Annotated in this window: 50 protein-coding genes (1 of these 50 only partly in view); 15 read left to right on the top strand and 35 right to left on the bottom strand. The window is 72.0% G+C overall.

Annotated elements, in window-relative coordinates:
* Positions 1-694 precede the first annotated feature (694 nt).
* Positions 695-1,738 (top strand): tryptophan--tRNA ligase, encoded by a 1,044-nt coding sequence (trpS, locus tag ACIRF9_RS44185; protein ID WP_403834781.1) that lies wholly within the window; start codon positions 695-697, stop codon positions 1,736-1,738.
* Here trpS and ACIRF9_RS44190 read toward each other — a convergent pair.
* Positions 1,660-2,682, bottom strand: coding sequence for a GlxA family transcriptional regulator (locus ACIRF9_RS44190; RefSeq protein WP_403834784.1), 1,023 nt, complete (start codon positions 2,680-2,682; stop codon positions 1,660-1,662). The two genes, trpS and ACIRF9_RS44190, sit on opposite strands and share 79 nt — an antisense overlap.
* Before the next feature lie 75 nt (positions 2,683-2,757).
* Between ACIRF9_RS44190 and ACIRF9_RS44195 the strand changes: the two genes are divergently transcribed.
* Positions 2,758-3,345: a cysteine hydrolase family protein gene (locus ACIRF9_RS44195; RefSeq protein ID WP_403834787.1), complete on the top strand. Its 588-nt coding sequence runs from the start codon at positions 2,758-2,760 to the stop codon at positions 3,343-3,345.
* A gap of 32 nt (positions 3,346-3,377) precedes the next feature.
* Here ACIRF9_RS44195 and proC read toward each other — a convergent pair whose 3' ends face one another.
* The 3 genes from proC to ACIRF9_RS44210 all read right to left on the bottom strand — a co-directional run bounded on the left by proC (position 3,378) and on the right by ACIRF9_RS44210 (position 5,975).
* A complete protein-coding gene (proC, locus tag ACIRF9_RS44200; RefSeq protein WP_403834790.1) occupies positions 3,378-4,190 on the bottom strand; it encodes a pyrroline-5-carboxylate reductase in 813 nt (270 codons plus the stop codon).
* Positions 4,191-4,392: 202 nt separating this feature from the next.
* Positions 4,393-5,166, bottom strand: coding sequence for an ABC transporter permease (locus tag ACIRF9_RS44205; RefSeq protein ID WP_403834792.1), 774 nt, complete (start codon positions 5,164-5,166; stop codon positions 4,393-4,395).
* A complete protein-coding gene (locus tag ACIRF9_RS44210; RefSeq protein WP_403834795.1) occupies positions 5,163-5,975 on the bottom strand; it encodes an ABC transporter ATP-binding protein in 813 nt (270 codons plus the stop codon). Before ACIRF9_RS44210 ends, ACIRF9_RS44205 begins: the two co-directional genes overlap by 4 nt.
* A gap of 314 nt (positions 5,976-6,289) precedes the next feature.
* Here ACIRF9_RS44210 and ACIRF9_RS44215 point away from each other — a divergent pair, with 314 nt between their 5' ends.
* Positions 6,290-7,747 carry a SulP family inorganic anion transporter gene (locus ACIRF9_RS44215; RefSeq protein WP_403834797.1) on the top strand — a complete coding sequence of 486 codons (1,458 nt, stop codon included), beginning with the start codon at positions 6,290-6,292 and terminating at the stop codon, positions 7,745-7,747.
* A 220-nt stretch (positions 7,748-7,967) separates the two neighbouring features.
* Here ACIRF9_RS44215 and ACIRF9_RS44220 read toward each other — a convergent pair whose 3' ends face one another.
* Genes ACIRF9_RS44220 through ACIRF9_RS44235 form a run of 4 tightly spaced genes read right to left on the bottom strand, consistent with a single transcriptional unit; the run spans position 7,968 to position 10,240 of the window.
* Positions 7,968-8,756 carry a class I SAM-dependent methyltransferase gene (locus ACIRF9_RS44220; protein WP_403834800.1) on the bottom strand — a complete coding sequence of 263 codons (789 nt, stop codon included), beginning with the start codon at positions 8,754-8,756 and terminating at the stop codon, positions 7,968-7,970.
* A gap of 26 nt (positions 8,757-8,782) precedes the next feature.
* A complete protein-coding gene (locus ACIRF9_RS44225; RefSeq protein ID WP_403834803.1) occupies positions 8,783-9,271 on the bottom strand; it encodes an META domain-containing protein in 489 nt (162 codons plus the stop codon).
* Positions 9,272-9,302: 31 nt separating this feature from the next.
* On the bottom strand, positions 9,303-9,866 hold the full coding sequence (locus ACIRF9_RS44230; protein WP_403834806.1) for an EamA/RhaT family transporter: 564 nt from the start codon (positions 9,864-9,866) through the stop codon (positions 9,303-9,305).
* 53 nt (positions 9,867-9,919) lie between these two features.
* Complete coding sequence (locus tag ACIRF9_RS44235; protein ID WP_403834809.1) at positions 9,920-10,240, bottom strand: SH3 domain-containing protein; 321 nt, start codon at positions 10,238-10,240, stop codon at positions 9,920-9,922.
* A gap of 177 nt (positions 10,241-10,417) precedes the next feature.
* On the opposite strand from ACIRF9_RS44235, the gene ACIRF9_RS44240 reads away from it, so the two are divergent.
* Positions 10,418-12,571 (top strand): serine/threonine-protein kinase, encoded by a 2,154-nt coding sequence (locus tag ACIRF9_RS44240; protein WP_403834812.1) that lies wholly within the window; start codon positions 10,418-10,420, stop codon positions 12,569-12,571.
* Between the two features lie 93 nt (positions 12,572-12,664).
* Here the strand turns inward: ACIRF9_RS44240 and ilvD are convergent, their stop codons facing one another.
* The 4 genes from ilvD to ACIRF9_RS44260 all read right to left on the bottom strand — a co-directional run bounded on the left by ilvD (position 12,665) and on the right by ACIRF9_RS44260 (position 17,252).
* On the bottom strand, positions 12,665-14,518 hold the full coding sequence (gene ilvD, locus ACIRF9_RS44245; protein WP_403834815.1) for a dihydroxy-acid dehydratase: 1,854 nt from the start codon (positions 14,516-14,518) through the stop codon (positions 12,665-12,667).
* Between the two features lie 131 nt (positions 14,519-14,649).
* Positions 14,650-15,315 (bottom strand): TetR family transcriptional regulator, encoded by a 666-nt coding sequence (locus ACIRF9_RS44250; protein ID WP_403834818.1) that lies wholly within the window; start codon positions 15,313-15,315, stop codon positions 14,650-14,652.
* Positions 15,312-16,136, bottom strand: coding sequence for a sugar phosphate isomerase/epimerase family protein (locus ACIRF9_RS44255; protein WP_403834821.1), 825 nt, complete (start codon positions 16,134-16,136; stop codon positions 15,312-15,314). The genes ACIRF9_RS44250 and ACIRF9_RS44255 overlap by 4 nt, the downstream gene beginning before the upstream one ends.
* Positions 16,137-16,310: 174 nt before the next feature.
* On the bottom strand, positions 16,311-17,252 hold the full coding sequence (locus tag ACIRF9_RS44260; RefSeq protein ID WP_403834824.1) for a Ppx/GppA family phosphatase: 942 nt from the start codon (positions 17,250-17,252) through the stop codon (positions 16,311-16,313).
* 71 nt (positions 17,253-17,323) lie between these two features.
* Here ACIRF9_RS44260 and ACIRF9_RS44265 point away from each other — a divergent pair, with 71 nt between their 5' ends.
* Positions 17,324-18,172, top strand: coding sequence for a hypothetical protein (locus ACIRF9_RS44265; RefSeq protein WP_403834827.1), 849 nt, complete (start codon positions 17,324-17,326; stop codon positions 18,170-18,172).
* 41 nt (positions 18,173-18,213) lie between these two features.
* Here the strand turns inward: ACIRF9_RS44265 and ACIRF9_RS44270 are convergent, their stop codons facing one another.
* Positions 18,214-19,998: a hypothetical protein gene (locus ACIRF9_RS44270; RefSeq protein ID WP_403834830.1), complete on the bottom strand. Its 1,785-nt coding sequence runs from the start codon at positions 19,996-19,998 to the stop codon at positions 18,214-18,216.
* A 238-nt stretch (positions 19,999-20,236) separates the two neighbouring features.
* Between ACIRF9_RS44270 and radA the strand changes: the two genes are divergently transcribed.
* Entirely contained in the window at positions 20,237-21,646 is a 1,410-nt protein-coding gene (radA, locus tag ACIRF9_RS44275) for a DNA repair protein RadA (protein ID WP_403834833.1), read from the top strand.
* Between the two features lie 81 nt (positions 21,647-21,727).
* On the top strand, positions 21,728-22,852 hold the full coding sequence (disA, locus tag ACIRF9_RS44280) for a DNA integrity scanning diadenylate cyclase DisA (protein WP_399094961.1): 1,125 nt from the start codon (positions 21,728-21,730) through the stop codon (positions 22,850-22,852).
* 30 nt (positions 22,853-22,882) lie between these two features.
* Here disA and ACIRF9_RS44285 read toward each other — a convergent pair whose 3' ends face one another.
* On the bottom strand, positions 22,883-23,704 hold the full coding sequence (locus ACIRF9_RS44285) for a hypothetical protein (RefSeq protein WP_403834836.1): 822 nt from the start codon (positions 23,702-23,704) through the stop codon (positions 22,883-22,885).
* A 263-nt stretch (positions 23,705-23,967) separates the two neighbouring features.
* Between ACIRF9_RS44285 and ACIRF9_RS44290 the strand changes: the two genes are divergently transcribed.
* The 5 genes from ACIRF9_RS44290 to cseC all read left to right on the top strand — a co-directional run bounded on the left by ACIRF9_RS44290 (position 23,968) and on the right by cseC (position 28,646).
* Positions 23,968-24,891 (top strand): A/G-specific adenine glycosylase, encoded by a 924-nt coding sequence (locus tag ACIRF9_RS44290; protein ID WP_403834837.1) that lies wholly within the window; start codon positions 23,968-23,970, stop codon positions 24,889-24,891.
* A gap of 295 nt (positions 24,892-25,186) precedes the next feature.
* Positions 25,187-25,729, top strand: coding sequence for a SigE family RNA polymerase sigma factor (locus ACIRF9_RS44295; protein ID WP_403834840.1), 543 nt, complete (start codon positions 25,187-25,189; stop codon positions 25,727-25,729).
* Positions 25,714-26,397: a hypothetical protein gene (locus ACIRF9_RS44300; protein ID WP_403834842.1), complete on the top strand. Its 684-nt coding sequence runs from the start codon at positions 25,714-25,716 to the stop codon at positions 26,395-26,397. The genes ACIRF9_RS44295 and ACIRF9_RS44300 overlap by 16 nt, the downstream gene beginning before the upstream one ends.
* 195 nt (positions 26,398-26,592) lie before the next feature.
* Positions 26,593-27,291: a two-component system response regulator CseB gene (gene cseB, locus ACIRF9_RS44305; protein WP_403834844.1), complete on the top strand. Its 699-nt coding sequence runs from the start codon at positions 26,593-26,595 to the stop codon at positions 27,289-27,291.
* Between the two features lie 20 nt (positions 27,292-27,311).
* On the top strand, positions 27,312-28,646 hold the full coding sequence (cseC, locus tag ACIRF9_RS44310) for a two-component system sensor histidine kinase CseC (protein ID WP_403834847.1): 1,335 nt from the start codon (positions 27,312-27,314) through the stop codon (positions 28,644-28,646).
* Positions 28,647-28,701: 55 nt separating this feature from the next.
* Here cseC and ACIRF9_RS44315 read toward each other — a convergent pair whose 3' ends face one another.
* From ACIRF9_RS44315 to ACIRF9_RS44325, 3 genes are all read right to left on the bottom strand, one after another.
* Complete coding sequence (locus tag ACIRF9_RS44315) at positions 28,702-29,136, bottom strand: VOC family protein (RefSeq protein ID WP_403834850.1); 435 nt, start codon at positions 29,134-29,136, stop codon at positions 28,702-28,704.
* Positions 29,133-29,615, bottom strand: coding sequence for a helix-turn-helix transcriptional regulator (locus ACIRF9_RS44320; RefSeq protein ID WP_403834853.1), 483 nt, complete (start codon positions 29,613-29,615; stop codon positions 29,133-29,135). Before ACIRF9_RS44320 ends, ACIRF9_RS44315 begins: the two co-directional genes overlap by 4 nt.
* Positions 29,616-29,746: 131 nt before the next feature.
* Positions 29,747-31,330, bottom strand: coding sequence for an MDR family MFS transporter (locus tag ACIRF9_RS44325; protein ID WP_403834856.1), 1,584 nt, complete (start codon positions 31,328-31,330; stop codon positions 29,747-29,749).
* 169 nt (positions 31,331-31,499) lie between these two features.
* On the opposite strand from ACIRF9_RS44325, the gene ACIRF9_RS44330 reads away from it, so the two are divergent.
* Positions 31,500-32,087 (top strand): TetR/AcrR family transcriptional regulator, encoded by a 588-nt coding sequence (locus ACIRF9_RS44330; protein ID WP_403834858.1) that lies wholly within the window; start codon positions 31,500-31,502, stop codon positions 32,085-32,087.
* 13 nt (positions 32,088-32,100) lie between these two features.
* Here ACIRF9_RS44330 and ACIRF9_RS44335 read toward each other — a convergent pair whose 3' ends face one another.
* Positions 32,101-32,679, bottom strand: a complete 579-nt coding sequence (locus ACIRF9_RS44335; protein ID WP_403834861.1) for a M23 family metallopeptidase — start codon at positions 32,677-32,679, stop codon at positions 32,101-32,103.
* Positions 32,680-33,212: 533 nt separating this feature from the next.
* Between ACIRF9_RS44335 and ACIRF9_RS44340 the strand changes: the two genes are divergently transcribed.
* Positions 33,213-33,848 (top strand): HAD family acid phosphatase, encoded by a 636-nt coding sequence (locus ACIRF9_RS44340; protein ID WP_403834863.1) that lies wholly within the window; start codon positions 33,213-33,215, stop codon positions 33,846-33,848.
* A gap of 82 nt (positions 33,849-33,930) precedes the next feature.
* Here the strand turns inward: ACIRF9_RS44340 and ACIRF9_RS44345 are convergent, their stop codons facing one another.
* Complete coding sequence (locus ACIRF9_RS44345) at positions 33,931-36,456, bottom strand: ATP-dependent Clp protease ATP-binding subunit (RefSeq protein WP_403834866.1); 2,526 nt, start codon at positions 36,454-36,456, stop codon at positions 33,931-33,933.
* Positions 36,457-36,888: 432 nt separating this feature from the next.
* Between ACIRF9_RS44345 and ACIRF9_RS44350 the strand changes: the two genes are divergently transcribed.
* The gene (locus ACIRF9_RS44350) at positions 36,889-37,461 is read left to right on the top strand and encodes an SCO3374 family protein (protein ID WP_403834868.1); all 573 of its coding nucleotides are present in this window, start codon (positions 36,889-36,891) and stop codon (positions 37,459-37,461) included.
* On the opposite strand, the gene ACIRF9_RS44355 is transcribed toward ACIRF9_RS44350, so the two are convergent.
* From ACIRF9_RS44355 to ACIRF9_RS44430, 16 genes are all read right to left on the bottom strand, one after another.
* Positions 37,440-37,775: an Lsr2 family protein gene (locus ACIRF9_RS44355; RefSeq protein WP_403834871.1), complete on the bottom strand. Its 336-nt coding sequence runs from the start codon at positions 37,773-37,775 to the stop codon at positions 37,440-37,442. The two genes, ACIRF9_RS44350 and ACIRF9_RS44355, sit on opposite strands and share 22 nt — an antisense overlap.
* 225 nt (positions 37,776-38,000) lie before the next feature.
* The gene (locus ACIRF9_RS44360; RefSeq protein ID WP_403834874.1) at positions 38,001-38,549 is read right to left on the bottom strand and encodes an amino-acid N-acetyltransferase; all 549 of its coding nucleotides are present in this window, start codon (positions 38,547-38,549) and stop codon (positions 38,001-38,003) included.
* Between the two features lie 24 nt (positions 38,550-38,573).
* The gene (locus ACIRF9_RS44365) at positions 38,574-38,957 is read right to left on the bottom strand and encodes a BlaI/MecI/CopY family transcriptional regulator (protein ID WP_403834975.1); all 384 of its coding nucleotides are present in this window, start codon (positions 38,955-38,957) and stop codon (positions 38,574-38,576) included.
* A 180-nt stretch (positions 38,958-39,137) separates the two neighbouring features.
* Complete coding sequence (locus ACIRF9_RS44370) at positions 39,138-39,317, bottom strand: hypothetical protein (RefSeq protein WP_403834877.1); 180 nt, start codon at positions 39,315-39,317, stop codon at positions 39,138-39,140.
* Between the two features lie 82 nt (positions 39,318-39,399).
* Positions 39,400-40,107 (bottom strand): hypothetical protein, encoded by a 708-nt coding sequence (locus ACIRF9_RS44375; RefSeq protein ID WP_403834977.1) that lies wholly within the window; start codon positions 40,105-40,107, stop codon positions 39,400-39,402.
* Between the two features lie 175 nt (positions 40,108-40,282).
* On the bottom strand, positions 40,283-41,080 hold the full coding sequence (locus ACIRF9_RS44380; RefSeq protein WP_133910510.1) for a type III pantothenate kinase: 798 nt from the start codon (positions 41,078-41,080) through the stop codon (positions 40,283-40,285).
* A 16-nt stretch (positions 41,081-41,096) separates the two neighbouring features.
* Positions 41,097-42,080, bottom strand: a complete 984-nt coding sequence (gene nadC / locus ACIRF9_RS44385) for a carboxylating nicotinate-nucleotide diphosphorylase (RefSeq protein ID WP_403834881.1) — start codon at positions 42,078-42,080, stop codon at positions 41,097-41,099.
* 5 nt (positions 42,081-42,085) lie between these two features.
* The gene (locus ACIRF9_RS44390) at positions 42,086-43,798 is read right to left on the bottom strand and encodes an L-aspartate oxidase (RefSeq protein ID WP_403834884.1); all 1,713 of its coding nucleotides are present in this window, start codon (positions 43,796-43,798) and stop codon (positions 42,086-42,088) included.
* Complete coding sequence (panC, locus tag ACIRF9_RS44395) at positions 43,795-44,796, bottom strand: pantoate--beta-alanine ligase (RefSeq protein WP_403834887.1); 1,002 nt, start codon at positions 44,794-44,796, stop codon at positions 43,795-43,797. Before panC ends, ACIRF9_RS44390 begins: the two co-directional genes overlap by 4 nt.
* The gene (locus ACIRF9_RS44400; RefSeq protein WP_403834890.1) at positions 44,793-45,740 is read right to left on the bottom strand and encodes a Rossmann-like and DUF2520 domain-containing protein; all 948 of its coding nucleotides are present in this window, start codon (positions 45,738-45,740) and stop codon (positions 44,793-44,795) included. Before ACIRF9_RS44400 ends, panC begins: the two co-directional genes overlap by 4 nt.
* Before the next feature lie 112 nt (positions 45,741-45,852).
* Positions 45,853-48,240, bottom strand: coding sequence for an amino acid adenylation domain-containing protein (locus ACIRF9_RS44405; RefSeq protein ID WP_403834980.1), 2,388 nt, complete (start codon positions 48,238-48,240; stop codon positions 45,853-45,855).
* 789 nt (positions 48,241-49,029) lie between these two features.
* On the bottom strand, positions 49,030-49,854 hold the full coding sequence (locus tag ACIRF9_RS44410) for an SDR family oxidoreductase (protein WP_403834893.1): 825 nt from the start codon (positions 49,852-49,854) through the stop codon (positions 49,030-49,032).
* A gap of 26 nt (positions 49,855-49,880) precedes the next feature.
* Positions 49,881-50,597 (bottom strand): thioesterase II family protein, encoded by a 717-nt coding sequence (locus ACIRF9_RS44415; protein WP_403834895.1) that lies wholly within the window; start codon positions 50,595-50,597, stop codon positions 49,881-49,883.
* Positions 50,594-51,967 (bottom strand): cytochrome P450, encoded by a 1,374-nt coding sequence (locus ACIRF9_RS44420; RefSeq protein WP_403834898.1) that lies wholly within the window; start codon positions 51,965-51,967, stop codon positions 50,594-50,596. Before ACIRF9_RS44420 ends, ACIRF9_RS44415 begins: the two co-directional genes overlap by 4 nt.
* Before the next feature lie 641 nt (positions 51,968-52,608).
* Positions 52,609-53,913, bottom strand: coding sequence for an MFS transporter (locus ACIRF9_RS44425; RefSeq protein WP_403834901.1), 1,305 nt, complete (start codon positions 53,911-53,913; stop codon positions 52,609-52,611).
* A protein-coding gene (locus ACIRF9_RS44430) for a type I polyketide synthase (protein WP_403834904.1) crosses the window boundary here: on the bottom strand, positions 53,906-56,397 show its 3' portion. It continues 1,405 nt past the right edge of the window; only the last 2,492 of its 3,897 coding nucleotides appear in the window; its start codon lies off the right edge, out of view; its stop codon occupies positions 53,906-53,908. Before ACIRF9_RS44430 ends, ACIRF9_RS44425 begins: the two co-directional genes overlap by 8 nt.

The following is a 56,397-nucleotide window of genomic DNA, read 5'->3' on the forward strand; positions in this document are numbered from 1 at the left end:
ACGCTGTTGAGTTCTCAAGGAACGGACGCTTCCTTTGTACTCACCCGAGAGACTCTCTCAGGCTTTCCTCCGGGCGCTTCCCTTCGGTCTTGCGTCTCCGACTCTATCAGATCTTTTCTCGATCCGATTTCCTCGGTGCTTTCCAGGTTCCCGCTCTCGCGTTTCCCTTTCCGGCGATTCCGACTCTATCAGATCCTTTCGGCGTCTGATTCCCAGTCAGAGGGGGTTGTCTTCGCGGCTCTCGGGCCGTTCCGACGAGTGAGACTTTAGCGGATTCCCGGCTCCCGAAGCCAATCGGGGGCTGCGTCCTTTCGAACGCGGATTCCTCATTTCGCGAATACGCATGCCAATGACGCGACGGCAGACGGAACTACTGCTCGCCGAGAAGTTGTTGGTACTTGCGGAATGGTTGCCCGGGGACCGACCGGAGTCGGCGCTCACGTCGGACAACTCGGAGAACACTACGTATCGGGCCGGGGTGTGTCAACCCACGTCCCGTGGCGCCCCTGGAGGCGTACGCTGGGGCTCATGACTTCGCGTACGTGCACCCAACTGTGGTGGGCCGCCTGACGGCGGCCGTACTCACGTATGCGTTCAACGGCCGCCGCCTCGGCGGCCGTTCTCGTATCTCCCTCCGGAACTCCTGAGGGTCGGCCCGCCGGGACGGTGGCCTCGACCAGGAGAAGGAGTGGAGATGACGCGGGTCTTCAGCGGGATCAAGCCGACCGGGCATCTGACGTTGGGGAACTATCTGGGGGCCATGCGGCAGTGGGTCGAGGTCGACCAGCACCGCTCGGACGCGTTGTTCTGTGTCGTCGATCTGCACGCGCTGACCGTGGACCACGATCCGGCGCGGGTGCGTCGGCTGAGCCGGCAGGCGGCGACGCTGCTGCTGGCGACGGGGCTGGATCCACAGTTGTGCACCCTGTTCGTCCAGAGCCATGTCGACGAGCATGCGCGGCTGTCGTATGTGCTGGAGTGTGTGGCCACCGACGGTGAGATGCGGCGGATGATCCAGTACAAGGAGAAGGCCGCGCGGGAGCGGGAGCGTGGCGGGAGTGTTCGGCTTTCGCTGCTGACGTATCCGGTGCTGATGGCGGCGGACATCCTGGCGTACGGGACCGATGAGGTGCCGGTGGGGGACGATCAGACGCAGCACGTCGAGCTGACGCGGGATCTGGCGGTGCGGTTCAACCAGCGGTACGGGCACACGTTCGTGGTGCCGAAGGCGACGCTTCCGGCGGTGGCCGCGCGGGTGATGAATCTGCTGGACCCGGGTTCGAAGATGGGGAAGAGCGATGACTCCGGGCCGGGGATCGTCTATCTGCTCGACGAGCCGGATGTGGTGCGGAAGAAGATCATGCGGGCCGTCACCGACAGCGGGCGGGACGTCGTGTACGACCGGGAGGGGCGGCCGGGGGTCGCGAATCTGCTGGAGATCCTCGCCGCTTGTACGGGTGGGAACCCCGAGGAGCTCGCGGCCGTTCATGAGTCGTACGGCTCTTTGAAGAAGGCCACGGCGGAGGCTGTGGTCGAGGTGCTCAGGCCGGTGCAGGCCCGGCACAAGGAGTTGTGCGCGGATCCCGCGTATGTGGAGGGGGTGCTGCGCGATGGGGCGAACAAGGCACGGGAGATGGCGCGTCCGGTAGTGGACGCCGCCTATCGCGCGATCGGGTTGCTGCCGCCGGTGCCCGAGGCGGCGGCAGTCTCGGGTGGGGTGCTGAACGCGGCTCGGTAGGCGCGTGGGCTGGTGGCGAGGCGCGATGCGAAGTGCTGGCGCATCGTGACCTCGCTGCCGAAGCCGGCGCGGCGAGCGACCTCGGGCATGGGGAGGTCGGTGCGTTCGAGGAGTTTCTGGGCTGCGGCGATGCGCTGGTCGAGGAGCCAGCTGAGGGGGGTGGTGCCGGTGGCGGCTGTGAAGTGGCGGGCGAAGCTGCGGGGGGACATACCCGCGTGAGCCGCCAGGTCGGCGACGGTGAGTGGTTCGTGCAGGTGGCGCAGGGCGTGTTCGCGTACGGCGGCGAGCGTGTCGGCGTCGCGGTCCGCGGGCGTGGTGGGGTGCTCGATGAACTGTGCCTGCGTGCCGGTGCGGAAGGGGGCGGTGACCATCGAGCGGGCGATGGTGGCGGCTGCTTCGGCACCGTGGGAGCGGCGGACCAGGTGGAGGCACAGGTCGATGCCGGCTGCGGTTCCCGCAGCGGTCCAGATGTTGTCGTCCTCGATGAACAGGGCGTCGGGGACGACGGTGACGTGGGGGTGATGGGCGCGTAGGAGGGCGACGAGGTTCCAGTGCGTGATCGCGCGGCGGCCGTCGAGGAGGCCGGCCTGGGCGAGGGTGAAGGCTCCGCCGCAGAGGGCGGCGAGGGGGGTGCCGCGGGCGTGGGCGCGGCGGAGTGCGTCGAGGACGGGGGTGGGTGCGGGCGTGAGGTGGTCGTCGAGGCCGGGGACGACGATCAGGTCGGCGCGGGTGAGCCAGGCCAGGGTGCGGTCGGGGTGGAGGGCGAGTCCGCCGCGCATGGGGATGGGGGTGGTGGTGTCGATGGCGACGCGTCGCAGGTCGAAGGCGGGGGCGTCGCGGTCGGTGCGGTCGGTGCCCCAGACCTCGGTGATGACGGAGACGTCGAAGGCGCGGACGCCGGGGAAGGCGACGAGGGCCACGCGGTACACGTTCTCGTGCTCCATACTTGGCAGTAAACCATCGATCGCTGACTTTTGTACCTCTGGGGATGCGGGTGGTCCGGCGGCACGATCGAGGGCATGGACATCGCAGAGAACGCAGCGCTGGTGGTCGTGGACGTGCAGAAGGGCTTCGAGGAGGTCGACTACTGGGGGGCCAGGAACAACCCGGGGGCCGATGGGAACATCGCGGCGCTCATCGACGTATGGCAGTCGACGGGGCGGCCGGTGGTGTTCGTACGGCACGACTCGACGGGCCCGCGGTCGCCGTTGCGGCCGGGGTATGTGGGGAACGAGTTCAAGGAGTACGTGGAGGAGAGGAGGGGGAAGGGTGCCGGGGCCGAGCTGTTCGTCACGAAGACGGTGAACTCCGCCTTCCTCGGGACGCCGGATCTGGGGGCCTGGCTGACGGCGCAGGGGATCTCGCAGATCGTGGTGGCGGGGATCCAGACGAACATGTGCGCGGAGACGACGGCGCGGATGGGCGGGAACCTCGGGTACGACGTGCTGTTCGCGTACGACGCGACGTACACGTTCGATCTGGAGGGGCCGTTCGGCTGGCGGCGGAGCGCGGAGGAGATCGCGCAGGCGTCGGCGGTGTCCCTGCACGGGGGCGGGTTCGCGCGGGTGGTGACCACGAAGGAGATCGTGGGGGCGGCCGGCGGGTGATCGCCGCACCGCCCCACGCGTCCTCGGAGGGGTCAGTCCTTCTTGCCGGAGGCCAGTTCGCGGCTGCGGTCGCGGGCGGCCTCCAGGGCGGCGATGAGGGCGGCCCGTACGCCGTGGTTCTCGAGTTCGCGGATGGCGTTGATGGTGGTGCCGGCGGGGGAGGTGACGTTCTCGCGGAGCTTGACGGGGTGTTCGCCGCTGTCGCGGAGCATCGTCGCGGCGCCGATCGCGGACTGGACGATGAGGTCGTGGGCCTTGTCGCGGGGCAGGCCGAGGAGGATGCCGGCGTCGGTCATGGCCTCGACCAGGTAGAAGAAGTAGGCCGGGCCCGAGCCGGAGAGCGCGGTGCAGGCGTCCTGCTGGTTCTCGGGGACGCGCAGGGTCTTGCCGACGGCGCCGAAGATCTCCTCGGCGTGGGCGAGGTGGTCGGCGGTGGCGTGGCTGCCGGCGGAGATGACGGACATGGCCTCGTCGACGAGGGCGGGGGTGTTCGTCATGACGCGGACGACCGGCGTGCCGGGGGCGAGGCGCTCCTCGAAGAAGGCGGTCGGGATACCGGCGGCGCCGCTGATGACCAGGCGGTCGGCGGGGACGTGGCCGGCGAGTTCGTCGAGGAGGGTGCCCATGTCCTGCGGCTTGACCGTGAGGATGAGGGTGTCGGCGGTCTTGGCGGCTTCCGCGTTGGTGACCGGGGTGACGCCGTAGCGGGTGCGGAGTTCCTCGGCGCGTTCGGGGCGGCGGGCGGTGACGAGGAGGTCGGCCGGGGGCCAGCCGCCTCGGATCATTCCGCTGAGCAGGGCTTCGCCGATTTTGCCGGTGCCGAGGACTGCGACTTTCTGGGTCATGAGCGGGGCCCTCCGGGGGTTGCGTCGTCCGGTTTCATCCTCGCACCGGTACGGGGTGGTGCGGGTTGCTTGTCCGGTGGGCGGACGTCGGTTCTCTCGCCCCCGCCGCCCCTACCCGTCCCGTCCCTGGGGGCTGCCGCCCCCAGCCCCCGCTTCGGCCCTGAACGGGCCTCGTCCTCAAACGCCGGACGGGCTGTGTGGGTCACGCTGTCCGGCGTCGCAGGGTTGCCGCTCCCAGGATCAGGACCAGGAGTGCGCAGCCGCCGACGATCAGGGCGTCTCGTACGAAGGTGGCTGTCATGTCGGTGTGGTGGAGGACCTCGTTCATGCCGTCGACGGCGTAGGACATGGGGAGGACGTCGGAGAGGGTCTCCAGGGCGGGGTGCATGGTGTCGCGGGGGGCGAAGAGGCCGCAGAGGAGGAGTTGGGGGAAGATCACCGCCGGCATGAACTGGACCGCCTGGAATTCGGAGGCGGCGAAGGCGGAGACGAAGAGGCCGAGCGCCGTGCCGAGCAGGGCGTCGAGGAGGGCCACCAGGAGCAGGAGCCAGGGGCTGCCCGTGACGTCCAGGTCCAGGAACCAGACAGCGAGGGCCGTGGCCAGGGCCGACTGGATGACGGCGAGGGTGCCGAAGGCGAGGGCGTAGCCGGCGATCAGGTCGCCTTTGCCGAGGGGCATGGCGAGGAGGCGTTCGAGGGTGCCCGAGGTGCGTTCGCGCAGGGTGGCGATGGAGGTCACCAGGAACATGGTGATCAGCGGGAAGATCCCGAGCAGGGAGGCGCCGATGCTGTCGAAGGTGCGCGGGCTGCCGTCGAAGACGTAGCGCAGCAGGAACAGCATCAGGCAGGGGATGAGGAGTAGCAGCGCGATCGTGCGGGGGTCGTGGCGGAGCTGGCGCAGGACGCGGGCGGCGGTCGCGGTGGTGCGGGAGGCGTTCAGGCCCCGGGTGGCGGCGGGTGCGGTGGCGGTGGTCATCGGGTCGTCTCCTTCTCACGGGCGGCCTCGGTCGCCTCGTCGACCAGGTGCAGGAAGGCCGCCTCGACCGTGTCGGCGCCGGTGCGGGTGCGCAGGGACTCGGGGGTGCCGTCGGCGAGGATCTCGCCCGCGCGCATCAGCAGCAGACGGTGGCAGCGCTCGGCCTCGTCCATGACGTGGGAGGAGATCAGGAGGGTCGCGCCCCGGGTCTCGGCGATGTGGTGGAAGAGGTTCCACAGGTCGCGGCGCAGGACGGGGTCGAGGCCGACCGTCGGTTCGTCGAGGACCAGGAGTTCCGGGGTGCCCAGGAGGGCGACGGCGAGGGAGACGCGGTTGCGCTGGCCGCCGGAGAGGTTGCCGGCGAGGGCGTCGGCGTGGGTGGTGAGGTCCACGTCGGCGATGGCGCGGGTGACGTTCTCGTGGCGACGGTCGGCCGCGGCGCGGCCGGGGTCGAGGATCGCGGCGAAGTAGTCGAGGTTCTGGCGGATCGTCAGGTCGTCGTAGACCGAGGGGGCCTGGGTGACGTAGCCGATGCGGGTGCGGAGGGAGGGGTGGCCGGCGGGTCGGCCGAGGACGTCGAGGGTGCCGGTGACCTTGGCCTGGGTGCCGACGACCGCGCGCATCAGGGTGGACTTGCCGCATCCGGAGGGGCCGAGCAGGCCGGTGATCTGGCCGCGCGGGACGGTGAAGTCGAGGGAGCGCAGGACCGTGCGCGGGCCGCGGACCACGGTGAGGTCCCGGGCGCTGACGGCGGGGGGTGTGCCGGGCGGGTCCGGGGTGCCGGGCGGCTCGTTCAAGGAATTCATCATGTGATGAATAATTGCGGCGAGAGGTCGGGCCGTCAAGGGGCACGGTCGGGAGGTACGTGCGAGGGGGTATGCGCGAGCGGGGTGTGCGCGGTGGCGCAGGCGCGTGGCGGTGGGATTGGAGGCGGAGGCTCCGCTTCGCGTGCCTCCGTGTTCACGGGTCGCGCACAAGAACCTTTTCCAAGGCCCGTCGTTATAACTGACAATGGAATTCATGCGCGGCGCGGCTTCGGCCGTTTCCGCGCAGGTCAGTCGCCGTGCCCTCCCCCGGCGCGGCGCGCCCCACGCATCTCCCGTTCCCTACCGGAGGTGCTCCCGTGTTGCGCCGTGGTGTCCGTGCTGTCCGTGGTGTCGGCAAGGCCGATCTGTTCGCTTCTCTCGTCGTCTTCCTGGTCGCGCTGCCCCTGTGCGTGGGCGTCGCCATGGCCTCGGGTGTGCCCGCCGAGCTGGGGCTGGTCACCGGAATCGTCGGCGGACTGGTCGCCGGTGTGCTGCCCGGTAGCAGCCTGCAGGTGAGCGGGCCGGCGGCGGGTCTGACCGTGCTCGTCTACGAGGCCGTGCGGGAGTACGGCCTCGAGGCGCTCGGTGTGATCGTCCTCGCGGCCGGGCTGCTGCAGCTCGGGCTGGGCGCGCTCAGGCTCGGACGGTGGTTCCGGGCCGTGTCCGTGGCTGTCGTCCAGGGGATGCTCGCCGGGATCGGGCTGGTGCTGGTCGCCGGGCAGGTGTACGCCCTCGGGGACGCGGCCGCTCCGCCGGGCGGCCTCGGGAAGCTCGCCGGGCTGGTGTCGTTGCCCGGGCGGGTGGATCCGGTGGCGTTGTCAGTGGGGGGTGCCACCATGGTCGTGTTGCTGCTGTGGGGGCGGTGGCGGCGCGGGGCGCGGCTTGTTCCGGCGCCGTTGGTGGCGGTGGCGCTGGCGTCGGCGGTGACCTGGGCATTCGACCTGGAGGTGCGGCGGGTCCAGGTGCAGGGGCTGTGGGATGTCGTACGGGTGCCCGAGGCCGCGGATCTCGGGCGGCTCACGGAAGTGGGGGTGGCCGGGACCGTCGTGGCGTTCGCACTGATCGCGTCGGCGGAGTCGCTGTTCAGCGCGGCCGCGATGGACCGGCTGCATGACGGGAGGAGGACGGACTACGACCGGGAGCTGATGGCGCAGGGCGCGGGGAACGCCGTGTGCGGGGTACTGGGCGCGCTGCCGATGACGGCGGTCATCGTGCGGAGCGCGGCGAACGTGCGGGCCGGGGCGCGGACCAAGGCGTCGCGGGTGCTGCACGGGGTGTGGCTGCTGCTGTTCACGGCCGTCGTGCCGGGGGTGCTGGGGGTCATCCCGGTCGCGGCGCTGGCCGGGCTGCTGGTGCACGCCGGGTGCAAGCTCGTGCCGGTGCGGGAGGTGCGGAAGCTGTGGCACGGGCATCGGGGAGAGGTCCTCGTGCTCGGCGTGACGGCGGTGGCGATCGTCGTGGGGAATCTGTTCGAGGGGGTGCTGGTCGGGCTGGCGCTGGCCGTCGCGAAGACGGCGTGGGAGATCAGCCATGTGCATGTGGAGACCGAGGACCGGGGGGACGCCGGGATCGTCGTGAGGGTGCTGGGCCATGCGACGTTCCTACGGCTGCCGAAGCTGCTGGACGCGTTGGACGCGCTGCCGGCCGACCGGGAGGTGCGGCTGGAGCTGGGCGGACTGCGCCATGTGGACCACGCCTGCGCGGCGGCCCTGGAGGGATGGGCCGCGGCGCGGGAGCGGCGGGCGGAACAGCAGGGGGAAGTGGTGGCCGGCTAGGGGGTGTTGTGAAAGTCCCGTGCGGTGCCCGCGGTGTCCGGTGCGTGCCCTGGGGGTCCCCCCGGCCGAAGGCTGGGGGAGTGCCGGACGAAGGTCCTCGTAGCGGAGCTACTTGGGCCTTTGGCCGGTGCGGCGGTGGGGGTACCTCCCGCTCGAGCGAAGCCGAGAGTGGGGGAGCGTGCCGGGCGCCGTGGGTGCTGTGCGGGACTTTCACAACACCCTAAGGCTGCGTGGGGGCCGTGGCCAGGAGGAGTTCGACGTCGTAGGTCTCCTCGACGGTGCCGTCCGGGAACGTGGTGAGGAGGTGACGGCGTTCCTCGGCGAGGAAGGCGGCCGCGCTCTCCTCGCCGTGGACGAGGAAGACCGAGTGGCTGCTGATGTTGGCCAGATGGAGCTCGAGGGGGACGCGGCGGCTCCAGCGGACCGTGCGGTGGGCGAAGCGGAGCCTGCCGGTCGGATCGGTGCGGGCGGCGCGGCTGCCGTCGCCGTTCGTCGGCACCACCCCGTCGGTGCCGAAGTGCCGCTCCATGCGGTCGGTCTGGGCGTCGATCCACGGCACGTCCACGGCGCTGGTGTTCCACCACAGCGCCAGCGCGCCGCCCGGCCGCAGGACCCGCAGGGCTTCCGGGACCGAGTGTGCCGGGTCGGTCCAGTGCCAGGACTGGGCGTAGGTGAGGAGGTCGAAGGAGGCGGTGGCGAGGGGGAGGTGGTTGCCGTCGCCCCGGACGAGCGGGACGTCGGGGAGGGCGCGGCGGAACTGCGCCGCCATGCCGTCACCGGGTTCGACGGCGACGACGTGGGCGCCGCGGGCGTGCAGGAGGGCGGTGGCTATGCCGGTGCCGGCGCCGATGTCCGCGACGCGGGCGCCGGCGAGGGGGCGGCCGGCGACGGACTCGATCGCGTCGAGGAGGGCGGATGGGTAGGAGGGGCGGTTGGCGGCGTACTGGGCCGCGGCGGAGTTGAAGGAGTGGGCTCGAGCCTGGGTCCGGGGTTCAGGTGAGGCCGTCATACGACCATCGTGACGGGGGTGGGCGGTCAGGCGGTGGGCTTTTCCGCGTGGAGGAGGTAGGAGACACCGTCGGCGGCGGTCAGGGTGAGGGTGTCGGCGGTCGTCTCGGCGCGGAGGGAGCCGGAGCGGGGCGGGAAGCTCTCGGTGAACTCGGGGGCGGCGTCCGGGCTGGGGTAGCAGCCGATCGCGGTGGAGAGGAGGTCGCCGGCGAGAGTCACCGTTCCGGTGCCGATCACGGCATCGCTCTCGAAATGGTTGCAGCCGTCGTGCCCGGTGATCATGCCCTTCGCCGCGTCGAACTCCATCCAGGGGTCGGTGTCGTCGGGGACGGAGTGGGTCTTCCCGTCCACGGAGACACTGTCGAGTTTCCAGACGACACCGACGAGAGGGGCGGGGCTCGACCCCGGCTCGGAGGGAGCGGACCTCGGGGCGGATGCCGTGGCGCAGCCCGAGGCGAGGACGGCGGTGAGGAGGGCGGTGGCGACGATGGCGTATGTCCGGCTGATGCGTTTCATGACACGGGGACGCGAGGAGCCGGTGGAACGTTCAGCCCCGGCGGCGCTTCTTCGAAGGGTTGCCCGTGCGGCGGGAGACGCGCTTGTCGTGCTGCTTCAGCGCCGCCTCGTACTCCTCGCGGTGCAGCTTCTCTCCGGGAGCCTCGGTGAGGGCGCGGAAGAAGTAGGCGACGAGGGAGCCGACGAAGCCGATGGCCAGCAGGCCGCGGAGGGACGCCTGGCGGTCGGGGTCGGGGCGCTTGCCGAAGCCGTCCCAGGTGTGGCGGAAGGCGAGCGCACTGCAGATCGCGAACATGATCACGACCAGCAGGGTCACGAAGCTGCCGATGTCGGCGATCGCCAGGCCCTGGTAGGCGAAGCGCAGGACCAGACAGGAGACGACGGTGGCGGCGAACGCCCCGACGGCCACGGCGACGCGGCGGGCGGTGTAGCCGTCGGCGTGGTCCACCCAGGTGGTGCCGAAGAAGCGCAAAGGCTCGGGGCGCGGGCCGGTGGACATGGCCGGCCGGCCGGTGGGGGTGCCCTGTGTGTCGGGGGTGCCCTCGGTGTCCCGGGAGCCCGCCGGGGTGTCCGGGGTGCCGTTTTCGTCGCTCACGGGACGATTATGGCGCCGGCCTCCGGCGGGCCTCCGGGTGGGTTGCCCGGCGGTCAGGAGCAGCGCGAGGCGACGTAGCCGTCGCTGCCGGTGCGGACGTAGGCGTCGGAGACGTACTCTCCGCTGCCGATGTTGTCCCAGATGTTCGACGTGCCGTACGGGCCGCTGATCGAGGTGCCCGGGGTCTGGCAGTAGATCGGGACCTTGGACCCCTCGGGCAGGACGCGCACGACGCTGTAGCCCGTACCCGGGCCGCTGCGGACGTTCAGCCGGACGCCCGGGGCGACCGGGTAGTACGTGACGGCCGCCACGGCCGCGGCGACGGCCTCCGACGCGGCGCTGCTCCCGGCCTCTTCGACGCGGTCAACAGACATGAAAAACCTCCCCCGTTGGTCCCCATGAGTGCCATGGGGTCACGTTCATTCCCCTAAAACACGCCATGAAACACATGTACGTGATTCGCACACGGAGGCTAGCAAGCCGCCTCTGTCCCGTCGAAGTCATCGACTAGGCTCCGTGCGTCGCGCGCGCGGAGAACACGGGGGTGGTCCATGACGCCACAGCGCAACACCGGGGCGGGCGCGGAAGCGGAACTTCCGGAGTACGCCGGTCACTACCGGCTGGAGTCGCGTCTCGGTTCGGGTGGCATGGGCGTGGTCCACCTCGCCCGGAGCACGTCCGGGATGAAGGTCGCGGTGAAGGTCGTCCACGCCGAGTTCGCGCGGGATCCCGAGTTCCGGGGGCGTTTTCGGCAGGAGGTAGCGGCCGCGCGGAGGGTCAGCGGTGCGTTCACCGCGCCCGTCGTGGACGCCGACCCGGAGGCCGAACGGCCCTGGATGGCCACGCTGTTCATTCCCGGCTCGACGCTCGCCGAGCAGGTGAAGCGGAGCGGGCCGCTGAGTTCGGGCGAGTTGCGGCGGCTGATGGCCGGGCTCGCGGAGGCGCTGCGCGACATCCACCGGGTGGGGGTCGTGCACCGGGATCTGAAGCCCAGCAACGTCCTGCTCGCGGAGGACGGGCCGAAAGTCATCGACTTCGGGATCTCCCGGCCGAAGGACAGCGAACTGCGGACCGAGACCGGCAAGTTGATCGGGACGCCGCCGTTCATGGCGCCGGAGCAGTTCCGGCGGCCGCGGGAGGTCGGGCCGGCCGCCGACATCTTCGCGCTGGGCTCGGTGATGGTGCACGCGGCGACGGGCCGCGGGCCGTTCGACTCCGACAGCCCCTACGTCGTCGCCTACCAGGTCGTGCACGACGAGCCGGACCTGACCGGCGTACCGGAGAACCTCGCGCCGCTGGTGGTGCGCTGTCTCGCCAAGGAGCCCGAGGACCGGCCGACGCCGGACGAGCTCATGCGGGAACTGCGGTCGGTGGCGGCCTCGTACGACACGCAGACGTTCATACCGGAGCCGCGGGCGGAGGCTGGCGAGGGGCGTGGTTCCGCCGCTTCGGCCCAGCCCGCCAAGCCCTCCGTGGCGGCCGGGAAGCCCGCTCAGCGGTCCGAGCAGCCCGAGGTGCCCGAGCGGCCTCGGCGCAAGCCGCGGGGGCGGCGGGTGGCCGTGGCGGCGGGGACGCTGGGGCTCCTCGTCGGCGGGGCGTTCGCGGCGGCGCAGTTGCCGGGCGACGCGCCGGGGCCGGGGGTGACGAACCCCCGGACCACGACGGCCGCGTTCGACGCGTGGGAGGCCGGTTCGGTGTCCGGCGAGCAGAGCGTCCCGCAGTGTTCGTACGGGGCCGGAAAGCTGCTCTGCGCCCAGTCCGGGGTGGTCTTCGCGCTCGACCCGTCCGACGGGGACCTGGTGTGGAAGCACTCCGTGGCCGAGGGGCTGCCCGGCGGGCCGCCGGTGCTGGCGGGGGAACTCGTCCAGCCTTCGTCGGAGCAGGGCCGGAAGCTGGCGGCGCTCGACCCGGGCACCGGGAAGGTGAGCTGGCGGCGGGACACGCCCGCGCACACCGGGCTGCACACGGCGGGCGGCACCCTCCTGTTCAGCGCCACCGACGGGACCGTCACCGCCGTGGACGGGGCGTCGGGCCGGACGACGTGGAGACACGGGTTCTCCGCCGTCCAGGGTGTGCCGTACTTCGAGTCCTTCCCAGGGGATCCGCTGGCCTACGCGACGACCGCCACGGACTCCGGGACGACCCAGGTCACCGCGGTGGACCCGGACTCGGGGAAGGTGAGCTGGCACGCGCGGCTGCAGGGCACGCTGCGGGCGGTCGGCAGCCACGACGGGACGGTGTTCTTCCTCTCCACCGACCTCGCGTCCGGGGACGCCGACGCCGTGGTGCGCTACGACCCCGCCTCCCGGTCGACGCGCCGGGTGGCGCTGCCCCTGCCGCGGTCGGCGCCCACGGCCGGTGTGCACGGCGACGTCGTCTACCTGATGTCCACCGGCGGAGCGCTGGAGGCGATCGACACGGCGGCCGGGAAGCGGCTGTGGAGCCTGGAGACGGCCGTGTACCACGGTTCGGATCCGGTGTACGCCGACGGGCACGTGTACGTCACCGCGGCGGACGGGCGGCTGCTCGGCGTGGACGCCCGCACGGGCCGGCTCCTCGGGCAGACGAAGCCGCGCCTCGGCACGAACTCCGACCGGGTGACGAGCACGCTGCCGCGTCCGGTGCCGGTCGACGGCCGGGTCTACGCCGGCGCGCCCGACGGAACCGTGTTCGGCGTGGACGGGCGGGATCCGGCGGACTGGTAGGACGCGAAGGGGCCGCCCCCGGAGGAGGCGGCCCCTTTGTGCACAGGGTGTGGATCGACCGGGGCGGGTTGTGGATCCGCCCGGCCGGGGGGGTCAGCCCAGCTTGGACACGTCCCGCACCGCGCCCTTGTCGGCGCTCGTCGCCATGGCGGCGTAGGCCCGCAGGGCGGCGGAGACCTTGCGCTCGCGGTTCGACGGGACGTACGTCCCGTTCAACGACTGCTCACGGCGCGCGAGTTCCGCGTCGTCGACGAGCAACTCGATCGAGCGGTTCGGGATGTCGATGCGGATGCGGTCGCCGTCCTGGACGAGGGCGATCGTGCCGCCGGAGGCCGCCTCGGGGGACGCGTGGCCGATGGACAGGCCGGAGGTGCCGCCGGAGAAGCGGCCGTCGGTGATCAGCGCGCAGGTCTTGCCCAGGCCGCGGCCCTTGAGGAAGGACGTCGGGTAGAGCATCTCCTGCATGCCGGGGCCGCCCTTGGGGCCCTCGTAGCGGATGACGACGACGTCACCGTGGGTGACCTGCTTGTTGAGGATCTTCTCGACGGCCTCCTCCTGCGACTCGCAGACGACCGCCGGGCCCTCGAAGGTCCAGATCGACTCGTCGACGCCGGCCGTCTTGACCACACAGCCGTCGACGGCGAGGTTGCCGCGCAGGACCGCGAGGCCGCCGTCCTTGGAGTAGGCGTGCTCGGCGGAGCGGATGCAGCCGCCCTCGGCGTCGTCGTCGAGGGCCTCCCAGCGCTCGGACTGGGAGAAGGCCTCGGCGGAGCGGACGCAGCCCGGCGCCGCGTGCCACAGCTCCACGGCCTCGGCGGACGGGGAGCCGCCGCGGACGTCCCAGGTCTTCAGCCAGTCCGCCAGGGACGGGCTGTGGACGGAGTTGACGTCCTCGTTGAGCAGGCCGGCGCGGTGCAGCTCGCCGAGGAGGGCGGGGATGCCGCCGGCGCGGTGCACGTCCTCCATGTAGTACGTGCGGTTCTTGGCGACGTTGGGCGCCACCTTCGCCAGGCAGGGGACGCGACGCGAGACCGCGTCGATCTCCTCCAGGCCGAACGGGACGCCCGCCTCCTGGGCGGCCGCCAGCAGGTGCAGGATCGTGTTCGTGGAGCCGCCCATCGCGATGTCCAGCGCCATGGCGTTCTCGAACGCGGCGAAGGTCGCGATGTTGAGCGGCAGGACCGTCTCGTCGTCCTGCTCGTAGTAGCGGCGGGTGATGTCCATGACCGTGCGCGCGGCGTCGACGTACAGCTGCTTGCGCGCGGTGTGGGTGGCCAGGACCGAGCCGTTGCCGGGGAGGGAGAGGCCGATGGCCTCGGTCAGGCAGTTCATCGAGTTGGCGGTGAACATGCCGGAACAGGAGCCGCAGGTCGGACAGGCGTTCTCCTCGATGCGGAGGATGTCCTCGTCCGAGATCTTGTCGTTCACGGCGTCGGAGATCGCGTCGACCAGGTCGAGCGTGCGGACCGTGCCGTCGACGAGCGTGGCACGGCCGGACTCCATGGGGCCGCCGGAGACGAAGACCGTCGGGATGTTCAGCCGCAGGGCGGCCATGAGCATGCCCGGGGTGATCTTGTCGCAGTTGGAGATGCAGACCAGGGCGTCGGCGCAGTGCGCCTCGACCATGTACTCGACCGAGTCGGCGATCAGGTCGCGCGAGGGCAGGGAGTACAGCATGCCGCCGTGGCCCATGGCGATGCCGTCGTCGACGGCGATCGTGTTGAACTCGCGCGGGATGCCGCCGGCCTCGGTGATCGCCTCGCTGACGATCCGGCCGACCGGCTGGAGATGCGTGTGACCGGGCACGAACTCGGTGAAGCTGTTGGCCACCGCGATGATCGGCTTCCGGCCGATGTCCGCACCGGGTACACCGGAGGCGCGCATAAGGGCGCGGGCGCCCGCCATGTTGCGGCCGTGGGTGACTGTGCGGGACCTCAGCTCGGGCATCGTCGCTCGCTCCTTGAGACTGCTAGGGCTGCTATCAGACAGACAGGGCTGCTATTGAGCGTACGCCGGTCATCCAGGGGGCGGGACGAGGTGTCCGGAATGCGGGATGCGTGTCTCGCCGCACCGGCGCTTCAGGGGGTCGTGAGGTGGCCCTGTACGACCGGTGCCACGCGCGCGATGATCTGCTCGACGTCCGCCGACGCCAGCGGCTCCACCTTGATCACGTACCGCAGCATCGCGCACCCGACCAGCTGCGCCGCCGCCAGCTCGGCGCGCAGTTCGGCGTCCGGCAGGTCGACCTGGGCGGCGATCCGGCGCAGCAGCTGGGAGGCGACCAGGCGCCGGAAGACGGCGGCCGCGGTCTCGTTGTTCACGGCCGAGCGCAGGATCGCGAGCAGGGGCGTACGGGTGGCGGGGTTCTCCCAGACGCCGAAGACGAAGCGGGCCATCCGCTCCCCCACGCTGTCCAGCGGGCCCTCGGCGATCGCCTCCGGTGCGGTGAGCGCGGGCGCGACGGCGACCTCGACGGCCGCCTCGAAGACCTGTTCCTTGGTGCCGAAGTAGTGGTGGACGAGCGCCGAGTCGACCCCGGCCGCCTTCGCGATGCCCCGCACGGACGTCTTGTCGTAGCCCCGCTGCGAGAACTCCTCCCGGGCGGCGGCCAGGATCCGGTCGCGGGTGTCGGCCGCTTCGGTACGAGGGGGGCGGCCGCGCCTGCGGGCGGTCTCGCCGGTGTCGGCCGCTTCCGTACGCGGGGGGCGGCCGCGGCGCCCGGGGGTCCCGTCGGCGTCGGTCACGGGCGGGGCACCTTCAGCGCCGAGGCCAGGTGGAGCCGGGTGAAGGCCAGGGCCTCCGCCAGGTCGGCCTCACGCTCGGCACCGGACATGGCACGCCGTGTGTTGACCTCGATGACGACATGGCCGTCGAAGCCGCTCAGCGCGAGCCGCTCCAGCAGCTCGGCGCAGGGCTGGGAGCCGCGGCCGGGGACGAGGTGCTCGTCCTTGGCCGAACCGTTTCCGTCGGCGAGGTGGACGTGGCCGAGGCGGTCCCCCATGCGGTCGACCATCTGCAGCGCGTCCGTGCGGGCGGTGGAGGCGTGGCTGAGGTCGATCGTGAAGTGCCGGTAGTCGTCCTTCGTGACGTCCCAGTCGGGGGCGTACGCGAGCATCTCGCGGTCGCGGTAGCGCCACGGGTACATGTTCTCGACGGCGAAGCGTACGTCCGTCTCGTTGGCCATCCGCCAGATCCCCTGGACGAAGTCCCGCGCGTACTGGCGCTGCCAGCGGAACGGCGGGTGGACGACGACGGTGGTCGCACCGAGTTTCTCCGCCGCGGCGCGCGCCCGCTGCAGTTTCACCCAGGGGTCGGTGGACCAGACCCGCTGGGTGATGAGCAGACAGGGGGCGTGCACGGCCAGGATCGGGATGCCGTGGTAGTCGCTCAGCCTGCGCAGGGCTTCTATGTCCTGGCTGACGGGGTCGTTCCAGACCATGACCTCGACGCCGTCGTAGCCGAGGCGCGCGGCGATCTCGAAGGCCGTCGCCGTCGACTCCGGGTACACGGACGCCGTCGACAGGGCGACCTTCGCATCCGGGATCCGTACGACTGGCTCTGCCATGGGGGACAGATTACGGGGTGCGGCGTTGTGGGGGCCGGGCGCCCGATAGCCGTTGTGGTGTTCGCCATAGGCGGGTGCGGCGCCGTAGTGGTGTTCGCCATGGGCGGGTGCGGCGCCGTCGTGGTCGTTCACGCCCCGCGGCGGAGCCGCATATCGGGCACGGCCCCGCCCCCCCTAGGCCGGCTGTTCCGATCCCATGTGATCCAGGCGCCGCAGGATGACGCCTTCCCGGAGCGCCCACGGGCAGATCTCCACGCACTCCACGCCGAACAGGTCCATCGCGCCCTCCGCCACCAGGGCGCCCGCCAGGAGCTGGTTCGCCCGGCCTTCCGAGACGCCGGGGAGTTCCGAGCGCTGGGCGTACGTCATGCCCGCCAGGCGGGGCACCCAGGCCTCCAGGGACTCGCGCTTGAGTTCGCGCTGGACGTAGAGGCCCTCGGTGGAGCGGGCGGCGCCGGCGATGCGGGCGAGCTGCCGGAAGGTCTTGGAGGTGGCGACGACGTGGTCGGGGGCGCCGAAGCGGCTGAACTCGCCGACCGTCCGGGCGATCTGCGCGCGGACATGGCGGCGCAGGGACCTTATGTCCTCGGCGTCGGGCGGGTCGCCGGGCAGCCAGCCCGCGGTGAGGCGGCCGGCGCCGAGCGGCAGGGAGGCGGCCGCGTCGGGCTCCTCGTCGATGCCGTAGGCGATCTCCAGGGAGCCGCCGCCGATGTCCAGGACCAGCAGCTTCCCCGCCGACCAGCCGAACCAGCGTCGGGCGGCGAGGAAGGTGAGCCGGGCCTCCTCGGCGCCGGTGAGGACCTGGAGCTCGACGCCGGTCTCGGCCTGCACGCGCGCGAGGACGTCGTCGGCGTTGGTGGCCTCGCGCACGGCGGAGGTCGCGAACGGCAGCAGGTCCTCGACGCCCTTGTCCTCGGCGGCCTGGAGGGCCTCGTGGACGACGGCGATCAGTTTGTCGACGCCCTCGGGGCCGATCGCCCCGGCCGGGTCGAGGAGTTGGGCCAGGCGCAGTTCCGCCTTGTGCGAGTGCGCGGGCAGCGGGCGCGCGCCGGGGTGTGCATCCACCACCAGCAGATGCACCGTGTTCGATCCCACGTCGAGGACACCGAGTCTCATGTAGGGAACGCTACTGCCAGTGAGGCCGTGGGCCGTCCCCGAAGCGGTCTCCGGCGACTTACCCTGGACGGGTGCCAAAGACGAACAAGGCGAAGACCGACAAATCAACGGGCGGTTCTTCGCGGGCGAAGCCGGTGACGGCGTCCATGAAGTCGAAGAAGGCCCTGGCAGCGGATGAGAAGGGCCTCGACTTCGCGCGCGCTTGGGTGGAGTTCCCGGATCCGGCGGACGACGAGCAGGTCTTCCGGTGCGATCTGACATGGCTGACCTCTCGCTGGAACTGCATCTTCGGCAGCGGTTGCCAGGGCATCCAGGCGGGCCGCGCGGACGACGGGTGCTGCACGCTGGGTGCCCACTTCTCCGACGAGGACGACGAGAAGCGGGTCGCCGAGCATGTGGCGAGGCTCACGCCCGACATCTGGCAGCACCATGACGAGGGCCTGCGCGGCGGCTGGGTCTCGGAGGACGAGGACGGCGACCGCCAGACCCGCCCGTTCAACGGCTCGTGCATCTTCCAGAACCGTCCCGGCTTCGCCGGCGGCGCGGGCTGCTCGCTGCACATCCTGGCGCTGAAGGAGGGCCGCGAGCCCCTGGAGACCAAGCCGGACGTCTGCTGGCAGCTGCCGGTGCGGCGGACGTACGACTGGATCGACCGGCCCGACGACACGCGCGTGCTGCAGGTGTCGATCGGCGAGTACGACCGCCGCGGCTGGGGTCCGGGCGGCCACGACCTGCACTGGTGGTGCACGTCGGCGACCTCGGCGCACGGCGCGGGCGAGCCGGTGTACGTGTCCTACCGGGCGGAGCTGACCGAGCTGATGGGCAAGGCCGGCTACGACCGTCTCGTCGAGCTGTGCGAGGAACGTCTGGCCTCGCAGCTTCCGTTGCTGGCACCGCATCCGGCGGATCCCGTCGCCTGAGTCGCCCCGAGCCCGAGGGGCAAACGTTGCCTGCTGGGGCACTAGGAGCCGCCGGCCGGGCCCGGGTCGCCGTCGTCCTCCGGCGGCGGTGTCGAGCCCTCGGGGGCGGACGGGGAGCCGCTGGGCGTGGGCTGCGGGTCGGTCGAGGGCGGCGGATTCGTCGGGGTGGGGTCCGGGGAGGGCGGAACAGGAGGATCCGGGTCCGGATCGGAGGACGGCGGGGGCGGATCGGTGGGTCTGCCCGGGCCGGTACCGGGTCCGGTGCCCTCGCCCGTGCCGGTGCCCGGGCCGGCCGCGGTGCCGTAGCCGTCGATGGAGACCACGGTGCCCGCCGGGGCGACGGCGACGCGCGCGTGCCAGTGGCCGGACGGTTCGCGCAGCTGGTCGACGTGCACCTTGACGGTCATCGACTCGCCGGGCCGCAGGGTGCCGGTGGAGCGGCTCAGGTAGAGCCAGGAGGCTCCGGTGGAGGCGGACCAGCGGACGGGTCCGTCGGCGTCCCGGTCGGCGGTCAGGGTGATGAGGGTGGTGTCGCCGCTGGTGGTGGCGGTGACGGTGAGGAGGCCGGCGGTCTTCGTGCCGAGCCCCGAGACGCTGACGACCTCCACGGAGACGTCCGGCCTGGGGCCCTTGCCGAAGCCGGTGCCGGGTCTGGTGCTGGCGTTTCCCGCGTTCTCGTAGCCGTTCGCCGCCTCGCCGTCCAGGCTTCCGGGGTCCTGCGCCTCGCTGGCGCTGGCGGAGCGGCCGTCGGCGCCGTCCGCGGTGGGGGTGCCCCGGTAGGCCGCCCACAGGGCGAGCACGGGGGCCGCCACGACGGTGGCGACGACCGTGGTCGTGACGGCACGCGCGCGTAGGCGGTCGCGGCGGGCCGCGTGGTCCTTGGGGTCCATCGGGAAGCCGCGCCGGTCGAAGCGCGGTACGGCGGCGCCCCGCGCGCGCGGGAGGTGCGTCATGGCGACGTGCAGGGCGGCGCGGGGCGCTTCCAGGACGGGCAGCTCGGCGGGGGTGACCCCGGCGCCGGGCCAGCGGCCGGGGGCGGCGCGCTCGGCGGCCCTGCGGCAGCGGGGACAGTCGTCGACGTGCCGGACGAGTTCGCGGCGCAGGGTGGCGCTGAGGACCAGCTGGTGGTCGCCGGTGAGACGGGCCACACCGGGGCAGCCGCCGGTCTCCACGACGGCGAGGGCCGCGCGGGTGCGCTCGACCTCGCAGGCGGCCGAGGCGAGCAGCTCGCGGGCGGTGGCGTGGTCCATGCCGAGCACGGCGGCGACCTCGTGGGCGGCGAGGTGGTGGCGTACGGCGAGTTCGAGCGCCTCGCGCTGCTCCGGCGTGGTGCCGGCGGCCTCCGGCCAGGCCAGCAGGGCGAGTTCGCGCCGCCGCTGCTCCTGGAGGCCGTCGGGGGCGGAGGGGCTCTCGCCCGGCTGTGCGCCGGAGTCGGTGCCGGACCGCCGATGGGTGCCGGGCTGCCGGTGGGCCGCGGTGCGCCCCGCCGCGTGGGTGCCCTGACGTTTCTGCTTGGCCTCGGCCAGCTTGCGCAGGCACGCCCAGCGGGCCAGCGCGTACAGCCAGGCCCTGCGCTCCCCGGCGGCGTCCGGGATGCGCTGCCCGCGCCGCTCGGCGAGGGCGAGGACGTCCCCGAGAGCGGCGGTGGCCGCGTCGTGGTCGCACAGCGCGGACAGGCAGTAGGTGAACAGTCCGTCCAGATACGGCTCGTAGCGCGCGGGCGGCCGTTGGGCGAGCGTGCGCCCCGCGGCGCGGTCGCGCGCCTCCCGGTGCGCCCGGTGTGCGCCGGTCGTGCGGGTCGAGATTTCCGGGCTGCTGCTCATCACCCGTGCGACCGTAGGCGGCCCGGAACGGGCTCTTCTTGTCCCTTGAGTCCTTTTAATCCGTACGGGTGAAACGATCCCTCAATAGGGGACAGGAACGGGGGGTTCCGTGGCTCGTTCGTGACGGGCGGTGGCCGGATCACAGGGGGTGTCCGGATTCTCCCCAGCTGTCCCGCGGGCCGATCACGCCGGTTGTCCACAGGCCCACCCGGCTGTCGGTGGCGGCGGTTACGGTTTCCCCATGGCTGCCCGTACCAAGACCACCAAGGACCGCCCGTCCTACCGCTGCACGGAATGCGGCTGGCAGACGGCCAAGTGGCTCGGCCGCTGCCCCGAGTGTCAGGCCTGGGGCACGGTCGAGGAGTACGGCGCGCCCGCGGTCCGTACGACGACGCCGGGGCGCGTCACCACCTCCGCCGTGCCCATCGGCCAGGTCGACGGCCGACAGGCCACGGCCCGCACCACCGGTGTGCCCGAGCTGGACCGCGTCCTCGGCGGCGGTCTGGTCCCCGGCGCGGTCGTGCTGCTCGCGGGCGAGCCCGGCGTCGGCAAGTCGACCCTGCTGCTGGACGTGGCGGCCAAGTCGGCGAGTGACGAACACCGCACGCTGTATGTGACGGGCGAGGAGTCGGCGAGCCAGGTCCGGCTGCGCGCCGACCGGATCGGCGCCATCGACGACCATCTCTATCTGGCGGCCGAGACCGATCTGGCCGCCGTCCTCGGACACTTGGACGCGGTGAAGCCGTCGTTGCTGATCCTCGACTCGGTGCAGACGGTGGCCTCCCCCGAGATCGACGGGGCGCCGGGCGGCATGGCCCAGGTGCGCGAGGTCGCCGGGGCCCTGATCCGCGCCTCCAAGGAGCGCGGCATGTCCACCCTGCTGGTGGGCCATGTCACCAAGGACGGCGCGATCGCCGGCCCCCGCCTCCTGGAGCACCTGGTGGACGTCGTCCTGCACTTCGAGGGCGACCGGCACGCGCGCCTGCGCCTGGTGCGCGGTGTGAAGAACCGCTACGGCGCCACGGACGAGGTCGGCTGCTTCGAACTGCACGACGAGGGCATTGTCGGACTTGCCGACCCAAGCGGACTTTTCCTGACCCGTCGTGACGAACCGGTTCCCGGTACCTGTCTGACGGTCACCCTGGAGGGCCGCCGCCCCCTGGTCGCCGAAGTCCAGGCCCTCACCGTCGACTCGCAGATCCCCTCGCCCCGCCGCACCACCTCCGGCCTGGAGACGTCCCGTGTGTCGATGATGCTCGCGGTACTGGAGCAGCGCGGCCGCATCAGCGCGCTCGGCAAGCGGGACATCTACTCGGCGACGGTCGGCGGTGTGAAGCTCTCGGAGCCCGCGGCGGACCTGGCGATCGCCCTCGCGCTCGCCTCCGCCGCGAGTGACACCCCCCTGCCGCAGAACCTCGTCGCGATCGGCGAGGTGGGTCTCGCGGGCGAGGTCAGACGGGTCACGGGCGTCCAGCGCAGGCTTGCCGAGGCCCACCGTCTGGGCTTCACGCACGCGCTCGTACCGGGCGATCCCGGCAAGATCCCGCCCGGTATGAAGGTCCTCGAAGTCGCGGACATGGGGGACGCGCTGCGGGTCCTGCCGCGGTCCCGTCGCCGAGAGGCCCCACGGGAGGCGGAGGACCGCCGGTAGACTTTGCCCTGGTCTCGCCCGTCCGTACGAACAGAGTGCGCGAAACGGGAGCGCCTCAGAACCTGCGACCGGAGGAGTGCAGTGGCAGCCAACGACCGGGCAGCAGCTCCCGGAAAGTCCGGTGGGAGTTCCGGTGCCGAGGGCCTGATGCGCGCCGCGCTGAGCGCGGTGGCTCCGGGCACGGCCCTGCGTGACGGCCTCGAGCGGGTTCTCCGTGGCAACACCGGCGGGCTCATCGTGCTCGGCTCCGACAAGACCGTCGAGACGATGTGCACGGGCGGTTTCGACCTGGACGTCGAGTTCACGGCCACGCGACTGCGGGAGCTGTGCAAGCTCGACGGCGGCATCGTGGTCTCCTCCGACCTGTCGAAGATCCTGCGCGCCGGCGTCCAGCTGGTGCCGGACCCCACGATCCCCACGGAGGAGACGGGCACCCGGCACCGCACGGCGGACCGGGTCTCCAAGCAGGTCGGCTTCCCGGTCGTCTCGGTCTCCCAGTCGATGCGCCTGATCGCCCTGTACGTCGACGGCCAGCGTCGCGTGCTGGAGGACTCCGCCGCGATCCTGTCCCGCGCCAACCAGGCCCTGGCGACCCTGGAGCGCTACAAGCTCCGTCTGGACGAGGTCGCGGGAACGTTGTCAGCGCTGGAGATCGAGGACCTCGTGACGGTCCGGGACGTCTCCGCGGTGGCGCAACGCCTGGAGATGGTCCGCCGCATCGCCACCGAAATCGCCGAATACGTGGTCGAACTGGGCACGGACGGCCGACTGCTGGCCCTCCAGCTCGACGAGTTGATCGCGGGCCTCGAGCCCGAGCGCGAGCTGGTGGTCCGGGACTACGTCCCCGAGCCGACCGCCAAGCGCTCCCGCACGGTCGACGAGGCGCTGTCCGAGCTGGACGCGCTCTCCCACGCCGAGCTCCTAGAACTGTCCACGGTGGCCCGGGCGTTGGGCTACACCGGCTCTCCCGAGGCGCTCGACTCGGCGGTCTCCCCGCGCGGCTTCCGTCTGCTGGCCAAGGTTCCCCGGCTGCCCGGTGCCATCATCGACCGCCTGGTGGAGCACTTCGGCGGCCTCCAGAAGCTCCTCGCCGCCAGCGTCGACGACCTCCAGACGGTGGACGGCGTGGGCGAGGCGAGGGCGCGAAGCGTCCGCGAGGGGCTGTCGCGACTGGCGGAGTCGTCGATCCTGGAGCGGTACGTCTGACTCGGTGGCCCGCGGCTACGCGCAGCGCAGCTAGTCGGCAGACAGCACGAACGACGTCTGTGCCTTCGCGAACCCCGGCGCCTTCGCCTCCACCAGATAGGTCCCCGCGGCGGCCGACCCCGCCGGAGGCGTCGCGCACTCGGGAGCACTCGGCTTGCGGTCCCACTTCACGGTGTACGTGAAGCCACCCCCGGCCGGCACCCGGTACAGCAGACTGCCGGACACCTTGGGGCAGTCGGCGGACGACCAGTAGTCGTCGTCACTGCTCGCCTGAGTGATCGTCAACACCGCGGTCTTCGGCCCGAGGTCGACCTTGCAGTCGCTGCCGGAGGAGTTCTTCGCGATGAGCTGGAAGGTGGGCGTCTCGTCGGGCGAGTAGCTGTTGCGGACGCTGCGCAGGCTCAACTTGACCACGCTGGCGGTGCAGTTGGGCAGCGTGGTGCCGGCCGGGAGCGTCGTACTCGATCCACTGCCGTTGGCCCCGTCGTCGGTGCCGCCGCTGCCCGCGTCGGAGCCGGAGCCGCCGGAGCCCGAGCCGCCGTCCCCCGAACCCGTGTCCGAGCCGGATCCGGACCCGGAGTCCGAGCCGCTGGTGGCGCTCTCGCTCGACTCGTCACGCCCGCCCGGGGCTTGACTGATCGCGGGCCCCGAACCGGAGGGCCCCGGCGTGATCGAGGACGCGGGATTCTTGCCGCTGGACCCCTTGGCTCCGTTGTCGCCGCCACCCCCGCCCGAGGTGACGATCCACGTGATGAGCAGCGCCAACAGGGCGATCACGGACAGCAGTACGACCCTCCGACGCCAGTAGATGGAGGAGGGAAGCGGCCCGATCGGATTGCGCAGAGATCCCACGGCGCAAACTGTACGAGAGATCGCCGCGTTCGCTGGCCCCACCCGCCGCCCGGAGTACAACTTTTCCGGATCATCATCCCGGACCCCGCACCCCGGTCCCCGGCTCAACTGCCCGCACCCGTCCCTCCCGTTTGCAGGGGCGTGCCTTGCACCTCTGGCCATGAGCGGGGGGCGCACGCCCACGGCCTCGCTCCTGGGCCGGACCCCGGACGAGTGGCGGTACGCACGTGTGCCCCATCCCGCATGGCAGGATCGGAAGGGCCATGACTGCGCCCACGAAGCCCCCGCACAGCAGCCCCGCCGACGCCGAGCCCGGCGCGGACCTGCACTTCCCTGTCATCGACTGGTTCGAGGAGAACGCCCGCGACCTGCCCTGGCGGCACGCCGAGGCCGGCGCGTGGGGCGTGATGGTCAGCGAGTTCATGCTCCAGCAGACGCCGGTCAGCCGCGTCCTGCCGGTCTACGAGCAGTGGCTCGCCCGCTGGCCGCGCCCCGCCGACCTGGCCGCTGAGGCACCCGGCGAGGCCGTGCGCGCATGGGGGCGGCTCGGCTACCCGCGCCGTGCCCTGCGGCTGCACGGAGCGGCGGTGGCCATAACGGAACGGCACGGCGGCGACGTACCGTCGGACCACGCGCAGCTGCTGGCACTGCCCGGCATCGGCGAGTACACGGCCGCGGCCGTCGCCTCCTTCGCGTACGGCCAGCGGCACGCCGTACTGGACACCAACGTGCGCCGGGTCCTCGCCCGGGCCGTCACGGGGGTGCAGTACCCGCCGAACGCCACCACGGCCGCCGAGCGCAAGCTGGCGCGCGCCCTGCTGCCCGAGGACGAGGGGACGGCCGCCCGCTGGGCCGCCGCGTCCATGGAGCTCGGCGCGCTCGTGTGCACGGCCAAGAACGAGACCTGTGTGCGCTGCCCGATCGCCGCGCGGTGCGCCTGGCGGCTCGCGGGCAAACCGGAGCACGACGGCCCGCCGCGCCGTGGGCAGACGTACGCCGGCACGGACCGGCAGGTGCGCGGCAAGCTGCTCGCCGTGCTGCGGGAGGCGCACGCGCCCGTGCCGCAGGCGGCGCTGGACCGCGTGTGGCACGAACCGGTGCAGCGCGCGCGTGCCCTGGACGGCCTCGTCGCGGACGGACTGGTGGAGCCGCTGCCGGACGGGCTGTACCGCCTGCCGCTGACCTGACGCACGGTCACTTCACAGACAACGGGCTTCCTCACAGCCGAAGCCCAGCCTTTGTCACGCCCACCGGCCGGGCAAATCGGCATATAGACGCAGACTTCGGCGTGCCTCTTTACCCAGAACCTATTTCCGTTACACAACCGACGGACAGCCGAGGGCTGGCCGCAGGCTGCTCCGCACAGCCCCGTGACAACACCTCCGTAGCTTCTTTTGCGTGCCCACCGAGGGCACGGGGGCGACAGACCTCAGGCAGGAAACCGGCGGACGACCGCGAGCCGGAACGGGGAAAACGGAGGGGATGACCATGGGCGAGGTGCTCGAGTTCGAGGAGTACGTCCGCACCCGGCAGGACGCGCTGCTGCGCAGCGCCCGCCGGCTGGTCCCGGACCCGGTCGACGCGCAGGACCTGCTGCAGACGGCCCTGGCGCGGACGTACGGCCGCTGGGAGGGCATCGCGGACAAGCGGCTCGCGGACGCCTATCTGCGTCGGGTCATGATCAACACCCGGACCGAGTGGTGGCGGGCCCGCAAGCTGGAGGAAGTCCCCACCGAGCAGCTCCCGGACGCCTGCATCGACGACTCCACCGAACAGCACGCGGACCGCGCCCTGCTGATGGACGCCATGAAGGTGCTCGCTCCGAAACAGCGCAGTGTCGTGGTGCTGCGACACTGGGAGCAGATGTCCACGGAGGAGACGGCCGCCGCCCTCGGTATGTCCGCGGGAACGGTCAAGAGCACGCTGCACCGGGCGCTCGCCCGGCTCCGCGAGGAGCTGGAAGCCCGCGATCTGGACGCACGCGCGCTGGAGCGTGAGGAGCGGGAGCGTTGCGCGGCGGCCTGACCGAGGCCGGGCCGACACCGGCCCAGGCAGGGCCCACACCGGCCCGAGGCACCTTCCAGGCGGCGATCACGGCGGTGACCGTGCTCGCCGCCCTCGCCCTTTTCGTGTCCGCGTGCGCCACCGGCGGCACCGGCACCCGTGACGAGGGTCCCGCGCACGCCGACGGCGTGGGCGGCGGTACGACGGTGTCGCCCTCGGTCGCGCCCTCCGGCACCCCCTCCCAGACGGACGCGATCCAGCTCGTCATGAACGACCCCGCGGTCTCGGCGGAGGTCAAGAGCGAGCTGAAGCCGTGCGTCGGCGACGAGTACCCGGTCGACGTCTCCTACGGCGATCTGACCGGCGGCCCCACCACGGACATCGTCGTGAACGTGCTGACCTGCGGAGACGCGGTCGGTGTCGGCTCGTATGTGTACCGGGAGCAGGACGACCGGTACGAGAACGTGTTCAAGGCCGAGGAGCCCCCGGTCTACGCGGAGATAGACCGCGGCGATCTGGTGGTGACCAAGCAGGTGTACGCGAAGGGCGACTCCGTCTCCGATCCGTCCGGCGAGAACGTGATCACCTACCGCTGGACCACCGCGGATCGCTTCATCAAGCAGTTCAGCATCCACAACGACTACAGCAGCGTGGGCGGGGACGTGACGGCGGTGCCGAAGAGCGGCTGACCTGGCCGGGAGAGGATGTCCTGCGCGGAAGTCGCGGCCGGCCGGAAAAAACTTCCGGAACCGTGAACCGATCGGGCCGCTCGTTGCGATCAATGAGTGGGCGCACCGGGAGTGAACGCGGCAGACGCCCTGCGCGTCCCCTCAAGGGGCGCCCAGACAGACGGACCACCGAACACGAGGACTGAGAGCACCGGGATGGCAGACCAGACCCACGTCCTGTTCGTCGAGGACGACGACGTCATCCGCGAGGCCACCCAGCTCGCCCTGGAGCGGGACGGCTTCGTGGTCACCGCGATGCCCGACGGCCTGTCCGGCCTGGACGCGTTCCGGGCCGACCGCCCCGACATCGCCCTGCTCGACGTCATGGTGCCCGGCCTGGACGGCGTGAGTCTGTGCCGGCGCATCCGGGACGAGTCCACCGTGCCCGTGATCATGCTGTCGGCGCGCGCAGACTCCATCGACGTGGTTCTGGGCCTGGAGGCCGGCGCCGACGACTATGTGACCAAGCCGTTCGACGGGGCCGTGCTGGTCGCCCGGATCCGTGCGGTGCTGCGCCGCTTCGGGCACGCGGGCGGCGGGGACCGGGCCGAGGATGCCTCCCCCGCGGGCGGTGTGCTCACCTTCGGCAACCTGGAGGTCGACACCGAGGGCATGGAGGTCCGCAAGGCCGGCCGGCCGGTGGCCCTGACCCCGACCGAGATGCGTCTGCTGCTGGAGTTCTCCTCCGCTCCGGGCACGGTCCTGTCGCGGGACAAGCTGCTGGAGCGCGTCTGGGACTACGGCTGGGGCGGTGACACCCGGGTCGTGGACGTCCATGTGCAGCGGCTGCGCACGAAGATCGGCCAGGACCGCATCGAGACGGTCCGTGGCTTCGGCTACAAGTTGAAGGCCTGAGCGGGCGGGGGGTGAGGGGGATGATCCGGCATCTGGTTCCCGCCCGGGCGGGGGGCGAGGGCATCCGTACGGGTCTGCGGTGGAAGCTGAGCGCGGCGATCGCGCTGGTCGGCGCGTTGGTGGCGATCGCGCTCAGCCTCGTCGTGCACAACGCCGCCCGGGTGTCGATGCTGGACAACGCGCGCGACCTCGCGGACGAGCGCGTCCAGATCGCCCAGCGCAACTACGAGCTGACGGGGCGGCCCAACTTCCCCAACATCAAGATCAACGACTCCCGGCTGCCCTCGGAGGTGCGGGAGAAGGTCGCCGAAGGGCGCCGGGTGACGTATGTGTCCGACCGCGCGGGGGGCGTGCCGGACATCTGGGCGGCCGTGCCGCTCAAGAACGGTCAGGTGATGTCCCTGCACACCGGGTTCACCGACCGCAGCACGGACATCCTCAACGACCTGGACCAGGCCCTGGTGATCGGGTCGATCGCGGTCGTCCTCGGCGGCAGCGCGCTCGGGGTGCTGATCGGCGGGCAGCTCTCGCGCCGGCTGCGCAAGGCGGCGGCCGCGGCCAACCAGGTCGCCAAGGGCGAGTCCGATGTGCGGGTCCGGGCCGCCATCGGCGGAGTGGTGCGGGACGAGACCGACGATCTGGCGAGCGCGGTGGACGCGATGGCGGACGCGCTGCAGCAGCGGCTGGACGCCGAGCGCCGGGTCACCGCCGACATCGCGCACGAGCTGCGCACCCCGGTCACCGGCCTGCTGACGGCGGCCGAGCTCCTCCCGCCCGGCCGGCCCACCGAGCTCGTCCTGGACCGCGCCAAGGCCATGCGCACGCTCGTGGAGGACGTCCTGGAGGTGGCCCGCCTGGACAGTGCCTCGGAGCGGGCGGAGTTGCAGGACATCGTGCTGGGTGAGTTCGTCGCGCGGCGGGTGGCGGCCAAGGACCCGGACGTCGAGGTGCGGGTGGTCCACGAGTCGATGGTCACGACGGACCCCCGGCGTCTGGAGCGGGTCCTGTTCAACCTCATCGCCAACGCCGCCAAGCACGGTAGGTCCCCGATCCAGGTCACCGTCGAGGGCCGCGTCATCCGGGTCCGCGACCACGGCCCCGGGTTCCCCGAGGACCTGCTGGCCGAGGGCCCGCGCCGGTTCCGCACCGGCAGCGCCGACCGCGCCGGACACGGCCACGGACTCGGTCTGACCATCGCGGCGGGCCAGGCCCGCGTCCTCGGCGCCCGGCTCACCTTCCGCAACGTACGGCCCGCGGGGGCGCCGGAGCACATACCGGCGGAGGGCGCCGTGGCCGTCCTGTGGCTCCCGGAGCACGCGCCGACGAACACGGGGAGCTACCCGATGATGCCGTAGGCCGCGGCAGGGCTCCGGTCAGCCGAAGCCCTTCACCCGAGGGCCCTCCGGCCTTTCACCCGAAGTCCTTCGAGAAGTCCAGTTCCTCGCTGCGCTGGGTCAGCGAGTTCCAGTTGCCGTTGTCGTCGCGGAAGATCGCCTCGATGCCGTACGGCCGCTCCTGGGGCTCCTGGAGGAACTCGACGCCCCGTGCCCGGAAGGTCGCGTAGTCGCCGCGGCAGTCGTCCGTGCGGAAGGCGCCGGCGCCGATCACGCCCTTGCCGACGAGCTTCTTCAGCGCTTCGGAGGACTCCGGGTCGAGGCCGGGCCCGTCGAGGCTCATCAGGGCCAGCTCCACGCCGGGCTGGTCCTTGGCCCCGACGGTGATCCAGCGCATGTCCCCCATGGACACGTCGTCGCGGACCTCGAAGTCGAGCTTCTCGGTGAAGAAGGCCTTGGTGCGCTGCTGGTCGAAGGTCCACACGGTGGTGATGCCCAGGCCCTTGATCATGGCTCTGCTCTCCTGTCCTGCGAGGGGCTCTGTGCGTCACCGTAGGCAGGGCCGGGGGCGGGGCGCTTCTTCAAAGTTGCGCTCCTGGAGGTGGGGAAGCCGCCGGCCCAGAGCATCGCGTAGCAGCCGGGGATCAGCGCGGCGCCGCGGCCCACGTGCCGGGCCCGGTACTCGCTGGGGGTCAGTCCGGTGCGGGTCTTGAAGCGGGCGGAGAAGGTGCCGAGGCTGCTGAAGCCGACCAGGTGGCAGATCTCGGTGACGTTCAGATCGGCGCTGCGGAGCATCTCCTCGGCCCGCTCGATCCGGCGGTGGGTGAGGTACTGGCCGGGTGTCTCGCCGTAGGTCGCCTTGAAGGCGCGTACGAAGTGGTAGCGGGAGTACCCGGCGTGTGCCGCCACGGCGTCCAGATCGAGCTCCGGATCGGCCCAGTCACGGTCCATGGCGTCCTTGGCGAGCCGCAACTGCCGGAGTCTGTCCATGGGGCCGATGGTGGCACGGGGTACTGACATCGGTGCCGGCCGGCACACTCAGCCCGTCCGGGGGCAGAGCCCTCAGGCACCACGAAGGCCCCCGGGGCGGACACCCGGAGGCCTTCGAACTCAGGATCGGATCAGACAGCCTCGACGACCGGCGGAGCCACACCCGCCCCGTCCGCCGAGTCCTCGTCCGCCTTCTGCGGCCCCGCTCCCTTCAGCGGTACCTCCTTGACGAACACCGCCGCGATCAGCGCGGCCACCGCGACCACCGCACCCAGCAGGAACGCCGAGTGGGTACCGGCCGACACCGCGTGCTGGTAGGCCTCGCGGGCGGCTGCCGGCAGCTTCGCCAGGCTGGCGGCGTCGAGCTGCGCGGACTGCTCGGTGATCTTCGAGCCCAGCGCGCCGGCCCGCTCGGCCATGACGTCCTGGACACGGTTGTTGAACAGCGCGCCCATGATCGCGACACCGAAGGAGGAACCGAGCGTACGGAACAGGGTGGTGGAGGAGGACGCGACGCCCATGTCCTTCATCTGCACGCTGTTCTGCGCGACCAGCATGGTGATCTGCATCAGGCAGCCCATACCGAGGCCGACGACGGCCATGAAGACGCCGGCGGTGAGGCGCGAGGTGCCGGTGTCCATGGTCGACAGCAGGTACAGCCCGACGACCATCAGGACGCTGCCGACGACCGGGAACACCTTGTACTTGCCGGTGTTCGTCGTCACCCGGCCCGCGACCATCGAGGTCACCAGCATCGCGCCGAGCATCGGCAGGAGCAGCAGCCCGGAGTTGGTCGCGGAGGCGCCCTGCACCGACTGCTGGTAGAGCGGCAGGAAGAGGGTCGCGCCGAACATCACGAAGCCGGTGATGAAGCCGATGAGGGACATCAGGGTGAAGTTGCGGCTGCGGAAGATGTGCAGCGGCACGATCGGCTCGGCGGCCTTGGTCTGCCAGAACACGAAGCCGATGAGCGTGGCGACGCCGATCCCGATCAGCTCCATGATCCGCGCGGACGTCCAGGCGTACTCCGTGCCGCCCCAGGTGGTGACGAGGACGATCGAGGTGATGCCCACGGTCAGCAGCACGACACCGAGGTAGTCGATGCCCGCCTTGGCCCGCTTCTTCGGCAGGTGCAGCACGGCGCTGATCGCGGCGAGGGCCACCACGCCGAGCGGCAGGTTGATGTAGAAGGACCAGCGCCAGCCCCAGTTGTCGGTGATCGTGCCGCCGACCAGCGGGCCGCCGATCATCGCCAGCGCCATGACGCCGGCCATCATGCCCTGGTACTTGCCGCGCTCCCGGGGCGGGATCAGATCGCCGATGATCGCCATGACACCGACCATCAGACCGCCGGCGCCGAGGCCCTGCACGGCGCGGAAGCCGATCAGCTCGCCCATGTTCTGGGCCATGCCGCTGAGCGCGGAACCGATCAGGAAGATCACGATCGACGACATGAAGGCGCCCTTGCGCCCGTACATGTCACCGAGCTTGCCCCAGATCGGGGTGGCGGCCGCGGTCGCGAGGGTGTACGCGGTGACGACCCACGACAGGTGCTCCAGGCCCCCGAGGTCGCCGACGATCGTCGGCATCGCGGTGCCCACGATCATGTTGTCGAGCATCGCGAGCATCATGGTGATCATCAGGGCGAGCAGGACGACCCGCACGCTCCTGGGTTGTTTCTCCGGCTCCGTCTCGGCCGTCTTCGTGTCCGCCATCGTTCCCACTCCCCTGGGTACTGCTGCGGGCCGCCCACTTACTTGCCGCCCGGCTAGTTCACTACACTGGGGAAAGTAGCCCCGTCACTAGCCGGTCGTCAAGTAAGTTTCTGGTGTCGAACTAGCCGGGCGGCAAGTAACTTTCCAGGAGAGCTCGAGGAGTACGAGGATGGACGTCACCATGGACGGCACCAAGCAGCAGCGCCGCGGAAACACCCGCCAGCGCATCCAGGACGTCGCGCTCGAACTCTTCGCCGAGCAGGGCTACGAGAAGACCTCCCTCCGCGAGATCGCGGAGCGACTGGAGGTCACGAAGGCGGCTCTGTACTACCACTTCAAGACGAAGGAAGACATTGTCGTCAGCATCTTCACGGATCTGACGAAGCCGATCGAAGAGCTGATCGAGTGGGGCAGGCAGCAGCCGCACACCCTGGAGACCAAGCGGGAGATCGTACGGCGTTACAGCCAGGCCCTCGCCGACGCGGCCCCGCTCTTCCGCTTCATGCAGGAGAACCAGGCGACGGTACGGGAACTGCAGATCGGCGACTCGTTCAAGGACCGCATGCGCGGACTGCGGGACATCTTCATCGACCCGGACGCCCCCCTGACGGACCAGGTCCGCTGCGTGAGCGCGATCTTCACGCTGCACGCCGGCATGTTCTTCCTCCAGGACCTCGAAGGCGACCCCGAGGACAAGCGCGCAGCCGTCCTCGAGGTCGCCGTCGATCTCGTGACCCAGGCGCATCAGGGCACCTGATCACCCGTCATCGTCAGATGGCCAGGCCCTTGGCGCGCAGGAACTTCACCGGGTCGATCGCCGAGCCGTAGTTCGCGGTCGTACGGATCTCGAAGTGCAGGTGGGGGCCGCTGGAGTTGCCGGTGTTGCCGGACAGGGCGATGCGCTGGCCGGTCTTGACTATCTGGCCGATCTTCACGTCCACGCGGGAGAGGTGGGCGTACTGGGAGTAGGTCCCGTTGCCGTGCTTGATGACGATGGCGTTGCCGTAGGCCGGGCCGTCACCGGCGCCGTTGCCGCCGGCCTTGACCACGGTGCCGCCATGGGCGGCCACGACCTTGGTGCCGCTCGGCACGGCGAAGTCCTGGCCGCTGTGGGTGGACTGCCACATGGCGCCGGCCTGGTGGAAGCTCGCGGACTTGGTGTAGTGCGCCACCGGCTTGACCCAGCCGGCCGAGACGGCCGTCTTGGCGGCGGGCGCGGCGGCGGGTGCAGCGGCGGACGCCACTCCGGTTCCCAGCACGGCCGTGGCACCCAGGGCGGCGACCCCGACGGCCACGCGGGTGCGGAGCAGGGACGTACGGGAAGAACGGGAAGTGACGCGCTGGAACATGAAGACCTCATGGGTTCGGGGACAAAGAAACCGCCCGGCGCTCGAACGCCTGCCGGGTGGGCCATCCCTTGGTAACCCCGAGGTCGATAGACCCCCAAACGTGTGACGTACGACGGAAGCTAGTACTTCACCACAAAACCTCCCACTTCTTGACAGAGGTCCGTTCTCGCCCGATTTGAGGGCGATGCACGCCGGAGGCCCGTAACCCCTAGGGGGATCCGAGGGCTATGTCCCTTTTGCCTATATTCGGCCTGCCACTATCCGCCCTAGTACCGGACAAATGACCTGTGCCGCTTGTCACCGGCCGCCCGCCTCAAGGGACTTCGGAATGTGACGAGGGCTACTCCTCCACCCCGCAGGCCACTTGTGACCCCGGTCACGAACGCTGCACGGGTCTGTGAGCGGGGTCTCACTCACCTCTACCGTCCAGTAACCCGCAGGTTTCCCCCGGTAACCCGCTGGTTCCCCTCAGGCCATCCCCACAGAACAGCATGCCCTCGACACAGGCAGGCCAGGACGCGAGAGGACCCCACATGACCACAGGCACCTGGAAGCGCCGCATAGCCATGACAGCGGTGGCCACGGCCGCCGCCACCGCGATGGCCGTCCCGGCCGGCGCCCAGGCCGCTACGGCCACCAGCATCTCCACCGTCGCCACCGCGGCCGCAGCGGAGGACGTCGACTACACCACCTGGCAGGCGGACTGCCAGACCGTGATGAACGAGGCCCTGCCGTACCTGAAGCAGCGCATCGCCGCCGTGAAGTCGGGCGAGAAGCAGGCGATCGTCTTCGACATCGACAACACCACACTGGAGACCGACTTCGGCTTCAGCTACCCGCAGCCCGCCAACAAGCCGGTCCTCGAGGTCGCCAAGTACGCCCAGGAGCACGGCGTCTCGCTGTTCTTCGTCACCGCCCGCCCCGGCATCATCTACTCGTTCACCGACTACAACCTCAAGTACGTCGGCTACAAGGTCTCCGGACTCTACGTCCGCAGCCTGATCGACCTCTTCAAGGACGTCGCCGCCTACAAGACCGCCCAGCGCGTCGATATCGAGAACAAGGGCTACACGATCATCGCGAACATCGGCAACAGCACCACCGACCTGTCGGGCGGCCACGCCGAGAAGACGTACAAGCTGCCGGACTACGACGGCCAGTTGTCCTGAGGCTGCCGCGCGGCTGAGCGCCGGACGCAGAAAGGGCCGCCGTGGAACCGGAGTTCCACGGCGGCCCTTGCCGCTGTGACGCTTACGCGTCCTTGCTCAGGTTGGGTCCGGCGCCGCCGGCCGCCTGCTCGATCGGGGGGACGTCGGGCAGGGCCGACTTCTCCTCGCCGCGGAAGGTGAAGGTCTTGGTCTCGCCTTCGCCCTCGGTGTCCACGACCACGATGTGACCGGGGCGCAGCTCGCCGAAGAGGATCTTCTCCGACAGCGTGTCCTCGATCTCGCGCTGGATCGTGCGACGCAGCGGACGCGCGCCCAGCACCGGGTCGTAGCCCTTCTTGGACAGCAGCTCCTTGGCGGACTGGGAGAGCTCGATGCCCATGTCCCGGTCCTTCAGGCGCTCGTCCACCTTGCCGATCATCAGGTCGACGATCCGCAGGATGTCCTCCTGCGTGAGCTGCGGGAAGACGACCACGTCGTCGACGCGGTTGAGGAACTCGGGGCGGAAGTGCTGCTTGAGCTCGTCCGACACCTTGTTCTTCATGCGCTCGTAGTTGCTCTTCGAGTCGCCCGACGCCGCGAAGCCCAGGTTGAAGCCCTTGGAGATGTCCCGGGTGCCGAGGTTGGTCGTCATGATGATGACCGTGTTCTTGAAGTCCACGACCCGGCCCTGGGAGTCGGTCAGGCGACCGTCCTCCAGGATCTGCAGCAGCGAGTTGAAGATGTCCGGGTGGGCCTTCTCGACCTCGTCGAAGAGGACGACGGAGAACGGCTTGCGGCGGACCTTCTCGGTCAGCTGGCCGCCCTCTTCGTAGCCCACGTATCCGGGCGGGGAACCGAAGAGACGCGACACCGTGTGCTTCTCGCTGAACTCCGACATGTCGAGGGAGATCAGCGCGTCCTCGTCACCGAAGAGGAACTCGGCGAGCGCCTTGGACAGCTCGGTCTTACCGACACCGGACGGGCCGGCGAAGATGAACGAGCCACCCGGACGCTTCGGGTCCTTCAGACCGGCACGCGTACGGCGGATCGCCTTCGACAGCGCCTTGACGGCGTCGTTCTGGCCGATGACCCGCTTGTGCAGCTCCTCCTCCATGCGGAGCAGGCGGCTGGACTCCTCCTCGGTCAGCTTGAAGACCGGGATGCCGGTGGCCGTGGCGAGGACCTCGGCGATCAGCTCGCCGTCGACCTCGGCGACGACGTCCATGTCGCCGGCCTTCCACTCCTTCTCCCGCTTGGCCTTGGCGGCCAGGAGCTGCTTCTCCTTGTCGCGGAGAGAAGCCGCCTTCTCGAAGTCCTGGGAGTCGATGGCCGACTCCTTGTCCCTCCGGACGCCGGCGATCTTCTCGTCGAACTCGCGGAGGTCCGGCGGAGCGGTCATCCGGCGGATGCGCATCCGGGAGCCGGCCTCGTCGATCAGGTCGATCGCCTTGTCCGGCAGGAAGCGGTCCGAGATGTACCGGTCGGCCAGGGTGGCGGCCTGGACCAGCGCCTCGTCGGTGATGGAGACGCGGTGGTGCGCCTCGTACCGGTCACGGAGACCCTTGAGGATCTCGATCGTGTGCGGCAGGGACGGCTCGGCGACCTGGATGGGCTGGAAGCGGCGCTCCAGGGCCGCGTCCTTCTCCAGGTGCTTGCGGTACTCGTCGAGCGTGGTCGCACCGATGGTCTGGAGCTCACCGCGGGCCAGCATCGGCTTCAGGATGGAAGCCGCGTCGATGGCGCCCTCGGCGGCACCCGCACCGACCAGCGTGTGGAGCTCGTCGATGAACAGGATGATGTCGCCGCGGGTGCGGATCTCCTTGAGCACCTTCTTCAGGCGCTCCTCGAAGTCACCGCGGTAGCGGGAGCCGGCGACCAGCGCGCCGAGGTCCAGGGTGTAGAGGTGCTTGTCCTTGAGGGTCTCGGGCACCTCGCCCTTGACGATGGCCTGGGCGAGGCCCTCGACGACGGCGGTCTTGCCGACGCCGGGCTCACCGATCAGGACCGGGTTGTTCTTGGTACGGCGGGACAGCACCTGCATGACCCGCTCGATCTCCTTCTCGCGCCCGATGACCGGGTCGAGCTTGGACTCACGAGCGGCCTGGGTGAGGTTCCGGCCGAACTGGTCGAGGACCAGGGACGTCGAGGGGGTGCCCTCGGCAGGCCCGCCGGCGGCGGCGGTCTCCTTGCCCTGGTAGCCGGAGAGCAGCTGGATGACCTGCTGCCGCACCCGGTTGAGATCAGCGCCCAGCTTGACCAGGACCTGGGCGGCGACGCCCTCGCCCTCACGGATCAGGCCGAGCAGGATGTGCTCCGTGCCGATGTAGTTGTGGCCCAGCTGAAGGGCCTCGCGGAGCGACAGCTCCAGGACCTTCTTGGCACGGGGGGTGAAGGGGATGTGCCCGGACGGGGCCTGCTGGCCCTGGCCGATGATCTCCTCCACCTGCTGGCGGACCGCCTCGAGCGAAATCCCGAGGCTCTCAAGGGCCTTGGCGGCGACACCCTCACCCTCGTGGATCAGGCCCAGGAGGATGTGCTCGGTGCCGATGTAGTTGTGGTTGAGCATCCGGGCTTCTTCCTGAGCCAGGACGACAACCCGCCGCGCGCGGTCGGTGAACCTCTCGAACATCGTTAATCGCTCCTCAGAGCGGTCAGGCAGTGGGGGGAACTTCCCCTCCCTGTCCTTCCGCAGCTTAGTCCCGCAAGCGGGGACCGCTCATTCCAACTGCCGACACCGTCGATGGCCTCCTGACCCCGCTAACGCCGACATCTGCTCCAACCCGATGGTGCGAGACGATGTTCCCGCAGGCCAGGTGGTTACCCTCACCATCAGTACGCCGATGGCGAACGCGAGACGTCCTTTCCTGCGTGTCGCCCCCTCCCACTAGGGATGTCTTACCCGCCGGCACTGACAGTCCATGCCGTGCGCACCCTTTCCCTCCGCTACGGGCGAACAACCTTGCGCCTCCCGAGCTCTCTGCGCGCCCCCTTTTTCGACACTCTGCGCAGTCTTGACGGCGCGCAACGTAACCGTGGGGTCTTGGGGACGGTTTTACTCGGCATGGTTCGCTCAGTGCCCCTCCCCCGGCGTCCGCTCGACCCCGCCGACCCGGACGGCCGGATCCGCGGCTGGTACGAGAACGAACTGGGATGGGCGACGGTGCCCGGGACACCGGTACGACTTTTGGTGGGCGAGCGCTTCGACGTCCTGGACGTGCCCGCGGAGGCGGGGCACGCGGCGCTCGGGCGCCTGGCGCCGGGCTCGCCGGTGGCCGTGGGAGGCGGGCGGATGCGGCTGCTGGTGGCCGCGGGCAGCGCTGAGGAGCTGCCGGGGATCCTTCAGTGGCTGGAGTGGGGCGCACTCCCCCTGGATCTGACGGCGATCGGAGCGGGCGGGCTCATGGAGGCACCGCTCCCCCCGGGACGGGAGGCTTCCGGGCCGTTGCAGGGGGCCGCGGTCTGGGTGCGGCCCCCCGTCGCGGGGTGCGAGGCCGAGGCCTCGCTGCCGACGGTGTCGGCGTTGGGGGGCGCGGGAGACGCCCCCGATCTGGTGCGGCTGGTGGACACGCTGGCGACGCACTGTCACCGTGTCCGACTGCGGTGCTCCCGCGCTCAGCCGTTGGCCTTCTCGTAAGCCTCGCGAATGGTCGCCGGAACGCGGCCACGGTCATTGACCTCGAAACCGTTCTCCTTCGCCCACGCGCGGATCTGAGCGGTGTCCTGGCTGCTGCCGGAAGCGGCACGCGCCTTTCCACGCCCGCCCGAAGCACGGCCTCCGGTACGACGGCCGCCCTTCACATAGGGCTCGAGAAGCCCGCGCAGCTGGTCCGCATTGGCAGTCGTGAGATCGATCTCGTACGTCTTGCCGTCCAGCGCGAACGTCACGGTCTCGTCCGCCTCGCCGCCGTCGAGGTCGTCGACAAGAAGGACCTGAACCTTCTGTGCCACCGGATTTCCTTTCATCGATAACGTGAGGGACGGGTGTCCGCGGCGTCCGCCGTTTAGCCGCGCCCTGTTATATGCAGTACTGCAGTACGTCGGAAAGCAAACCGCTTTTGCTGAGAAAACACAAACCCCTGGCAGAGACCGACGACCCGCCCCTCGCCCGGAAACGTACGCGTTTCGGACATAGGGCACCGGGCAAGGGCGGTCGGCCGGAATGGGCGGCCACGATCACAGATGCAGAAGCATCCGGCTGTTGCCCAAGGTGTTCGGTTTCACTCGTTCGAGTCCGAGGAACTCCGCTACGCCCTCGTCATAGGAACGCATCAGCTCGGCGTAGACATCGGTGTCCACCGGCGTCTCACCGATCTCCACGAAGCCGTGCTTGGCGAAGAAGTCCACTTCGAAGGTCAGGCAGAAAACACGGCGAACGCCGAGCCAGCGCGCGGTGTGCAGCAACTTCTCCAACAACTGGTGGCCCACGCCGGCGCCCTTCAGGCCCGGCTTGACCGCGAGAGTGCGCACTTCAGCCAGGTCTTCCCACATGACGTGCAGCGCACCGCAGCCGACGACCTCGGCGTTGTCGTCGCGTTCGGCGACCCAGAACTCCTGGATGTCCTCGTAAAGGGTCACCGTCGCTTTGTCGAGCAGGATGCTGCCCCGGACGTACGCGTCAAGGAGTCGGCGTACGGCGGGGACATCGCTGGTCCGGGCCCGCCGGACGGTGATGGCTTTAGCGGTGACTTCGGGGTTCTCGGCGGAGGGGCTCTCTGCGGACATGTGCGGACGCTATCGCCCGCCGCCTCAGGTTGCCGAGCCGGGGTTCTCCCCGCCACTGCCCGCAGTTGCGGCTTCGGATGATTCCGGACCTTGGACGATCCGTACGGCGTCACGCAGCGCCTGGCGCTGTTCGTCGCTCATCATCCCGAAGAAGGCGACGAGAGCGGCGGCGGGGTTGTCGCTCTGCGCCCAGGCGTCGTTCATGAGGGCGGCGGCGTAGGCGGCGCGGGTGGAGACCGCCTCATATCGATAGGCCCGGCCTTCGGCCTCGCGGCGCACCCAGCCCTTCTGATGGAGATTGTCCAAAACGGTCATCACCGTGGTGTACGCGATGGACCGTTCCTGCTGAAGGTCTTCCAGGACTTCTCGAACGGTCACCGGGCGGTTCCACTTCCACACCCGCGTCATGACCGCGTCTTCGAGTTCTCCCAATGGGCGAGGCACTCTCAGAACAATAGTGGGAGATCTCGCCAATCGCGTGCCGGACGTGCACTTTCGATGCCAAACAGGAACAAAAAGGGCGTACGACTCCGATGGGAGCCGTACGCCGGGGGCGCCGCGGGGCGTGGGGGTCGCGGGACGCGAGGGTCAGGCGTCGGTGCCGGCGGAGGCCCGGCGGGTGCCCTCCGCGCGGGCGAGGGCGGCGTCGACGGCCGCGTCCTCCTTGCCCTTGTTGGCGCCCCCCTGGGTCTTGACGATCACCCTGATCACACCGATGAAGAACGCGGCCATGACGACGGGGGGCACCAGCGCGGAGACATAGTCCATGGATCCAGGGTAGCCAGGGAGGAACGGGACGAAGGGCCGGGGTCGGGTCGTGCCGCCTCGCGCGCGAAGCGGCACGGACGCCTCAGCCGGCCGCCAGCGTCCGCGGCCGCTGCAGCCCCTGCTCCTGCCCGTGCTCCGGCTCGGCGGGCGGCGGGGTGGGCTTGCGGCGCGGGAAGACCTCGCCCGGGGTGGGGACGGGACGGCGCTCGGGCTGGGGACCGGGGGGCTTCACGGGGACGGGACCGGGGCCGGGCGCGGCGGGCTTCTCGGCGGGTTTCTCGCGCGGCTCCTCGCGCGGTTCCTCGGCATCGGCCGCGAGGAGGTCGCAGGCCTCGCCGGAACGGCCCCCGGGAAGCGCCAGAAGGCGGGTACGGGACGCCGGGACCGTCGGGGTGGCCACGGAGGCCGGGCGGGCCGTACGGCGGGCGAGACGGGCCCGTACGTCGGCTTCGGCGAGCGTCTGGCAGCGGTCCAGGAGGGCGGCGGCGGCCGGATCGCCCCGCAGGGCGCGCAGGGCGGCGAGGTCGTCGGGGCCGGGCAGGTGGCCCGCGGCCAGGACCTCCTCCAGGAGCCTGAGGTAGCCGGCCGCGGCGCCGGGGAGGGCGGCGCGGTAGCGGCCGAGGTCGGCCACCAGGAAGGCCCGCAGCCGGGCGGCCTCCCGCACGGCCTCGTCGAGGGATTCGGCCAGGCGATGGCAGTCCTGTACGTCCTCGGCACAGGCGGGACCGGGGTGGAGGGCGAGGGCGAGGGCGCGGCGGAGCACACGCAGCTCCTCCGCGCCGAACGCCATGCCGCCGCGGGATCCGTAGGGCGTGGGCATGCGGTGACGATACGCGCTAATCAGACAAATTCGACATAACGGACTGGTGTGGCGCGCCCGAATCCGCCCCCTGGCCCTCACCGGATCCACCCCTGGCCCTCTCCCGGATCCGCCCCTCGGGCTCCCCGTGGAAGGGAGCCCGGGGTCACATGCGGGAGACGTTGCGCTCGTAGACCAGGCGCAGGCCGATCAGGGTCAGCCAGGGCTCGTGTTCGTCGATCACCGAGGACTCGCCCAGGACCATGGGGGCCAGCCCGCCCGTGGCGATGACCGTGACGTCGTCGGGGTCCTCCGCCAGCTCCCGGGCCATACGGGTGACCACGCCGTCGACCTGGCCGGCGAAGCCGTAGACGATGCCGGACTGCATGGCCTCGACCGTGTTCTTGCCGATCACGCTGCGGGGGCGGGCCACCTCGATCTTGCGGAGCTGGGCCGCCTTGACGCCCAGGGCCTCCACCGAGATCTCGATGCCGGGGGCGATCACGCCGCCCACGTACTCGCCCCGCGCGCTCACCGCGTCGAACGTCGTCGCCGTGCCGAAGTCGACGACGATCGCCGGGCCGCCGTAGAGCTCGTTCGCGGCGACCGCGTTGATGATGCGGTCGGCGCCGACCTCCTTGGGGTTGTCGAAGAGGATCGGCACACCGGTCTTGACTCCCGGTTCGACGAGGACGGCGGGGACGTCGCCGTAGTAGCGGCGGGTCACCTCGCGCAGTTCGTGCAGCACCGAGGGGACGGTCGCGCAGATCGCGATGCCGTCGATGCCGTCGCCCAGCTCCACGCCGAGCAGCGGGTGCATGCCCATCAGGCCCTGGAGCAGGACCGCGAGCTCGTCGGCCGTACGGCGCGCGTCGGTGGAGATCCGCCAGTGCTCGACGATCTCCTCACCGTCGAACAGGCCGAGCACCGTGTGCGTGTTCCCCACGTCGATCGTCAGCAGCATGACCGGTACCCGCTCCCTACTCCGCGTCCCGCAGATCCAGGCCGATGTCCAGGATCGGCGAGGAGTGGGTGAGGGCTCCCACGGCCAGGAAGTCGACGCCGGTGTCGGCGTACGCCTTGGCGTTGTCCAGGGTCAGCCGGCCCGACGCCTCCAGCAGGGCGCGTCCGCCGACGATGCCCACGGCCTCCGCGCACTCGCCCGGCGTGAAGTTGTCCAGCAGGATCAGGTCCGCGCCCGCGTCCACGACCTCGCGGAGCTGGTGCAGGGTGTCGACCTCGACCTCGATCGGCACGTCCGGGAAGGCCTCGCGCACGGCGTTGAATGCCTGGGCGACGCCGCCCGCGGCGACGACGTGGTTGTCCTTGACCAGGGCCGCGTCCGACAGGGACATGCGGTGGTTGACGCCGCCGCCGCAGCGGACCGCGAACTTCTCCAGGGAGCGCAGGCCCGGCGTGGTCTTGCGGGTGTCCCGCACGCGTGCCTTCGTGCCGTCCAGGACGTCCGCCCACGCGCGCGTGGCCGTCGCGATGCCGGAGAGGCGGCACAGCAGGTTCAGCGCGCTGCGTTCGGCGGTGAGCAGGTCACGCGTGCGCGTGGTGACCGACAGCAGCTTCTGGCCGGCCTCCACCCGGTCGCCGTCCTCGACGTGCCGCTCGACCTCGAACTCGTCGGTGCACACGACCGAGACGACCGCCTCGGCGACCCGGAGGCCCGCGACCACGCCCCCCTCGCGCGCGGTGAAGTCGGCGGTGGCCACCGCCTCCTCGGGGATGGTCGCGACCGTCGTCACGTCCACGCCGTGGTCCAGGTCCTCCTGGATCGCGACGTTGGCGATGTCCTCGACCTCGACGGGGTCGAGCCCTGCCTCGGCCAGGAGCTGGGCGAGCGCGGGATCGAGACCGCACTCCAGGTAGTCCTCGCCGGTGGCGTCGCCGTCGGCGCCACAGGCACAGCCGTCGCCGCAGCCGCCGCTGGCGAGGGGAAGGTCGGGGGTGCTCACGTCTGTCACTGCTCCTGGTGCTGCCGGGTAGGGGGGAAGTCTGCGGTATCGGTGGTGTGTAGGGCGAGCGTGCGGTCCGGATTCAGCCGTACGACGATGTGGCGGCGCCACGTCGTGTCGTCGCGTTCGGCGTGGTCCTCGCGCCAGTGGCAGCCGCGGGTCTCCTCGCGCAGCGCGGCGGCGGCGACCAGGACGCGGGCCACGCACAGGAGGTTGGTGGCCTCCCAGGTGTCGACGCCGGGCTCGGCGGTCTTGCCGTTCTCGTCGAGCGCGTCGCGGGCCTCGGTGTGCAGCCGCTGCAACTGGTCGGCGGCCTTGGCGAGGGACTCGGCGGAGCGCAGCACGCCGGCGCCCTCCGTCATGATCCGCTGGATCGCGAACCGGGCCTCGGCGCCGAGCAGCGGATGCGCGGGCTTCTCCGGGTGCTCCACCGGGGCGGGCACGCGCGCGTGCAGGCCCTCGCCGGCGTGGCTGTCGGCGATGTCGGCGGCGATCCGCTCCGCGTAGACCAGGCCCTCCAGGAGCGAGTTGGACGCGAGCCTGTTCGCGCCGTGCACGCCGGTGCAGGCGACCTCGCCGCACGCGTACAGGCCGGGGACGGTCGTCCGGCCCCGGGAGTCGGTGCGCACTCCGCCGGAGGCGTAGTGGGCCGCCGGGGCTATCGGGATGGGCTCTTGGACGGGGTCGATGCCGTGGGCGCGGCAGGCGGCGAGGATCGTCGGGAAGCGGTGCTCCCACATGTCGGCGCCGAAGTGGCGGGCGTCGAGGAACATGTGCTCGGCGTCCTGCTCCTGCATGCGGCGCATGATGCCCTTGGCGACGATGTCCCGGGGCGCCAGCTCGGCGAGTTCGTGCTGCCCGACCATGAAGCGCACGCCGTCCGCGTCGACCAGGTGGGCGCCCTCGCCGCGTACGGCCTCGGAGACCAGCGGCTGCTGGCCCTCCGCGTCCGGGCCGAGGAACAGCACGGTCGGGTGGAACTGCACGAATTCGAGGTCGCTGACCTGCGCGCCCGCCCGGAGCGCGAGCGCCACGCCGTCGCCGGTCGACACGGACGGGTTGGTGGTGGCCGAGAAGACCTGGCCCATGCCGCCGGTCGCGAGGACGACCGCGGGGGCGTGCACGGCGCCCACGCCGTCGTGCTGGCCCTCGCCCATCACGTGCAGGCTGACGCCCGCCGTACGGCCGCCCGCGTCCGTGAGCAGGTCCAGGACGAGCGCGTTCTCGATCATCCGCACGCCCCGCGCGCGGGCCGCCTCGACGAGCGCGCGGGAGATCTCCGCGCCGGTCGCGTCGCCGCCCGCGTGGGCGATCCGGCGCCGGTGGTGGCCGCCCTCGCGGGTGAGCTCCAGGCGGCCCTCGGCGGACTCGTCGAAGTGCGCGCCGGTCTCGATCAGCCGCCGTACGGCGTCCGGGCCCTCGGTGACGAGGATCCGGACGGCGTCCTCGTCGCACAGACCCGCGCCCGCCACCAGCGTGTCGTCCAGGTGCTGTTCGGGGGTGTCGCCCTCGCCGAGGGCCGCGGCGATGCCGCCCTGCGCCCAGCGCGTGGAGCCGTCGTCCAGGCGGGCCTTGGTGACGACGACGGTGTTGAGTCCCGCGGCCTCGCAGCGCAGGGCGGCGGTCAGGCCGGCGACGCCGGAGCCGACGACGACCACGTCCGCGTCGATGCTCCACCCGGGCGCGGGCGCGTGCAGTCGTATGCCTGTGCTGGTCACGAGGCGGCTCCGAAGGTGAGGGGGAGATTGTCGATCAGCCGGGTCGTCCCGACCCGGGCGGCGACGGCGAGGACGGCCTCGCCGGTGAAGTCGTCCTCGTTCCCGGTGATCTCCGTGAAGTCCGACGGGTCGACGAGCGCGAGGTAGTCCAGCTCCAGCGGCGGGTCCAGCCGGGCGGCCTCGTCCAGCACCAGCCGGGCCGCCGCGCGGACGGCGGCCGGGTTGCCGGGGGCGGCCTGGGCGACGGCGTGCGCGTCGGCCGCCGCGCGGGACTCCCCCAGCGCGCTGAGCGCCTCGGCACGCGCCTGGGTGGCGGGCACCTCACGCGCGCGTGCCCGCAGCGCCTCCTGGGCGGCGTGCCGGTCGCGGCCGGCGAACAGCGCCGCCGACAGCGCGAGCGCGGTGCGCCGCTCCTTCGCGGAGAGGTAGCGGTTGCGGCTGGACAGGGCCAGGCCGTCGTCCTCGCGGACGGTCGGGACGCCGACGATCTCGATGCCGAAGTTCAGGTCGCGGACCATACGGCGGATCAGGGCGAGCTGCTGGGCGTCCTTCTGCCCGAACAGCGCCGCGTCGGGCCGGGTGAGGTGCAGCAGCTTGGCGACGACCGTGAGGACGCCGTCGAAGTGGCCGGGGCGCGAGGCGCCCTCCAGGCGCTCCCCCATCGGGCCGGCGCTGACCCGGACCTGGGGCTCGCCGCCCGGGTAGACCTCGTCCACGGACGGGGCGAACACCACGTCCGCGCCCGCCTCCTCGGCGATCTTGAGGTCGGCGTCCAGGGTGCGCGGGTAGCGGTCGAGGTCCTCGCCCTTGCCGAACTGCAGCGGGTTGACGAAGACGGTCACGACGACCTCGCCGTCCGGCCCGGCGAGCTCGCGGGCGGTGCGGACGAGGGTGGCGTGGCCCTCGTGGAGGGCGCCCATCGTCATCACGACGGCCCGGCGGCCGGCCCGCGCGCGTGCGTGCAGTTCGGCGGCGGTGCGCAGGAGGGTGGTGGTCATCCGGCGTCTCCTTCGGTGCCGTGGGTGCCGGGGGCGCCGTCGGCCCGGCCCGCGAGGACGCCGAGCAGGTCCTCGGCGAGTTCCGGCTTGAGCAGTCCGTGGGCGAGCGCGCGGTCGGCGGTCGCCCGGGCCATCGCCAGGTACCCGGCGACGGTCTGCGGGGCGTGCCGGCGCAGCTCGGCGACGTGCGCGGCGACGGTGCCGGCGTCCCCGCGCGCGACGGGGCCGGTGAGCGCGGCGTCGCCGGAGCGCAGCGCGTTGTCGAGGGCGGCGCCGAGGAGCGGGCCGAGCATCCGGTCGGGTGCCTCGACGCCGGCGGCGCGCAGCAGCTCCATGGACTGGGCGACGAGCGTGACCAGGTGGTTGGCGCCCAGTGCGAGGGCCGCGTGGTAGAGCGGGCGGCTCTCCTCGGCGATCCACTCCGGTTCGCCGCCCATCTCGATGACGAGGGCCTCGGCGGCCAGCCGCAGCTCGTCGGGGGCGGTGACGCCGAAGGAGCAGCCGGCCAGCCGCTGCACGTCCACGGGCGTCCCGGTGAACGTCATCGCCGGGTGCAGGGCCAGCGGCAGCGCGCCCGCGCGCAGGGCGGGGTCGAGGACCTTCGCGCCGTAGCGCCCGGAGGTGTGCACGAGGAGCTGTCCGGGGCGTACGGCGCCCGTGTCGGCGAGGCCCTGCACCAGCCCGGGCAGGGCGTCGTCGGGGACCGTGAGCAGCACCAGGTCGGCCCGCCGGAGGACCTCGGAGGGCGGCACCAGCGGCACCTCGGGCAGCATCAGCGCGGCCCGCCGCCGGGAGGCGTCGGAGACTCCGGAGACGGCCACCGGGCGGTGTCCGGCAAGCTGGAGCGACGCGGCCAGGGCGGGGCCCACGCGGCCGGCGCCGACGACGCCGACGGTCAGCCGTGCGGGGCGGTCCCTGGGGTCTGGTTGTTGAAATGCACTCACTCGAGGGCGGCCTTCCCGTTCCAGTCCGCGCGGGGTACCGGACGATTTCTCGTCATGTTAACGCGATTGGAGTTCGGGACGGCCTGACCGTCGCCCGGCGAGGGCTTCGGCGTCAGCCGGTGAGGGCCCGGATCGTGGGCGTCCGGTAGAGGTCGCGCAGCGGCACCGCGGCCAGCCCCCGGGCCCGCAGGGCGGCACTGACACGGACGGCGAACAGGGAGTTTCCGCCGAGCTCGAAGAAATCGTCGTCGAGGCCGACGGGGGTACCGAGGACGGATTCCCAGATGTCCCTGAGGGCCTCGGCGAGACCAGCGTCACGTACCGGACCGGAGGTCTCCGGGAGGACCGCGGCAGCCGCCGTGGAGCGGGTCGGGGCGGGCAGCCGGGCCGGGTCCAGTTTGCCGTTGGTCGTCAGCGGGAGGGCGTCGAGCGTCGTGACCGTGGCCGGGACCATGTGCTCGGGCAGGATGCCGGCGGCGCGCTTGCGGATGCCCTGCGGGTCGTCGGCCGTGGCGCCGTCGGCCGGGACGACGTAGGCGTCCAGGCGGGCCGTGGCCGGGTCGGCGGGGTCGTCGCGGCGCACCACGACGGCCGCGGCGGCGACGGCCGGGTCCTCCAGGAGCACGCCGCGGATCTCGTCGAGTTCGATGCGGAAGCCGCGGATCTTGACCTGGCTGTCGATCCGGCCGAGGTGCTCGAGACGCCCGTCGGGCCGCAGCCGGCCGAGATCGCCGCTGCGGTACGCACGGGCGGCGGGATCGGGGGCGTACGGGTCCGGCACGAAGCGTTCGGTCGTCAGGTCGGGCCGGTTGAGGTACCCGGCGGCGACGCCCGCGCCGCCCACGCGGATCTCGCCGGTGACACCGGGCGGCACGAGGCGGCCCCGCTCGTCCGTGACGTACAGGTGCCAGCCCGGCAGGGCGGGGCCCACGGAGCGGGAGCCGGCGAGGGCGAGTGCGCGGGTGACGGTCTGGGCGGTGACGTGCACGGTCGTCTCGGTGATGCCGAACATGTTGACCAGGCGGCAGGTGGTCTCGGGGTGCCGGTCGAACCAGGGCAGCAGCATGCGGCTGTCCAGCGGTTCGCCGCCGAACACCACGAGCCGGACCGGCAGCCGGGCGTGGTCGACCCGCAGGAGCTGGGAGAACGCGGACGGGGTCTGGCTGAGCACGGTGACCCGGCGGTCGAGGAGCAGGTCGCGGAAGTCGTCCGGGTCGCGGGTGACGAAGTACGGCACGACGACGAGCCGTCCGCCGGTCAGCAGGCAGCCCCAGATCTCCCACACGGAGAAGTCGAAGGCGGCCGAGTGGAAGAGCGTCCAGGTGTCGTCGGGGCCGAGCCGGTACTCGTCGCGGGTGGCATCGATCAGGGAGACGACGTTGCGGTGCGGTACGAGCACGCCCTTGGGGCGGCCCGTGGAGCCGGAGGTGTAGATGACGTAGGCGGGGTCGTCGGGGGCCGGCTCGGGGAGGTCGCCTGTGGACGACCCGGCGGTGCCGGTGAGTTCGTCGGGGGTGAGCAGTGCGACCCCGTCCTCGCGCGGGAACGCGGCGAGGCGGGTCACGACCACCCGCAGCCCGGCGTCCGCGACGGTGTGGGCGAGCCGGTCGGCGGGGTAGGCGGGGTCGGTCGGGACGTAGGCGGCACCCGCCCGGACCACGGCGAGCAGGGTGACGACGAGTTCCGCCGTCCGCTCCAGGCAGACGCCGACGCGGTCGCCGGGGCGCACCCCGTGGGCCCGCAGCCCTGCGGCGACGCGGGCGGAACGCTCGTCCAGCTCCCGGTAGCTGAGCTCCGTCCCGCCGTCGCAGAGGGCGACGGCGTCGGGTGTGGCGGCGGCCACGCGCGCGAACGCCCGCGACAGGGTGTCCGGTTCGGACACGAGGGCGACGCCGGGGCGTCCGAGCCGGGCCACCCGGTCCCGCTCGTACGGGTCGAGCAGGTCCACGTCCGCGACGGTGGTCTCCGGTGCGAGTGCCGACTGCCGGTACACCTCCGCGAAGTGCCGGGTGAAGCCCTCGGCGACCGCCGGTGAGACATGGCTGAGCCGGTGGAAGCAGGACAGGCGGGTGCCGCCGTCCCGGAGGGGCGAGAAGGCGAAGGTGAGGGGGAAGGGCGGGGCGAGGCAGGGCAGTCGGTCGCCGACACCGGCACTGGCACCGGCACCGGCACCGGCACCGGCACCGGCACTGGCACCGGCGAGGGCGAGGGCGAGGGCCGTGGCGGGGCCGCCACGGGGCCCGCCGTCGTGGGGCGGGGTGCCGGGGCCCTGACCGCCCGGACCGGGCACCGCACCACCAAAGCCCCCACCGTCCGGACCCGGCACCGCACCGGCGCCCGGACCCTCCGGACCCGGCGCCGCACCGCCGCCGCCCCGAGCGTCCGGACCGGGCACCGCACCACCAAAGCCCCCACCGTCCGGCCCCGGCACCGCACGGGGGCCCGGACCCTCCGGACCCGGCACCGCACCGCCGCCGCCCCGAGCGTCCGGACCCGGCACCGCACCGCCGCCGCCACCCGCAACCGCACCCACACCCGTCGCCGTGCCCGGGGCCGTGCCCTGCGCCTCCGGCTCGTCGAGGATCCCCGCGACCACGTCCCGTTCCACCCGCGCCGGTCGTGCCGTGGCCAGGTCCCGCAGGGCGGTCGACGCGGGGAGGACGAACTCCAGGGCTCCGTCTGAGCCCTCTCCGGCGGTCCCGACCGTCGCCGAGCCGGTCGAGCCGTGGCCGTCGTAGCGGGCCAGGGTCAGGGCCAGCGCGGGCAGGCGGAGGGACGCGGGGGTCGTGGCGTACGGGAGGGGGAGGTCGAGGTGAAGGGCGCCGTGGGTGGTGGCGGAGGGGTCGCCGTCGCCCCAGTCCGGGGCGTCCGCCGGGGCGGGCGGCTCGGCGCGGGGCGCGGCGGGTGCGGGGCAGGGCGACGGCGGGCGCCCGCCCGTCAGCACCTCGGCCAGGTGGCGCAGCCCGGCCCCGTCCAGGCGGTCCCGGTGCGCCACGACGACCAGGTCCGCCGTGCCGTCGCCGTACCGCAGCAGGACGCACCGCACGTCCCGGGTCACCGGGCGGTGCAGTTCGGCCTCGCGGCGGCGTACGGCGAGCGGCTCGGCCGGTCCGGCCGGGACGTCGTCCGCCCACAGCCGCCAGGGGCCCGCCGCGGCCAGCCGGTCCCGCAGTTGTCGTACGTCCGTCCCGGTCACCGGGACGCGGACCGCATGGCACTGTGCACCCGGCACGGGTGTCCTCCCAGGTTTCTTCGCGTTTCTTCGCGTTTCTTCGCGGATGAGTGCGGCTCAGCGGGCCGAGAAGCCGCCGTCCACCGTGAGGGTCGTGCCCGTCACCTGCCGGGCGTCGTCCGACAGCAGGTAGACCACGGCCGCCGCCACGTCCTCCGGCTCGATCAGCGCGTTCATCGGCTGGGCAGCGACGAACTCCTCCTCGTGCTCGCCGACCGGCACGTCGAGGGCGCGGGCGATCTCGGCGAGCATCCGGCCCTCGGCGGCCGGGTCGTCGCGGACGGAGCCGGGGCAGACGGCGTTGACGCGTACCTTCCGGGGGGCGTAGTCGAGCGCCGCCGCCTTGGTGAGCCCGATCAGGCCGTGCTTGGCGGCGACGTACCCGGCGAAGTGCCGGTAGCCGACCAGGCCGGCCGTGGAGGCGATGTTGACGATGCTGCCGCGGCGGCGGGCGCTCATCGCCTTGCCGACGGTCCGGATCATCCGCCAGGCGCCGGAGAGGTCGACGTCGATCATCAGCGCCCACTCCTCCTCGCCGATCTCGTGCGCGGGCCGGCCCGAAGGAGCTGCGATGCCCGCGTTGTTGACCACGCCGTCGATCGCGCCGAGCCGGTCCTCGGCGAGCGCCACCGCCTCCTCCACGGACCGCAGGTCGCGCACGTCGCAGCGGGCCGTCAGCACCGCGGAGCCGGCCCCGCGGCACAGTGTGGCCGTGTGCTCCAACTGGCCCGCGGTGCCCAGCGGATACGGCACTCCGGGCAGGTCGTCGCAGAGGTCGAGCAGCGCCAGGTCGGCACCCTCCGCGGCACACGCCACCGCCGTGGCCCGGCCGAGACCCCGGGACGCCCCGGTGACGACGACGGTCTTCCCGGTCAGACGCATGGCCCGCTCCCCTCGTCCCAGTGCTCTCAGTGGACTTCGGCGGCGACGACGTCCAGCAGGTCCGCCGCCGACTCGGTCAGGTACATGTGGCCGCCGGACAGCTCGACGGACCGGAAGTCGGCGCCCGCGACCTTCGCCCAGGCCGCCGCCTCGTCACGGCTGACGAGCTCGTCGTGGCTGCCGCGCAGCACGGTGAGCGGGACGGGCAGCGCCAGGTCGGTGGAGGGCGTGTAGTTCTCGTGCATCTCCACGTCGGCGCGGAGCGTCGGCAGGATCAGCTCGCGCATCTCCGGATCGTCGAGCGCCTCGTGCGTGTACCCGGCGAACTCGTTGACCCGGGCGAGGAACGCGTCGTCGGGCAGGCCCGTGGCGCGCCGGGTGCGCTGTTCGGCGGGCTGCGGGGAGCCGCTGACGAAGAGGCGGACGAGTTCGGGGCCGTCCGGGGCCGCGGCCAGCCGGTGCGCCAGCTCGTAGGCGAGGACGGCGCCCAGACTGTGCCCGAACAGGGCGATCCGGTGCGGCGACGCGGGGTCGGCGGCGAGGGCGGCGCGCAGCTCGCCGTACAACCCCTCGGTCGCCGTACGGACGTCGGTGTACGGGTCCTCGTCGATACGGCGCTCACGGCCGGGCAGTTGGAGCGGCAGGATCGTCAGCCGCTCGCCGGCGACGCGCTGCCAGGGGCGGAAGAAAGAGGCGCCGGCGCCCGCGAAGGGCAGGCACACCAGGGTCGTACGGACGGTCATCGGTTCGCCCCTTCCGGGTCGACGGCCGCGAGCCGGGCCGTGTACCGCACCGGCAGCCTCTTCAGGCCCCGGCTGGTGGAGTTGTCGAAGACCCACTCCAGCTCGGCGTGCGGTACGGCGAGTTCGAGTCCGGGCAGGCGGCGCAGCAGGGTCGGGAAGGCGACCGAGCCCTCCACGCGGGAGAGGGGGGCGCCGACGCAGAAGTGCGCGCCGTGACCGAAGGCGAAGTGGCGGTTGTTGGCGCGGGTGATGTCGAGGCGGTCGGGGTCCTCGAAGGCCTCGGGGTCGCGGTTGGCGGAGTCCATCAGGATGTGGACGAAGCCCTCGCGGGGTATGGGGCAGCCGCCGAGTTCCATGTCCTCGGTGGCCACGCGCAGGGTGCCGCGGTAGACGGGCGGCTCGAAGCGCAGGAACTCCTCGACCGCCGATTCCACCAGCTCGGGCTCGGAGCGCAGGAGTTCCAGCTGGTCCGGGAAGGCGAACAGGGCCTGGAAGCCGTTGCCGATGAGGTTCGCGGTGGTCTTGTGGCCGGCGATGATCAGCAGGACGAGGGTGGAGACGAGTTCGTCGTTGGTGAAGACGTCCTCCTCGTCGGCGGCGCGCAGCAGGATGGAGACCAGGTCGTCGCCGAGGCCCTCGGCGCGGCGCCGGTCGAGCAGTCCGACGAGGTACTGCTCGATGCTGTCGCTGGCCACCTTCAGCTGACGGTTGGACTCCTCGTCCGCGAAGGGGGCGCCGCTCAGCCAGTAGCCCCAGGCGTGCAGGTCGGGGCGGTCCTCGATGGGGACGCCGAGGAACTCGCAGATGACCCGCATCGGCAGGGTGAACGCGAACTCCATCAGGTCGATCTCGCCCGACTCGGGCAGCGCGTCGATGAGTTCGTCGGTGATCTCCTGGATGCGGGGCCGCAGCAGGGCCATCCGGCGCGGTACGAAGGCGCGGCTGACCAGGCGGCGCAGCCGGGTGTGCTCCGGCGCGTCCGCGGTGATCATGTTGCGGATGAGGACCGGGCTGCTGTCCTTGAGGAGGTCGCGGAACCAGCCGGGGGCGTTGTCGACGGACTTGGACAGCCGGGGGTCGCCGAAGGCCTTGAGGGCGGTCTCGTACTCGGAGACCACGTACGCGTCGCCGCCGGGCGGGTAGTCGATGGGGTGCACGGGGCAGCCGGTGGCGCGCAGCCGGGTGTTGGCGGCGTGGGTGGCGCCGGGCGCCGGATCGGGGTCGGTGAAGAACTCCGGCGGCAGCCGGTCACCTCCGCCACCGGCCACGGCATCCACGAGAGCGGCGAGGGCGGGGGCGGAGACGGGGGGCGCCGTGGCGGTGTCGGCGGTCTGGTGACCGGGCGCGGGCGCGGAGGTCTGGCCGGTCACCGGGCTGGACGCTGAGGCCTGCCCTGTTGCCGGGCCGGACGCGGAAGCCTGCTCGGCCGCCGGGCCTGGCGCTGAGGCCTGCCCTGTTGGCGAGCCGGACGCGGAGACCTGCCCGGCCGCCGGGCCTGGCGCGGAGGCCTGCTCGGCAGCGGGCATGGGCGTGGATGCCTGCCCAGTTGCCGGGCCAGACACGGAAACCTCCCCAGCCACCGGGCCAGACACGGAAACCTCCCCAGCCACCAGGCCTGGCGCGGAGGCCTGCTCGGCAGCGGGCATGGGCGTGGATGCCTGCCCAGTTGCCGGGCCAGACACGGAAACCTCCCCGGCCACCGGGCCAGACACGGAGACCTGCCCAGCCGCCGGGCCTGGCGTGGAGGCCTGCTCGGCAGCGGGCATGGGCGTGGGCGTGGAGGCCTGCCCGGCAGCGGGCATGGGCGTGGATGCCTGCCCAGTTGCCGGGCCAGACACGGAAACCTCCCCAGCCACCGGGCCAGACACGGAGGCCTGCCCGGCCGCCGGGCCTGGCGTGGAGGCCTGCTCGGCAGCGGGCGTGGGCGTGGGCGTGGAGGCCTGCCGGGGCGTGGGCGTGGAGGTCTGCGGGAGCGCGGGTGTGGAGGTCTGCCGGGTGGTGTCGGCGGGCATCACGTCTCCTTGGAGGTCGGGGCGCCGGACGTGTCGTCGGCCGTGCTGGTGACGGCGTACTCCTCCGGCGGGGCGAGCTTGCGGATGCGGGGGCTGAGGGTGGGCAGCGCGGCCAGGCCCGAGACGATGCCCATGGCCGTGAACACCGCGGTGGGTCCGGCCAGGTCGAAGAGGGTGCCGACGCCGAACACGCCGAGCGGCGCGGCCACCATGGACATGAACATCACGGCACCCAGCACCCGCCCCTGCGTCTTGTCGGGCGCCATGGCGGCCAGATAGGCGAGGAACAGGGCGCTGGTGATCGGCCCGCGCAGGAACACGCAGGCGACGATGATCCCGAGCGGGACGAGCCCGGAGACGTTCGCCAGCAGCACGGCGGCGACCGGCCCGATCCAGGCGGCCGTCAGGAACAGCACCGGCGGCGGCACCCGCTTGATGATCGGGCTCGCCAGCAGCGAGCCGACCACCCCGCCGATGCCGGCGATCGACAGCAGCAGACCGGTGAAGGTGGAGGAGGCGCCCCGGCTCTCGGCGGTGGCGATCAGCGCCAGGAAGACCCCGGTGTGGGTGAACGCCATGTTCGAGCCCATGATCCAGACGATCAGCAGCCGCAGGACGGGCTGCCGGGCGAGGAAGCGGAAACCCTCGGCGGCGTTGCGCTTCTCGCCGGGCGCCGGGTTCTCCACCTTCAGCGGCTTGCGGATGAACAGCAGCAGCGCGGACGAGACCAGGAACGACAGGGCCGCCGTGAGGAACGGGAAGGCACGCGCGACGGCGAACAGCGAACCGCCGGCCGGGGGCCCGCCCATGGTGGCCGCGAAGTAGCGGACCTGGTTCTGCGCGGTGGCCTGGGTCAGCTGCGAGGGCGGCACCAGCTGCTTGATGACGGCGAGGCCGGTCGGGTTGGAGATGCCGAGGCAGGCGGCCGAGCCGACGGCGACGGCGAGGATGACGGCGGGGTGGGTGTTCCCGGTGGAGACGAGCAGCGCCAGCAGCCCCAGCAGGACGACGCGCACCATGTTGCAGGCGATCAGCAGCAGCCGCCGGTCGACCCGGTCGGCGAGGGTGCCGCCGGGGATCGACATCAGGCTGGCGGTGACCAGCTGGGCGGAGCCGACGGCACCGGCGTAGAACGCGGAGCCGCCGGTGGCGAGGATCAGCAGCGGGTACGCGACCTCGGCGGTCTCCTTGGCCAGCGCGGCGAACGCCTCACTGGTCCACAGTGCCTGGAAGTCGGCGTTGCGCAGGAGGGGTTTCTCCGCCTCCGGTGCCCGTGCCTCTTCCTGGGTGGTCGCGTCAGCCATGGTCACTCCGTTTCTCGTCCAGCACCCCGAGGAGCCTGGCCGCCAGGGGGCCCGCGTGGGGGGCGGCGAGCATCGACCAGTGGTCGCCGGGGACCGGCTCCACCCGCAGCCCGCCGGCGTACAGCCCGTCCAGGCGGGCCCGCAGCCGGTCCGCGCCGCCCGGCGCGAGGCCCTCGGCCGCCTTGAACAGGACCGCGCGGCAGGGCAGCGGCCGCGGCCGGTAGCGCAGCAGCGCCGCCTGGCGGGCCGCGAACCTGCGCCGCAGCGCCGGGTCCCGGCGCAGCCGCCGGGCGAGCGGGCCGACGCCGAGCACGGCCTCGGCCTGGTGGCGCAGGCCCGCGCGGAGGAACTCCGGGGCGATGCCGACGGGCAGACCGGCCGTGTCGGGCACGAACCCGTCCAGGCACAGCAGCAGCTCGACGCGCGCGCCGCGCCGGATCAGCTGCCGGGCCAGCTCATGGGCGACGACGGCGCCGTAGGACCAGCCGCCGAGGGTGTAGGGCCCCTCGGGCTGGGCGCGCAGCAGGGCCGCGAGGTGGGCGGCGGCGAGGGCACCGACCGTGCGCGGGGTGCCCCGGGGGTCGTCGGTGTCCTCCAGGCCGAGCACCGGTCCGGCGTGGCCGACGGCGGCCAGCTCGGCGGCGAGTTCCCGGTAGGGCAGCGCGGTGCCGACGGCGTCGCTGACGAGGAACAGCGGCGGCTGTCCTGGCCGGCCCTCGGCGAGGGTGGCCACGCCGGGCACCGAGGTCGCCGACGGTGCCGCGGCTCCTCCGGTGACGGCCGCGACGAGCGCCCCGAAGGAGGGGTGGCGGGAGAAGTCGGTGACGGACAGGGCGCAGCCGGTGCGTTCCCGGACGGCGGAGGTCAGGGTGACGGCCATGAGGGACTCGCCGCCCAGGGCGAAGAAGTCGTCGTCGTCGCGGACGGCGGCCACCCCGAGGGTTCGGCACCACACCTCTTCGAGCACGGCCCGTACGCCAAGAGGTGCGACCGGCGGCGGCGCGACCGGCGTCGGTGCGGGCGGGCGCGGCGGCCGGCGCTCCCCGCGCGGGTCCTCGCCCTGGAACCGGTAGCCGGGCAGCGAGCAGCGCGGCGCCCCGGGCCCGGCGGGCTCCCGTACGTCCGCGAGCGCGCGGTCGGCACCCAGTTCCCACAGCGTGCCGAGCGCCGCCAGCAGGGCGTCGTCGGCGGGCTCGTCCGGGCGCCCGGTCAGTCGTACGGCGGTGAAGGCGGCGGCGTCCCAGCCGGGGCTGCGGCGCAGTCCGCCCAGCATCGAACTGCCGGGCCCGAGTTCGACGTACGTCGTGCAGCCCGAGGCGAGCAGGGTCTCCATGGCGCGGGCCAGCAGGACGGGACTGCGCAGCTGTGCGGCCCAGTAGTCGGGCCGGGCCACGCGGGCCGGGTCGGCCCAGTCGCCGGTGGAGTTGGAGACGAGCGGCAGCCGGGGCGGGCGGGCGGGCACCGACGACAGGTACGCACGCACCGCCTCGGCTGCCGGTTCCATGGCCTTCGAGTGGAAGGCGCGCCGGGTGTGCACCGGCGTGATCGGCAGGCCCGCAAGCGCGTCGCCCGCCAGGAGGTCTTCCACGGCCCGCTCGGGGCCGGACAGGACGACGGAGCCCGCGCCCTCGACGGCGACGGTGACCTCCCCGTCGGCTGGGAGCCTTGCGGCGATTTCGCCTGCGTCGCCGGTGACGCTCACCATGCGGCCGGGCTCGGTGTCCCACATGGCGCGGGCGCGGTGGCACACCAGGTCGGCGGCGTCCTGCGGCGACCAGACCCCGGCGAGGGCGGCGGCCGCGTACTCGCCGACGCTGTTGCCGAGCAGCGCGGCGGGCCGTACGCCCCACTCCCGGAGCTGGCTGCCGAAGGCGTGGCCGAGGGCGAACAGGGCGAGTTGCTGGTGGACGGTGTCGGCGAACCAGTCCGCGCCGGTGTCGCCCTGTTCCGCGACGACGGGCGTCAGGTCGATGCCGTGGCCGTCCCGCACGTGCTCGCGTATCGCGTCGAACGCCGCCCGGAAGCCGGGGAGCGCGCGGTGCGCCGCGGCGCCTGCGGCGTGCCGCAGGGTGCCCTGGCCGGGCAGCACGAACGCGACCTTGCCGAGCTTGCGCGGCTTGGCCCCCGCCGCCCGTGCGCCCTCCCGCTCCGCGACCCCCCGCAGCAGCCGGGCCGCCTCCTCGACGTCCCGCGCCACGACGACCGCCCGATACCGGTGCACCCGCCGCCCGGCGAGGCTACGAGAGACCTCGCCGAGGGACGGGGGGCCTGGAGGGAGGGTGTGGGGGGCCACGGCGGGGGATGGGGTGCCTGGGGGGAGGGACGGCGTGCCCGCATGGAGGGTACGAGAGTCCCCGGCAAGGGTCGGCGCGTCCCCGCCTCGGGGCGATGTATCCCCGACGAGGGTCGATGCGTCCTCGGCGAGGGTGTCTGGCGCCACGGCGAGGGTGTCGGGCGCCTCGGTCACCACCGTCGTGCCCCGGG

Source organism: Streptomyces sp. NPDC096132 (assembly GCF_044763345.1).
Classification (GTDB): domain Bacteria; phylum Actinomycetota; class Actinomycetes; order Streptomycetales; family Streptomycetaceae; genus Streptomyces.

Bases quoted from the DNA above. Each gene is read 5' to 3' on its own strand.
- trpS (WP_403834781.1), top strand. From the start codon at position 695: ATGACGCGGGTCTTCAGCGGGATCAAGCCGACCGGGCATCTGACGTTG.
- ACIRF9_RS44190 (WP_403834784.1), bottom strand. From the start codon at position 2,682: ATGGAGCACGAGAACGTGTACCGCGTGGCCCTCGTCGCCTTCCCCGGC.
- ACIRF9_RS44195 (WP_403834787.1), top strand. From the start codon at position 2,758: ATGGACATCGCAGAGAACGCAGCGCTGGTGGTCGTGGACGTGCAGAAG.
- proC (WP_403834790.1), bottom strand. From the start codon at position 4,190: ATGACCCAGAAAGTCGCAGTCCTCGGCACCGGCAAAATCGGCGAAGCC.
- ACIRF9_RS44205 (WP_403834792.1), bottom strand. From the start codon at position 5,166: ATGACCACCGCCACCGCACCCGCCGCCACCCGGGGCCTGAACGCCTCC.
- ACIRF9_RS44210 (WP_403834795.1), bottom strand. From the start codon at position 5,975: ATGATGAATTCCTTGAACGAGCCGCCCGGCACCCCGGACCCGCCCGGC.
- ACIRF9_RS44220 (WP_403834800.1), bottom strand. From the start codon at position 8,756: ATGACGGCCTCACCTGAACCCCGGACCCAGGCTCGAGCCCACTCCTTC.
- ACIRF9_RS44225 (WP_403834803.1), bottom strand. From the start codon at position 9,271: ATGAAACGCATCAGCCGGACATACGCCATCGTCGCCACCGCCCTCCTC.
- ACIRF9_RS44235 (WP_403834809.1), bottom strand. From the start codon at position 10,240: ATGTCTGTTGACCGCGTCGAAGAGGCCGGGAGCAGCGCCGCGTCGGAG.
- ACIRF9_RS44240 (WP_403834812.1), top strand. From the start codon at position 10,418: ATGACGCCACAGCGCAACACCGGGGCGGGCGCGGAAGCGGAACTTCCG.
- ilvD (WP_403834815.1), bottom strand. From the start codon at position 14,518: ATGCCCGAGCTGAGGTCCCGCACAGTCACCCACGGCCGCAACATGGCG.
- ACIRF9_RS44255 (WP_403834821.1), bottom strand. From the start codon at position 16,136: ATGGCAGAGCCAGTCGTACGGATCCCGGATGCGAAGGTCGCCCTGTCG.
- ACIRF9_RS44260 (WP_403834824.1), bottom strand. From the start codon at position 17,252: ATGAGACTCGGTGTCCTCGACGTGGGATCGAACACGGTGCATCTGCTG.
- radA (WP_403834833.1), top strand. From the start codon at position 20,237: ATGGCTGCCCGTACCAAGACCACCAAGGACCGCCCGTCCTACCGCTGC.
- ACIRF9_RS44290 (WP_403834837.1), top strand. From the start codon at position 23,968: ATGACTGCGCCCACGAAGCCCCCGCACAGCAGCCCCGCCGACGCCGAG.
- ACIRF9_RS44295 (WP_403834840.1), top strand. From the start codon at position 25,187: ATGACCATGGGCGAGGTGCTCGAGTTCGAGGAGTACGTCCGCACCCGG.
- cseB (WP_403834844.1), top strand. From the start codon at position 26,593: ATGGCAGACCAGACCCACGTCCTGTTCGTCGAGGACGACGACGTCATC.
- cseC (WP_403834847.1), top strand. From the start codon at position 27,312: ATGATCCGGCATCTGGTTCCCGCCCGGGCGGGGGGCGAGGGCATCCGT.
- ACIRF9_RS44315 (WP_403834850.1), bottom strand. From the start codon at position 29,136: ATGATCAAGGGCCTGGGCATCACCACCGTGTGGACCTTCGACCAGCAG.
- ACIRF9_RS44320 (WP_403834853.1), bottom strand. From the start codon at position 29,615: ATGGACAGACTCCGGCAGTTGCGGCTCGCCAAGGACGCCATGGACCGT.
- ACIRF9_RS44325 (WP_403834856.1), bottom strand. From the start codon at position 31,330: ATGGCGGACACGAAGACGGCCGAGACGGAGCCGGAGAAACAACCCAGG.
- ACIRF9_RS44330 (WP_403834858.1), top strand. From the start codon at position 31,500: ATGGACGTCACCATGGACGGCACCAAGCAGCAGCGCCGCGGAAACACC.
- ACIRF9_RS44335 (WP_403834861.1), bottom strand. From the start codon at position 32,679: ATGTTCCAGCGCGTCACTTCCCGTTCTTCCCGTACGTCCCTGCTCCGC.
- ACIRF9_RS44340 (WP_403834863.1), top strand. From the start codon at position 33,213: ATGACCACAGGCACCTGGAAGCGCCGCATAGCCATGACAGCGGTGGCC.
- ACIRF9_RS44345 (WP_403834866.1), bottom strand. From the start codon at position 36,456: ATGTTCGAGAGGTTCACCGACCGCGCGCGGCGGGTTGTCGTCCTGGCT.
- ACIRF9_RS44350 (WP_403834868.1), top strand. From the start codon at position 36,889: ATGGTTCGCTCAGTGCCCCTCCCCCGGCGTCCGCTCGACCCCGCCGAC.
- ACIRF9_RS44360 (WP_403834874.1), bottom strand. From the start codon at position 38,549: ATGTCCGCAGAGAGCCCCTCCGCCGAGAACCCCGAAGTCACCGCTAAA.
- ACIRF9_RS44365 (WP_403834975.1), bottom strand. From the start codon at position 38,957: ATGACGCGGGTGTGGAAGTGGAACCGCCCGGTGACCGTTCGAGAAGTC.
- ACIRF9_RS44370 (WP_403834877.1), bottom strand. From the start codon at position 39,317: ATGGACTATGTCTCCGCGCTGGTGCCCCCCGTCGTCATGGCCGCGTTC.
- ACIRF9_RS44375 (WP_403834977.1), bottom strand. From the start codon at position 40,107: ATGGCGTTCGGCGCGGAGGAGCTGCGTGTGCTCCGCCGCGCCCTCGCC.
- ACIRF9_RS44380 (WP_133910510.1), bottom strand. From the start codon at position 41,080: ATGCTGCTGACGATCGACGTGGGGAACACGCACACGGTGCTCGGCCTG.
- panC (WP_403834887.1), bottom strand. From the start codon at position 44,796: ATGACCACCACCCTCCTGCGCACCGCCGCCGAACTGCACGCACGCGCG.
- ACIRF9_RS44410 (WP_403834893.1), bottom strand. From the start codon at position 49,854: ATGCGTCTGACCGGGAAGACCGTCGTCGTCACCGGGGCGTCCCGGGGT.
- ACIRF9_RS44415 (WP_403834895.1), bottom strand. From the start codon at position 50,597: ATGACCGTCCGTACGACCCTGGTGTGCCTGCCCTTCGCGGGCGCCGGC.
- ACIRF9_RS44425 (WP_403834901.1), bottom strand. From the start codon at position 53,913: ATGGCTGACGCGACCACCCAGGAAGAGGCACGGGCACCGGAGGCGGAG.